A 43,748-nucleotide genomic window follows, 5' to 3' on the forward strand; every position below is an offset into this window, starting at 1 on the left:
GTTCAGAGTTGAATCACGCCAATTGCAAGCAAGGTATGCAAATCATTTATGCCCCAAAACTTGTTAACCCCAGAGTCATTAAAGATTTACAGCATTTAGATTCTCATAGAAAAACTTATGCTCGACATTATTGTTAGTCTAAAACTCATACTTCCTCCAAATGCTTTGCCTTAATTTAAAAAGCAGATTTTCTCCATGTGTAGTAAATGCTGGTTAGCTGTCATTTTATACAGTCGTATTGGTTATTCATCGAATTAGAGGAGAAAAATGCGTGAACTGTGCGCACTTACACTTGTTAGATATGGGATTAATGTGTAATGTCAGATACTTATGGTGTTGATAGTTTAGATGATAGGTTTGAAAACTGCACATACGCACTATATAAAGGGTATGAGTTTTAAATCAAATGGAAACTTGGATAAGTTACAGAAAAATTTGTCAGAGCTATCTGGTACAAATGAAGTCAACTTGGGTGACCTCATGAACCATGAGTTTATTCAAAATAATACGTCTCATGAGAGTTAGATAGAAATGCAAAGGCTGCCTATATTGGCTATACCAAAGCTAACTTACTCAAGGGTCTGAGTAGTAATGCATAACAAGGCCAATGAATCGAAAGGTAAGTAAAAAGGGAATTTATGAACGTATTAATACACTATACAACTCGTAGCTATGTATTTAAATTATTTTCTAAAGTAGGTACATACCCATTTACGATGGAAGACAGAGTTAAAAATGTATCTGATTTTTATAATAAATTTAGTCGTTCACAAGAACATTTATTTTTTGTTGTTAGCTACTATGAACAAGGGAATAATGCTCCTAATTATACCGTATGCCGCATTCTTTTTGATGAAGATTCAAATACCTTTCAGTACTCTTCTGTCCCATCGAATACTAAAAAATTAATATGTAAGGAGTTAGGGCTTAATACTTCAAATACATATGATAAGGAATCATACTATAGAACTTTTACAATAGAGGGGAATGAGAGGGAGTTCAGTAACAATAATAATAAAAATGATTTAAATAAAATTAAAATGAAGTTTTTCACATGGAGCGAATTACTGGATTCTAGTAGTATTCTTTTTAATGTAATTAATGATAAAATATTCAATAAAGAAAATGTTCTTAAAGTTGCAAGTACATATGCACCAAAGATTAAATATACTGATAAACAAAGAGAACTCAAGTATTTTGATGCATTGAAGAGTATTGGGTTTATTTCTAAAACGGGTATAAAAACTTCTAGTACTACTTTACATGGCGATATAGGGGAGTTTTTAATGCATATTATGCTTAGTCAGTTTTTGTCTGAGCAATCGAACGAAAAGTATATTTACCCTAAACTTGTTTTCAAAACCTCGCCAAACATGCCGGTATATGGTAATGATGGGACTATTTATTTGAAAGACAAAAAAGAAATCTACTACTTAGAAGCTAAATTCTATAGTGATTTAAATCGTGCGATTAATAAAGCTATAAAATCATTAACTGAGCATAACGAGGTTAGTCAAGAAGTCTTTAATCATAAAATTGAATTGTTTCGAAATATAAAAACTGATGAGCTTCATGAGGTAATTGAAATAGATGAGGAGGTAAAAGAAAACTTAGTTTTGTTCTTGATTTGTGACGACTTCACAGAATACGACGACATTCTTAATGTTGTTAAAAAAAATACCAAGTTAAATGATTTAAAAAATAATTTTAATATTGTCTTATTTGTTTTACCTATTATAAATAAAAAAGAATACCTTACTTTTTTTAGTGAAAAAAGTAAGGCTGTATGGGAAGAATTAAATGCCAAATAAGTTCGATCCAAATATGAATATTTTAAGAAATTACTTTCTTAAGGGGATATATAGTGGAGAAAATATATCTGAAGCTGAGTTGGATTTCACCAACTTATCAATTTACTCCCAAAGTAACACATTCTTTTCGAGATTTGGTAATGCGATTAAAAAATCCATTTTAGATGAAAGTATAACTCTAACAAATGAACAAATTGAATGCTTAAATATCTTAAATGATAATAATCTGTTCCTAAGTGCGCCTACAAGTTTTGGTAAGACATTTCTTGCATTAGAGTTTATAGCAAGAAATGTAAACTTATTAGAAAATATAATTTTTGTCGTTCCTACCATTTCTTTAATGAATGAGTTGCGTAAGAAATGTTTTAATTTTTTCAATGGGGAATATATATTAATCACCTCGGATGCTGAACTCGATCAATATTATGATGTATCAAAAAAAATTATGATCGTAGTCCCTGAAAGAATAAGCAGTAAGAAATTCAAGAATTATATCGATAGTACTAAGATTGATTTACTTGTATATGATGAAATTTACAAACTTAAATATGAAAAGGAACTAAAGGAAACAAATAGTAGAATTATTAAAATGAATCATATATACAAATACTTAATAAAAAAATCACACAAAATATTATTACTTGGCCCATTCATAAAAAGCGTAGATTTTGATAAAAGTGATATTAAAATTGTGAAATTCATTACAAACTTAAACCTCGTGTATAACAAAATTGAATTAGAACCTGATAAGTCAATAGTTAACTTTAAATTTTCTAATGATAAAAAATTTGTCTACTTTAACTCTCCTAGCAGCATAAGGTCATTTCTTAATAAAACAGATTTAAAAAATGATGAAGACAACTACCATTTGTTTGATAGTGATATAATTGATTGGATATCTGAGAACATTCATCCCCAATGGTATTATTCTATTTATTTAAAGAAAGGAATAGGAATCCATCATGGAAAAACCCCTTTATTTCTTAGAAAATATATTGAACACGAATATTCAAAGGCAGATGGTTGTATACATACAATACTTTGTACAAGTACATTAATGGAAGGTATAAACACTCCAACTAATAAGTTGATTATTTATGATCCACCGCGTGGAACATTTGAATTAAATAACCTTATTGGTAGGGTTGGTCGGTTAAATCCTAAAGACCCTCAAATGGGTGAAATTTATATCTATGATAAAAAAATACTTGAGCTATATAATCCTGATCAATGGATTGATTTAAAAATACTATATGAAATTGATGAGGTCATTACAAACAGCCCGGAAGATGAAATATTATATTTAGAAAAGTCTTCGCGCGATGGTGTGGCAGAAAAGAAAATTCAAGATTTAAAAGAAATATTAGTCGATAACTTTAGAATAGATATTTCTGAAGTTATCGATTCTGAAATTGAAATAAGCCTATTAATTAAATTTATAGAAATATATGACGTAATAACAAAGCATGAGAAAGAATGGAATGTCATCCATGATATTAAATTCAAACTGCTTAATAGTGAAAATTCATATTTAGGAGGGTTGCAGACTAAGAACTACTCCTTTGAGTTTGATAAGGAATATATTTTTGATGCTGTTTATCAATTAATGATTTGCGGAGGTATATTAAAACCTGTAATTGATAAATTTGTAAAAGAATATAGCCCTAATGTTGATGATATTAATAAATTCATTGATACACTTTTTCAGATTGACGAATTTATAAAATTCAAGATGATGAAAGTTGTCGGTATATATGAACTATTTAATAGTAAAAAATTATTTGACAAATCAATAAATAGAGCATTTATTCAAAGTATTCATATGATAGAAAATTACTTTGATTCAATAGATGGCTATGAGCGAATACTAAGTGATTTAGGAATACCACAAGAAGATATTGTCTTAATTGCTAATGAAATAAGTAAATTTCAAGAAGTGGTTGGAACTGAAAATAAATTAAAAAAAATAATAGGGAAAGACTTTTTTAATCGTTTATCACCTTTTAGTAAACGAATTATTGAATCCTTATAGTTTTAAATTTTATTTAAAATATATCATTGCATTACTCAATTAAAGCATGCAAACCTAGTGGTTATTGTTTTAAAAAGTGCAATTTTTGGTCACAACCACCGTTGCATATAACTTGGGAGCTTATCGAGACAGGCATGATAAAAAGAGAGGATTGCTTCAAATATTAGCTTTGGCTCGGCTCTCTTTTTTAGATTTAACTGTGTGATTTTTCGAAACTAAGATCATTGTTATTATGCTCTTAAATTGCGGACACCCATAGGTTTTGGCTTCAACTTATCGAGACTTAGACGTTTTAGTGGGGGAGTCATCTGAAACAAAATCTAGGCTGCTTATGACTTAATCTGTTACGCCCTCAAATAGCCCCATTCTCTTGGGGCTATTTATTACCAGTAGACTGGAAACTTGATCCGCGCCGCGAGCAGTGTTGAACTTCGGTGTGGGCAATATGGGTAAGCGATACTAACATAACAAGCCATACTTTCTCTAATTAAAGTCTCATAAATTAGAATTTAAGCCCTAACTTACTTTTGTCCATAAATGATTTAGATTCCTTGATTGAAAAAGCCTAAATTCAGCTTTGAACTTGAGGCCGTTGAAGAAAATAGCGTGAGCTGGCCATGGATGGCCCGCTAGCTTTCGCGGTACAGGATGTACCATCGGAAGCGTTAGCATTTTCGAATAAGGCCGAGGCAGTCTGCAAATGTAGGTCAAAGTTAAATCTGACCCCATGGCGACTTTTCGCAGCTGTTGTTTTGTAAAGAGCGAAAATGTTGCGGGGCGGCTGGGAGTTCCAAGAGGGAACAGCCGTTGGTTTCCTCTTGGTCTGGTGTGGGCGAAGCGCCACGACGTCAGTGGCCGCAGGCCATAGGTTATAAACCATAAGCTAAAATAGAGCCGCATTTAGTGAAATCAGGGTAAACTTTTATAAAAAGATAAGTTCTAATCCACTTTTTTCCAAAAATGAGTTAGATCGCTTAGTTACAAACAAGGTTGAATCGAAGATAACTAAACGACAGGTGTAATCGCGGCTGTGACCATCGAAAACATCGATATTTTCGCACAGCGCCCAGGGATGGGTTTACAGCGTGTCACGGAAGTGATTGCACTTGGGGAGCAAAACTGGGCAAACATGCGTTCGGGCATTGCTAAACAGTATACTTTTTGGAACAATAATAACCCGTTCAGATGTGGCGGCGGGACTTGAACCTGCGTCCATAAAAAAATCCCTGCTGGCATTACTGCCTGCAGGGATTTTTTGTTAATCAGCATCAAGCTGATTAATGGTCACATATAACGACTAGTTCAATCGTTATTAGCTTTGTTTTTTAACAAACTTCGATTTCAGCATCATTTGGCCATTGCCATCCACTTTACAATCGATGTCGTGGTCGCCGTCGACAAAATGGTTGATCACTGCTTTAGTGCCAACTTTAAGCACGAGTGATGAACCTTTTACTTTAAGGTCTTTGATTAAGGTGACTTTGTCGCCTTCTGCTAATAAGTTGCCGTTGGCATCTTTTAAAATGATAGCGTCTGGATCAACCACTTCTTCATTTGGGTTCCACTCATTGGCGCATTCTGGACAAATTAATAATGTGCCGTCTGAATAAGCGTACGGAGACTCACATTTTGGGCATGGCGGGATTACATCACTCATATCTTTACTCTCAGTGTTCTTGGCAGTTGTCGAACACGTTAACAGCGCTAATACGCAGTTCGACAGGCTTTATCGATTGGCGTGAGATAGAAAAGTATCTACCCTGCCGAATATTGTAATGACATTATAATGCTATTATCACAAATTGACTACCCTAGGATAATAAACCAGCTGATCCACTCACCTGCTAACGTAACGATTGGGATTACCACTAACGTCGCGAATAGCCTAACAATAGGCAAATTAAAGCTTAGCTTTTTACCTGTGGATTGGGGCGACTTTGATTGTCAGCAAAACTCACATCATGCTTTTCGAGGTATTCGCGTATAAGCTGACGGGTGACTTGTGATGGGGTGAGATCTTGCGCAGCACACAGTTGTTCAAATGCCTGCTTTTTTAGCGGGTCCATTAATACAGTAAAACGTGCAGTTTTATTTTCCACAGTGGGCTAGCCTTTCATTACGACATGATAATTTGATTATAATCCAGTGTGTGGCTAAAGACCATATTCTGGATTTTTTATTCGCCGTACGATTAGCTAGAGCCATTAACTTGGGGCATTCACCCGAGTTAAGAAACAACTAGGCAGGGTAAACCTAATGATGCCTTAGCCCGAGTGTGTTTATCTGTTACACAATGCTCGCTAAACGGGGTAACAGCGCTTTAAAACTCGGTCTTGTTGATGAGCTATGCTGCAAGCAATCTTGTACTAACTGGCGCAACATTGTCGCTTGTTGTGTGTTTGGGTTATCGATGAGGTTTAGCATGTCATCGACCAAATAACCAAATGCCTTAACCTCAATCGCTTGCATTAATTGCAAATGCTGTGGGGTAAACTGTTTTAAATTTGAGGCGGCGCCAAAGTCACCAAACAATACGTTATCTTGGGTATTTATCATGATGTTGTGGGCATAGATATCGCCATGGCTAATCCCATTTTGATGTAAATGAGCCAAAATATCAGCCATTTGGCTGGCAATATAAGTTATGCGAGCCCAAGTAAATACGGTTTGCGCTTCAAAGGTGTCGCGGCTACAGGTTTGCAACGACGGCGGTAAACCTAAATTGCCATAGCTTGGCGGGATAAGTTGCATCACTAAACCCAGTTGCTCTGGTTGATTAATTTGTGCCACGACATTGATTAAATTTGGGTGTTCGCCGGCGGTTAAGCAGCAATCAAGCTCATCTGCTGGGTAACCATCGCTGGTCACCATGCCTTTAAACAACTTAATCGCAACATCAGTCTGGCAGCTAAAGCTTGCCTCATCTGAGTGTTCAGCATGGTGAGTGGCTTGGTAAATCAGTCCAGATGCGCCCTGCCCGAGTAACTGACCTAAAGTAAACTGGGTTAATGGCACTACAGGTACGCGAGTATTATCGCAATGTTCAACATGACTGAACGCGTTACCTGCAAAGGCTAACCAGGCTAAGTTAGGTAACTCAAATAACCAATTTGGTAAAGCGGTAAGCTGGTTAGCCGATAATCGGATCAGGGCTAATTGATGGCAGTTTGCCATGCTATTAGGTAATGCTGTTAATCGGTTACCCGCAAGCGCAAGCTTTTCGAGCCGATGACATTGACCTAAACTGTCTGGCAATTGCTCAATTTGGTTATCGGTTAAAATTAACCAACGGGTTTGTTTTGGAATGGATGCTTCCGGTACGGTACGAATTTGATTGGCTTTAAAACCTATCATTTCGAGCTTTGGACACTGACCTAATACAGCTGGAAGATGTTCAAATAGGTTATTCGACACAAACAAGATTTTAAGTTGATGTAAATCGGCAAGGTTATCTGGCAACGACGACAACTGGTTATTGCTAAGATCGAGTACTTCTAGGGTATCGGCTAATTCAAACAGTTTTGTAGGAAATTGCGTAAGTTGTTCAGCGATACTGATCCGTTGATAACCCAGTAACAAACCATCATTTAATTGTTGCAGTGTCTGCATCATGTTTCTCTTTGCCGAAAATTGTCGCCATAGTAATAGACTGCGCCCACGGAGACAAATTTCTGCTAAATTTTTACCAAAAAAAACCACAGCAGTAGCTGTGGTCAAAACGGAGGCTAAAAAACACAAATTGGGGTTGATAATTTTAGCGCCATTTCTAGTACATCAAGTACGGCTTAGAAATGGATTCCTACACACTAGGTTACTAACCTCCATTGACGTTAGTAACCTAAAACAACAAATAACGTTAAATCAGTTCCGCTAACATGCTGTCGGCGTATGTCACTAATTCGCCGCCATCACGCACTTTTGCCACGTAATCTGGATTGGCAATAAATGGACGGCCAATTGCCAACAAATCAAATTTGTTGTCGGCTATGGCTGCACTGCCCGTTTCGGCGGTATAACTACCGACACCCACTAAGGTGCCAGTATAAACACTGCGCAAATAGGTCGATATATTGCCGCCTAAGTAATCAAACTGCATTGAGTCGTCAAAAATACCGCCATGTAAAAACGCTAAATTGCGTTTAGCCAACTCAGGTAATAAATAGTCAAACACATCACGGTCGCGTGGATCGGCGGCCATATTAAAATAGGCACCAGGAGAAACTCGAATAGCTGTGCGATCTGCGCCAATTGTGGCAACCACAGCATCAACAACTTCTAAAGCAAAGCGTGACATGTTTGCCGGAGTTTGGCCGTATTCGTCTTCACGGCGATTGTTGTCATGATGCAAAAATTGGTCAATTAAATAACCATTCGCGGCATGAATTTCAACGCCGTCAAAGCCAGCATCAATCGCATTTGCCGCGGCTTGAGCATAATCAACCACTAACTGCTTAATATCATCTAAGGTGGCCGCTTTTGGTGTTTGATAAACGAGTTCGCGCATTCTAGGCACTGTGCCTTCAACCGCTTGTGCAGAAGAAGAAAGAACATCACCACCATCGAAAAAATGTGGGTGTGCTACACGGCCAGTGTGCCAAAGTTGAGCAAAGATTTTACCGCCACTTTTATGCACGGCATCGGTCACTTTACGCCAACCGTCAATTTGAGCTGGAGTAAATAAGCCAGGGGTGTTTGGGTAGCCTTGGGCATCTGGGCGGATAATTGTCGCTTCACTGATAATTAAACCAGCTTCAGCTCGGCGAGCATAGTAATCAACCATCTTCAGTGTTGGCACAAGGTCATCATCCGCCATACAACGCGTTAATGGTGCCATTAAAATCTTGTTTGATAATGTTAAGGTGTCATTGAGTTTGTAAGGGGTAAATAAACTGGCCGTCATGTGGTTAACTCCATTCTTGAATATGCGTTCAAGATTAATCGTATTTGAATAGACATTCAAGTATTTTTTGAATAGTCGGTAAAATTTAGTTAGACTCAAGTGTGATGAGTTATCACGCTTTGTTGTTAACCAGAAGTGACCAGATATGAGACACGCTGAATTTAATAGAGAAACTGTTTTACGTGCTGCTATGAGCACCTTTTTAGTGAATGGATTCGCTAAAACCAGCATGCAAGATCTCACTAAAGCAACGGGACTACATCCGGGTTCAATTTACTGTGCCTTTGATAATAAAAAAGGCTTATTTATTGCTGCAATTGAGCAATATCAACAAGATCGCAGTAAGCAGTTTGAGCAACTATTTGCCAATGATGATTCAGCGGTAGACAACTTAGGTGCATATTTAGCCCTAATCGTACAAGAATGTTTAAGCTGCGATGCGACCCAGTCATGCTTACTGACCAAATCACTCAGTGAAATGGGCGAGCAAGATGAGCAAATTAGACTTATGGCCTGTGAATTTTTGCAGCTGTGGCAGCAGTCGTTAGCGCAAGTATTTGATACAGCAAAAAAACAGAAGTTAATCGCACAAGACAGTGACAGCCAATTTTTAGCGCAATATTTGGTGATGGGAATATACGGTTTAAGAACGGTGGCTCATACCGAACCTAATATGCAAGTATTACAGCCTTTGGCAGATAAGCTATTAAATGATTTATTACGCTGTGAATCAAATGATTAATCACCATATTGCTAAATAGCAAGTAGCATAGCAATAACCAAAAAAGACACATTGTGGTGTCTTTTTTAGTTTTAGAATCAATAAGTGCTTAGCTCAATACACGCTGTGAATAAACACGCTCACCTAACGAGTTAAGTATTTTGCACTCACCCTCTAACACCGCAATAATTGACTTACCTCGACGAAATGATTCTGGGATCATTACGCGTCCTGTGTTGCTGACATGTAAGTCGGTCATGACAGCATTATGCATTTCTAAACCAACAGGCGCTTCATAATACAAAATAGTCACAGTGGCAGTTGATGTTTGACCTTCAGCAGATTCAGATTTCATATTCGCATTCTCATTTACAGCATACTGGTTCAGGGTAGAAATGATATTGATAACCTAGCTCATCAACTCATCTATTTATCAAAAGGTAAACACTTAATCTATTGATTTTAGACAACAAAAACACCTTTCAACTTATTATTGTATTTTATCATTAAATGATAATTATGTTTAAATTGTATTATTGATTCAAAGTAATTGATACATAAAATTAACAGGCTTGAGATGTTAGTATAAAAATTATTCACTAATGAGACGAGGTGCGAATACTGAATTTAATAATATTTATCGTATTATCAAGCCTATTTACGTGAAATTTAGATCCTGCACCTAAACAGCACAACTAATTCCTGTTAGAATCGATGACAATTTTTAGCCTTAAACATTTAAAAAACGAGATTAAGATGGGCAGAGCATATCAAAATAAAAAAGAGTCCATGGCGAAAACCGCCGGCCAAAAGACACGAATTTACTCACGCTATGGTAAAGAGATTTACATTTGCGCTAAAGGCGGCGTTGACCCAGATGGTAACCTAGCTCTTCGTAGCTTGATTGCCCGCGCAAAGAAAGATCAAGTTCCGGCACACGTTATTGAACGTGCCATTGAAAAAGCTCGTGGCGGTGGTGGTGAAGATTATGATACCGCCCGCTATGAAGGTTTTGGACCTGGCGGTTGTATGGTGATTGTTGATTGCTTAACAGACAACGGTAACCGTACTTTTACTCAGGTTCGCCAAGCATTTGTTAAAAATGATGCCAAGTTAGGTAGCCCTGGTACTGTTGGCCATATGTTCGAACATCAAGCAGTATTTGTATTTGATGGTGATGACGATGAAGCTATTTTAGAACTGCTTATGATGGCTGACGTCGACGTTGCCGATGTAGAGCTTGAAGATGGCATCATCAGCGTATTTGCGCCAGTGTCAGAGTTTAACAATGCCCGCACAGTGTTAACTGAAGCCTTTCCAGAGATTGATTTTAAGGTAGAAAATTTAGCATTTGTGCCACAAACCATGACAGAACTTACTGGCGAAGACATTGAAAGTTTTGAAAAATTCTTAGCTGCTCTTGATGATTGTGACGACGTACAAAACGTTTATCACAACGCTGAGATTAACGAAGAATAAAACTCGCTGAAACGAGAAACGCTACAAGTCTAGGAACTAGATGACTTAGCCGCGAGCCAAACGTCATCTTCCCTAGCATTAGTGTTTTGAAGTATTAGTGTTTTGAGCAGACCAAACTAAAAAACGCAGCTTAGGCTGCGTTTTTTAATGTCGTTTAATCAACGAATGTACTTAACGTAAGTCCATTTCTTGAACTTTTTCGTAAGCAATTTCTGGTGCAGTTACATCTGGTTTTTCATGTAAATCTGCTTTCAATTGACCTTTACGATGCTTTAGTGCCGCATCGAGTTTTTTAGCAGCGCTTGTTATAGCGGGATACATGACTAAATCAGTACCTTTAGCAGCAATGCGAGTTCCTTCATAGTTAGTTCTAATTTCAACATCATATTCACCATGCTCTTTAGCAATGATGATATCTAGCGAGATAAGCGTGGGGAAATGGCTAGCTATTTTAGCGAATTTTTCATCTACGTGTTGTTTGACAGTGTCTGTAACATCAACATGGTGACCAGAAAGATTTATTTTCATAGATTGTCCTTAAAAGAATTTACTTGCCAAATTTATCGCGTGTCACAACTGCATGCTGACATAAATTATGGTGTTGCACAAATGCAGACTGACATATTTAGACATAGGGCATGTGCTTTGCGTCACAAGTACTCAAGTCTATAATGTGTTTTATATCTCCTTGCGTACTTTATCACTGTGCCATTAATAAACGTGCATGGGGTATATCAAATTGACCTAACCCCTACATTGATTAAACATCAGATTACTGATTAAGTATAGACACAATAATGTCACAAAGGTTGCAACTTTTGGCTTGTTCTCACAAGTGATTACAAACCAAACAAATAACCACTAAAAGCAGTTACTTTGTAAGCAACTATACATTTTTTATCTGTTTAGACTTTAGTAAATGAAGTCGAATTAATTTTTTATAAAGGATCCCTATGGCAACGAATCAACTGCAAATCGATATTATTTCTGACGTAATGTGCCCATGGTGCATTGTTGGTTATCGCCGACTTGAACAAGCATTGAGTCAATTTGACGATTTAGAGGTTAAATTGCAGTGGCATCCGTTTGAGCTAAACCCCGCAATGGGGCCTGAAGGGCAACACTTAGGTGAACATATTGCCGAGAAATACGGCTCAACACCGGAACAAAGTACACAAAATCGTCAACGATTAACCCAAATGGGTGCCGATTTAGACTTTGAGTTTAACTTTTCTGACGCATCGCGAATTTATAACACGCTACAGGCCCACCAGCTACTTTATTGGGCGGCGGAGTCTGGCAAGCAAACTGAATTGAAACTGGCGTTGTTCAGCAGCTACTTTACTGATCAGAAAAACCCAGATGACATTGAAGTTCTCATTGAAGCAGCCACAAAGGTAGGCTTAGATGCTGATGAGGCACGAGCAGTGCTCACAGACAAACGCTTTGAAACTGCGGTAAAAGAGGAAGAGCAACTGTGGATCAGCCGCGGGATCCAAGCCGTCCCCGCCATTGTGTTTAATCAACAATATTTAGTCTCTGGCGCACAAGATCCCGACACTATTGCTGAATTAATTAGTAAACTGACGACAGAAGACGCTTAAACCGTTTTAATTAAACAAATAAAACCCAGCTTGCGCTGGGTTTTGTGTTTACTGGATAATCACTAAACCTAGTTCAACTTTGTCACTAATAAAGTAGGTGACTCAGAGCTTGGACCTGTTACCGTAAAGCGATAGGTACCGGCGCTTGTGGCATTAAAGTGCATGTTTGCGCCTTTTTTCGCTAAGGTTTTCAACAAACCTTCACTCACAGCGTCATCGCCTGCTATGGCACCAAAATCAATTGTCGACCAATCTGCTGTCGCGATTTTAAATTCATTATCACCGGCGGCTAACACAATATCGACTTGGTAAATAGATGATCCCTGATAGGCCAATGCATCTACTTCGCCCCAGCCATTCATGCCACCTCGAATGTAAACGGTATTACCGACAAACATGTCTGTTTTGTCGATGGTCAAAATAGGGGCATTACGATTACTCATATCAAAGGTAAAACTGTACATCGCATCTGTTTCAATATTGATGCTTAAATTGCCACCTTTTACAGCCAGTGCTTTGCCAATACTCAGCTGCACTGTGCCATCTGCATCTAAGCTACCATAATCGACGCTATCCCAGTCGCTAGAGGCCATTTTAAAGCCTTTGGTTCCAGCGGTAACCATGACTTCAGCACGATATATACTGCCACCTAAATAGACCATTTCATTATCGGTAGACCAGCCATTCATGTCACCGCGTAAATATACTGGGGTGTCAGCAAAAGGCTCTTGGTTATATACCGATAACACAGGGTTCTGCTTGTCTGCCGCATTTAATGAGAACACGTAGGTTGCGTCACGTGATGCTGTAAAGGTCATGTTAGCTCCTTTGGCAGCAAGCAATTCAGCCACATTTTCATCAACAACGGCCACATCACTAGAAATTGCACCAAAATCAACTGTGTTCCAATCTGCTGATGCCAGTTTAAAATTATAACTATTTGCAGTTAAGGTAATCGCAATACGGTATTCGCCATTACCGACATAAGTGAGCTTATCAACCTCACCCCAGCCATTCATATCGCCACGCACAAATACATCTGTACTGCCAAAAGGGACAACATCTGGTGCGCCTGCTGTCGCATTGGCTGTTAAGCCCTCGCCTTGCATTTCGCCTTGTACTTTAACAAACACAGCAGTGGTGTAAGCGGGTACGGTAAATGTGCCTTCACCATCTCCTTGAGTAAAGCTAGCGTTTTGCACCTCGTTGTCTATCGACACTTGCTGCTTTGCATGCAAGCTAAAACCGCTAGCGGTGGCAATGGTCTGAGTTTGCTCTTGAGCACTACCATTAACCATCACCACAATGGCATCAACGCTTGGATCGATATCGGTTAAGCCTGCGCCGTCGTCAATGCTCATCACAATCACGCCCTGCTTTTGGTTTTTACCGATATTATGAAAGCCCACTCGGTCGATAATGTCTTGCGCTGTGGTTAAACGGAACAATTTACTTTGGTGACGGATGGCCAAGAACTCATTGAATACCGATGATGCAAAATCGATTTCAGACATAGATGCAGCAGCATTGGGGTTAGCCGAAATCCCACTAATCACACTCCACTTAGTCTCGTTATCTTGTGCTAACGGTAACCCAACATTCCAATTATTGCTGTTTTTGGTAAAGTCGACCCAGTTAAACCAATCGCCGGCATCATAGGTGTTACGATCCATCGATTTAGAGCGCAACATGTCGCCACCCATTTGTAAAAAGGGGATACCTTGGCTCATTAATGGAATGGTTGCGGCAATGTTTTGTACCCGAACGCGGTGTTCAAGTGATAAACCAACATCATGTTTGTATTGTAAAATATCCCATAATGTTTCGTTGTCGTGCTTGGACACATAGTTAATGCTGTCGGCAGGGTCTAACGCGTAAGCTGTTGGTTGGCTGTTCCAGCTAAAGCTACTGCCTTTAGCTGAATTACCGTTAAAGTCTTTTAACACGAAGTTTTGTAAGTTACCTGCCATGGATAAACGTAAGGTGTCTTGATCACGTAAGTAATCATCTTTTTTGTCTGTAGCAAATAATGCTCCACCGCGCACAGCTTCACGGATACGATCGTTAAACGTTCCTACTTCAGAACCCGCCATATTCGCTTGTACAGCTTGCTCAAATAAGCGATTGTCGGCAACCTCACCAAAGTTCCAACCTTCGCCATAGAAATAGTTGTCGGGATCAACCGCTTGCACAGCATCACGCGCGGCTAAAATACTGCTTTTGGGCATGTGACCCATCACATCAAAACGGAAGCCGTCGTAACCGTACTCTTTAGCTAAAATCACCAGAGAGTCGGTGACAAACTTATCCATCATACGGTGCTCGGTAGCAGTATTATCGCAACAGGTAGAGGTTTCTATTTTACCGCTGATCTCGTTATATCTGTGGTAGTAACCCGGTACAAGCTTATCAAATACTGAGTTATCCCATAGGCCCGATGCACTAGTATGGTTATAGACCACATCGAGTACCACACGTAAGCCAAGTTCATGCAGCGCTTGGTTCATGGCGCGCAGTTCTTTAACGCGTGCAATACCCTCTGGGCTTGAGGCATAACTGCCTTCTGGTGCAATAAAGTGATGCGGATCGTAACCCCAGTTAAAACCGTCATAACTGCGTAGCGCGCCGACTAAATCTTGTGCGTCTGCAGAACCAGGTAAGAAGTCAGCTAAAATAGATGCGATTGTCGCGGCTTTATCTTGAGTTTTACAGGCGTTAGCTGTATCGCTAATTTGGGTGCACAATTTGCCGAGTGTATCGGTGATTTCAATGCGTTTTGTGAGATCTTCATCGATAGTGGCAATATCCGTTGTTGGTAGCACATGAAAATGTGTTACCCCTGTTTCAGCCAATTTACGTAAATGCTCAACTGGCGCACTCCCCGTCTCGGTAAATGCTAGGTACTTACCACGGTTAGCTGCAGAAGTGCTTTCATCCCGAGCACTGAAGTCACGCACATGACCTTCGTATATCACGATATCTTCAGGATTTTCAACAGTCATTACCGTATGACCGTCCCACCCAGCGGGCTTGAGATCAGCATCGCTTAAATGAATAAACTGACTATAACGGCCATTAGTAGACACATTTAATGAGTAAGGATCGGTGCTTTCTAGGGTTTCTATTTTCTTCGAAATGGGGTGATATACCTTCAGCTCATAGCGATAGTATTGGCGGTCTAAGCTCATGTCACCGCTAAAGGACCAAATACCGCTTGCTGCATTTAAGGTCATTGCGTGGGTTTTAGTGAGCTTTTTAGCGCTGTCAAAAATCTTTACATTAACGGATATTGCCGTTGGTGCCCATACGTTGGCGCTAATGTTGCTGCCGTCATAAATCACACCTAAATTAGCCTCGTCGGCGTCATTATCACCTTTGGTATACAAGTCATCGAGCACTTTAGCGACCTGCACATTCGTTGCTGCTATGGGTTTATTATCACTATCGTAAGCCACCAGCACCAGCTGCTCTTTGGCCATGGCTTTCGCTTCATCGGCAGTAAAGCTAGCTTGGTAGGCTGGCCAACTTGCTAAATGTGGCACTAATACTTTTTGTGCATCACTGAGTTCAGTTTCGATTAACTCTAGCTGCGCCCCATTGATATTACCGTCGTTATCGACCTCAATACCCGCAGTGGCTGAGTGATGTAAGACAAACTTCGCCACGCCGTCGGCAGGCTCATTCCATACAAAAGTGTTTTGATCTAACCAATGCGCACTGGCACCATCAATAGAAAACCCAACGTCTAAAATAGGATAATCATACACATCTCCTTCACCATGAATAGTGAAGTTAGCCCGATTAAACTGTGCTTCTGGCGCACTATCATCTTCATAGGCTTTAAGGTTCATGGTTAAGTCAGTGTCACCCAGCGCTTTACCCGAACCTTCGGTCCCAACATGGATAATAAAGTTGCCGCAGTCGCTATAGCCGTCTTTTAAGTTAATTAGCCAATAAGCACCATAGTTGGGATCGATACCATCGAACGAGTGACCATTGGCCCAGTCGCTTGAGTCATATGGAGGCGCATAGGCATCGCAGGTGTCGTTGTTCCAAGTGTGGAGTTTATAACCGGGATAATTTGGATTACTGCTGCTGTTGTCTTTGTCTTTGATACGGTTGTAATACAACACAGCCTGATTTGGCCCAGCCAATACAACAGGCATAGGTAGTTCAGAATTGTAGCCAACGATACAACTTTCATTTTTAACATCTGGAAATTTAGGTGCTGGGCAGCTTAGTGGCGGCGGCGCCACACATTCAGTCCCCGCGGCATTAGGCACATTGGGTACATTACAAGTTAATAATACTTCCCCTGGTGCTGACGAATCACCACCACAACCCATCAGTGTGGCCATACTTAGCGCAAATACACTGATCGTCGACATTATTGATTTAATCATCATGACTGACTTCTCCCTATCGCATGTTGCCCATTGGCAATCGGATAATTTTTATTTGTTTTTATAAGTAACCTGAACTCGAGATAATAAACGCCTTTCAAACAACCCTTTGTCTTGCTAACTACGTTGAATTAATTTGCCATAGGCTCGCTATTGACGCGTTAATTCACCTTGTGAGTAAAACAAATGACAAGTTTGGCAGTGAAATCTAGTTAAGGTTTTGATTATTATCGTTATAAATACACACTTCATCCCGAGTTCAGATTAAGCAATAAACCCGCTTGTTGGTTACATGGCATAAGTGAACCCCAAATAAAATTCGCGGCCAAAGTACTGTAAAGTGCCGGTTTTATTTTGGTTACCGAAATAACTTTTAGTCGGTTCATCGGTGAGGTTATTGACTTGAAACAGCAGGCCTAAGCCGTCATTCACTTGGTAAGATGCTTGATAGTCGATCACGGTTTCTGCGTCAAAGTTCACCACTTGCTCATTAATGGCCACTTGCTCAGACACAAATTCGTCGCGAAAACGCGCACTGACACGAGTTTCAAACCCTTCATAGGAATAAAACAAGGTTGCACTGACCACGTTGTTAGACAAGCCCGGTAGGTCTTGAGTTGTGGTGTCGCCACCAAGACTAGTAATAGACTGCACTTCTGATTCGGTATACGAATAGCTGGCATTAAAGCCTAAGCCGGACCATGCATCAGGAAGTGAGGCAAACACTTGGGTATAAGCCAGTTCTAAGCCGCGAATATAACCGCCTTTGGCATTATTAACGGCGGTGGTATAGGTACCGTTAGTGGTGGCAATTTGTTCACCACTGATCTCATCGACAATGTAATCTGGCACGTTAAAACCATTTGCTTGAAAATCGAAGTTTTCAATGGCAATCGTGTCGATAAATGAGTCTATATTTTTGTAGAATACCGCCGCAACAAAGGCGCCTTCATCAAAATAGTACTCGTAAGACAGGTCATATTGATCGGCATAAAATGGCATTAAAAATGGGTTATTAGTGCTCGAACCATTAATCTTGCCATCGTCTGATACCGACGCACTGATATCGCCCGCTAAGCGGTTAATTGGCGGGCGTGACATGACTTTGGCAGCCGCGACGCGGATTTGAGAGTCATCGGTGATTTTAAAATTTAAGTTAATCGATGGTAGGTAATCGGTGTAGCTGATACCTTGAACCGTCGACACATAGTTTTGGTTGATAATGCCAATACTGTCAGTAATATTTTGCGCACCGAGGTTAATATCGCCATCAACGTTTTGTAGCATAGTGGCAGATTGATCGGTATCAACCATGCGCACACCAATATTACCGGTCACTGGCATGCCGCCAATTTCAGTATTGATATTGGCCATCACATAGGCAGATATCACTTTTTCATACACTTCACCACTTTGCAAAACAGTCCAAGAGTAGTTAGTGGTATAGCCTTGAGGATCTACAACCCCGTCAGCATTACCCCAAGTTTGTACCGGTTGTGGAATACCATCAGGGAACCAAGCATTTAATGCTGCGTCCAAATCAATCGCTAAGTAAGAAGGAAAGTAGCTAAAATCACCTTGCCAATCGACAACTGTGGTCATGTCTTCGGTCAGTTTAAGCGGTGGCTCAGACTTTGAAAAAGCACCGTCGTTACCGTATTCAAATACCGAACGATTATTAGAGTAAGTACGATCTGAATAACGGGCACCAAATTCTACACTGGATATAATGTCGGTTTCTAAATCGTATTTAAAATCGACTCGGTAGGCTTTCATTTCATCCTCATTCACAAAAGGATAAATACCGTATTTGCTGACCATCACTCGGTCTACATCAGAAAAAGCCTCCGCTTGATTAAAACCGATATCGGGTAAATCTAGACCATTGAGCAAGTAACTAATTGACACATTCTCATCGAATATCGGTGTGTCGGCATTGGCATCGACGGCCACATTTGACCACAATAAACCATTACGGAAGTCACTTTTGGCTGACGACAACGACACATCAAGATTGACATTGAGCTTATCGGTAACTTGCCAATCCGCATTGACACCAAAACTGTTTACTTCATCAAAATCTTGGTTGTCATCATTAACAATTTCAACTCGAGTGTAGCTTTTAGAGGTGCGATTAAACGTACCGCCAATCACGCTGTTGCCATCATATACAGGATTGGCGACACTGGCATTGCGACCACCCAATTTTGCTCGAAATCCTCGTGCAAATGATTCGCTGTCAAAACGAGACATAAATGCATCGGCTTTAACCACAAAGTTATCAACGGGTGCCCACTCAATTGCGCCCATGTAACCATTGCGAGTTTCAACGCCACCTAAATGCTGCATTTCAAACCCTTCGCTGATGTATTCAAAGTCTGGGTTATCAACCGGGCCGTTAGTGTCGTTTGCCAGACCATCTAGCTCTTTTGAGTCGTTGTACGCTAGGCCAATAAATTGGGTGGCAACACTGGGCTGTTCTAGGCGGGCATAACCGACTGCAATACCTAAGGTATCTTCTAAAAACTTACCTTGGTAAGAAAAGCTTAAACGGCTGCCATATTCTTCTGCGCCAAACACTTCACTGGCACGATCGTTATGCATACCCCGGGCATTAATAACAAAGCTATAATCTTTATCGATACTCAGTGGGCTGACGGTTTGTAACTCAACCGTACCTGCAACGCCGCCTTCTATAAGCGATGCTTTAGGCGATTTATAAACCGCTGCTGAGCTAATCAACTCAGAGGGATATTGATCAAACTCAATACTGCGCGAACCGCTGGTTGATACCTGCTCGCGGCCATTTAAGGTCGAAAATACAAACCCACCAGACATGCCGCGAATGTTAATTTCTGCCGCCTGCCCACCAGTACGTACTGCAGAAATCCCCGGTAAGCGTGTTAATGCATCTGCCATTGATACATCAGGCAATGCCCCCAAATCATCTGCCGACAACTGCTCTGACACTGTGTCACTAAACCGTTTTGAGTTAAGTGAATCAATGAGACTGCGGCTGTAACCTTTGACCGCAATACGTTCAATCGGCTCGTCACTTGCTGCAAGACTGACTACAGCACTGGTGGCGACAAGCTCACTTGCATTAGCGTCATCGGCCGTCGTCGCAGGCTTATTGACTTCAATACTTTGTTTAGCGGCACTTGGCTGTTCAAGCGGATTAACATCATCATTAGCCATTGCAATATGAGGCATGAACATCACGCTCACACCTGCTGCCACTAAGGCTAATGACAATAAACTGGGTTTGCTTTTGAGCATTGGTTTTTCCCTCACCATATCGACTTATTAGTGATCCAATACTCAGTTATCTCGCGCAGACAAATCTAAATATTGGACATTTATTATTCCGATATACTAGGCATTAGCTTGAATAACACACAACACAATGCATACGTATTCATTACAAATTGATAACATAACCTTGTTTTAAAACACATAACTAAATAGTCATGTTAACCATGTAAGCAACTGATTTTAAAGTTATCTGATTCACTTTGATGCATAGCGGTTTCGCAACATTGATTACCACGATTTAGTCACATTTGGTGGGTGTTTCAATTTGACTATTCAGATCAAATTAATGGACATTGGGGTACGCTTGGTGTTGAATCAATACAGATGTGTTACCGTTTGGTAAGTACCCGCTGTTCAGCGGTAATACACGCTATATTAAGTTGTTATAAATACCACTTTAATGGGGTTTGGGGAGTACAAAATGGGCTTTAAATTAACGGTAAATTGGCAGTCTTCACCTAGTGAAGAAGGTGAATTTAATCGCGATCATGAGGTTAAGTTTGGCACAGGGCAAAGCATTCAAGCGTCATCTGCGCCAGAATACAAAGGCAACGCGGATAAAGTGAATCCAGAAGAAAGTTTGCTCGCGGCTTTGTCTTCATGCCATATGTTGACCTTTTTAGCGATTGCCCATTTAAAGCGGCTGCCTGTGGCCAGTTATGTTGATAATGCCACTGCTGATTTAGGCAAAAATGAAGCGGGCAAAGTGGCCGTGGTTAAAATGACATTAGCGCCAAAAGTGACATTTGCACAAGGGGTTGACGTTGACGAAGAAACGTTAGCTAAAATACATGAAAAAGCCCATGCAAATTGCTTTATTGCTAACTCATTAGCATGCGAAGTTGAAATAAAACACTAAGTATTTGTTGTGATAAATCAATAATAATAACCCTCTCAGCATTATGCGTGAGAGGGTTATTTTTTACTGTTTTACTTAAACCAATGTGAGGTTACTTGGTTTTAATGTCTGCCGCAGAACCTGTTTTAGGTATAGGTAATCCGCTCAATGGCTTTATAGGTTGCTGTACTAGTTCATCTTTTAAATAACTGATCGCTGCTTCAAGTTGTGCATCTTTACCGCTAAAAGTGGCATAAGGTAAATTATCCACTTCAATGTCGGGTTCCACCCCATGACCTTCAACAATCCAACGACCATCGATGGCATATTGTGGGTATTCTGCTACCCGCGCCATGCCTTTGTCGGTCACCGAATTTCGACCCGATAACCACACTCCAGCGCCTGCAGTTTGTTTACCAATAATAGGCGCAATGTTTAGCGCTCTAATTCCCGCAGAAAAAGTCTCACCATCTGAATAGGTCATTTGATCAGCTAATACGACTAAGTGGCCTCTGAAAGTTTGCTGCATGTTTGCATTCGTGCTGCCATGGGTTGGCTGCCAAAATGCCCACGCACGACGTAACAGTTTTTCGATAATCCAGCTGTCGATATTACCACCACGATTGCGGCGAACATCAATGATTAACCCCTCTTTGTCGTAGTTGGTATAAAACTCGCGAGCAAAGCTTTCAACATCACCGCTGCCCATGGCATACAAGTGCAAATAACCAATGTTACCTTTAGAGGCTTTGGCTACTTTGTCACCGTTATGCTCAACCCAATCAAGGTAACGTAGCTTGGCATCGGTACCAATATCATGGGGCGTTACTATGGTATTGAGAGCTGTTTTCCCACGAACTAAACCCAGTAACACTTGCTTATTACCTTGATTACGCAGTAATTGCGTTACATCAGCAATATTAGTGACTTTCTTGCCATTGAGGCTAGCAATCACATCACCTTCTTGAGCGTCCACTTCAATTCGTGCTAGGGGTGATGCCGACAATGGCAACTCAGGGTCGGTTTGATAAATATGGCTTATCACGACACCTTTGTCGGTTTGTGTCAGCCTAGCCCCTAATGCAGCAGCTTTGGCGGCATCGGCCTCTTGAGCAATATCACCACCACGCACCTGTGAATGTAATGAGTTAAGTTCACCCATCATTTGCATGAAAATGTCATTCAGCTCATTACGATCGGTCAGCCTATCAACCAAAGGCTGATACTTGGCTTTGGCTGCTTGCCAATCCACACCACGCATTTTCGGGTCAAAAAACGAATCACGATGCATTAACCATGCATCTTCAAAAATTTGCTGCCATTCTTGTGGTGGCGAAATGCTTAACTGCCATTGGTCAGTACTGACTTTGGCGCGTGATACATCGCTGGGCAGTTTGTCTCCGGCATCAACAATCAAAAGGTTTTTAGGGTCAGACTGTTTGCGCAGCATAATTTTACTGCCATCTTTTGATAACGAATATTGGCCGACATCTTCGCTAAAGGTATCAACCTTAATATTGAGCGGATCAAACTTAATCAGTTTTAACTCACTTTTATCTTGGCTGCCATCCAATAAATACAGCTTATCTTTAGTTGCGATTAAACTATTGTAGTTACCAGCATCTACTGGCACTTGCCATAAGCGTTGGTTTAATCCGTCCCACTCTACTTTGACTTTTGCTGGGGTATCCTGGTCTTTACTGTCGGCTTTTTTAGCGTCTTTGATAACAGTAAGCTCGGTTGGTTTGGCAAACGGAAACGACGCTTTAGCATCTAATGCTAAGGCAAACACTTGCGTGCGTTTGTCAAATATCGGCCCCATGTTACGGTCACCCCAAGGCGAGTCTGGGGTGGCTTTAAATTCGCGATTAGACAAGAAATACAACCATTTACCGTCGTGACTAAAACTGGGTGAAAACGACTCGTATTTGTCTGAGGTCAAGGTTTGTGCTTTTGATTCGTTAATGGAATACAACACAATTTGCGGACGTTGTTTGCCAATTTCTGCCTTGGTTAGGGCAATAAACTGACTGTCGCCAGACCAGGTAATATCTTGATAAGGGCCTAACCCCTCGCCGTTTTGGATAATTTTTTGGTTATTGTTGCGACTTAAATCGTATAACCACACATTACCCATGTAATCATCATGCACTAAATAACGGCCATTTGGCGATAACGACAAGCTGGTGCGTAAGGTGCTGCCATCTTTGGTGAGCTGTTTCGCGCCAGCTGAACCGTCGGCTGGATATTGCCAAATTTCTTGCTCACCAGATGCATCGCTAATGCCATAAACCCATTTGCCATCATCACTTAATAGTGCATCGCGTACTCGGCTATCGGCAGGAGAGTCTATTTGCACTAAACGGCGACCATCGTTACTGGCAATTGCCACATGGCTGCGGGCGGTAATGACCACGTTATCGCCTTGATGCGAAAACACTGTCGAGGTGGCATAATCCATTGGGTCGTTAACCCACTGCTCGCGGCGATGAGTAAAGTCGCTGGTAAGCTCGATGTCTAATGTTGACTCAGTAAAATTCGCTAAGTTGAGTAACTTAATGTCGGCGCCCTGCTGAAATACAATACGACCATTATTAAGTTGGGCATCACGCACTTGCCAGTCGGTATATTTGGTGTGCTGTATAACGTCTTTGCCATCGACTGTCATTGACCAAATATTGTCATTACCGGACTGATCACTAACAAAATAAACTCGACCATTAGATAACATCGGCTGTTTAACTGAGCCGTCATGGGTTGCAGTTAACCGCTGGGCTTCTTGTTTACTGCCTAGCTTATAACGCCAAATCTCACCTTTAGCGCCGCCGCGATATACTTTGACATTATCGCCACTGACTTGCAGACCAAATTGGGTAAAGTACACATACTCGCCTTTATCATCTATGGTGCCTTCAACGGCGTCAGCTAACGGTAAATCAGTAATGGTTAAGGTTTGTGGGTCAACGGTTTTAAGCACCCAAAAGTTAGCTGGGCCAAAGGCGTTGTCGGTGGAATACAATACTTCGCCAGATGCGGTCCAGCCTTGTAATCGCACTCGGCTGTTTTCAAAACTGACGCGTTTAGCTACGCCGCCTTCAATAGGCATCACATACACTTCGGTTGCGCCTTCATAATTGGCCGTATACGCCACCCATTTACCATCTTTAGAAATTGTTGCGTCCAACTCTTCTGCCGCCAAACTGGTTAAGCGACTGGCTTTAGTTTGGTTCTGGTTTTGACTGAGTTCAGTAGTCCAAAGATCGCCTTCGGCAGTAAACACTAAGGTTTGATCGTGTAATGCAGGAGCGCGGTAATAACCTTGATTAGAGGCATTGGCGAATATCATTGATGAACACGCTAAAGTACCTAAAGCCAGCATACAATGCGCAACAGAGCGGCGAAGTTTCATGGTGAGGAGCTTCCTTTATTAAGTCTAATAGACTGTTTTTATTTATCGCTTCACGTTAGCAGAGTTATGGCTGTTTTTGCAGCACAAAAATGTAACCAAAAACGGCTAAGCAGTATTTGCTTAGCCGTTGGGTTATTGAGAGTATTTTCACGAGTGTTATGCGTGAATTATCGAGAGGTTAGCTGCAGTTTAATTTTATGGTATTGCTCATAAAGTGGATGCGACGGATCTGATAGCTCAGGGAAGCGTTGATCGATAGTGAGCATATAACGTTCCGCCTGAATCAGCTTATTGTCTGCCATTAATACGGTTAATCGGGCCAATGCGACATCAGGCGTATCTAAATGAATATCACCTTTTAGTGAACTTTCATCTTGCTGCTTCATTAATTGCACCTCGTTGTTATTAGCAAGCGATTGTAATCCATGCGCATTTTTTGGCGATTGGGCTTCATTGCCTTTGGGGACAACAGCTTGTTTTGTATCCGATTGTGCTGGCGCAGCACTGGCGGACTCGATATTGGCGGCGCCACGACTGAGAGGTTGATTTTCACCACGCTCGGCACTGCTCGATAAACCTTCTACCACTATCGACTTTTCGGTTGCAGCATCAGCTGAAAGCCTCTTAGTCTGTTGTAATAAAGCAGGCTGTACCGATGAACTCGGCTCAAGGTCGATACCCACTTGCTGTTGTATGCTTGGATTTAACATAAACAATCCAGCCACCAGCAACACTGATGCAGCACTTGAAAATGCCCAGGCATTACGTTGCCACAGTGACTTTGTCGACTTTTTGCTTTGAGCAGATACATGAGATCCCGCTCGCGCCTTGGCTAAAATAGCCTCATCCAGTTCAGCCGATGGCTGCTCTAAAGGTTGCTGATGGTAAGCATCTTTGATTTCTGTTTGTAATGCAGTGAACTCTGCATCATGATCTTGTTGCTGACTCATAATGATGTCTCCTGCCATTGGTTAGCGATACATTGCTTAATACTTTGATAAGCATATCGAATACGACTTTTTGTGGCTTCTAAAGTCACATTAGCAATATCGCTTATCGCGGCAGCGGTCATCCCCATTTCGATATTGAGTAAAAAAGCCTCTTTTTGTACAGGCGGCAGTTTTGCAATGCATTGCTTCATCATATCGACTTGTTGCTGTTGCTGTAATTGCGACTCTGGTGAGGCTTGGCTATCAGCTTCTAGGCTATCCATAGTCTCGTCTTCACCAAGTGGAGCCAACTTGTCCAATGGCTTAACCGCACGCACATGATCTATCAATAAGTTGTGGGCAATTTTATATAACCATGTGGTGAATTTAGCCGTTACCTGATATTGCGCTGCAGCACTAATCACTTTACCCCAAGTATCTTGATATAAATCTTCTGCTAACTGCTGCTGATGTAATTGGCGGACAAAATAACGATACAAAGGTCCTTTATGCTTACGGTACAAGGTTTCAAAGGCATTCATATCGCCGGCCTGATAATCTAACATCAGCTGCTCGTCACTGCCGGCTTGTATGGCAAAAGTCTGTTGCGTTGGCTGTTTCAATGTTGACACTATTTAATCCTTTTAATTATGCACTTATTGATTAAGCCGATTGACACCCGGCGCTAACGCTTGGGAAAGTACACTCGCGGTTTTAAGCATTTGCACAAATTCATGGCGATAACCAAAATGGTCTTGGCCCATAGCTGACTCTGCAAGGGTAATTAACTTAGTATAATCAGTATCGTGGACATAATCATTATGATTAAGTAATTGGCCAAATCCGGCGACGGCGGCAGCAAAGCGAAAATCATCACTGGCTTGGTGTAAATGTGTTAACTGCTGATCACGGCTGATCGAATAAGTTATTAATTGGCTAGCTTGTTCGCCAATAGCTTTATAGCGCAACTTTAAAAATGCCACTTCATTCACAGTACTTAACTGCCCGCTTCGACTTTCATTAGTGTTTTTAGCCCCACTAACCGACTCAGACTGGCTCTGAGCATAACGCAGTGGATCAACTAAGCGCTGATGGCTGTCGTTATAACGTAGTTCATATAAAGCAGTCACAGTATGCCCCGCGCCAATTTCGCCAGCATCGACGGCATCATTGTTAAAGTCGCTGCGATTTAACATACGATTCTCATAACCAATTAAGCGATATTCTGACACGACAGCAGGATTAAACTCGATTTGTATTTTGACATCATGAGCAATGGTTAGCAGGGTGGCATGAAGTTGGTCAACAAGGACTTTTCTGGCCTCATTGAGGGTGTCAATATAGGCATACTGACCATTGGCTTTATTTGATAATTGCTCTAATAAATGGTCGTTATAACTGGCAGTGCCGGAGCCTAGACCAAAACCTAGGGTTGATAAGCCAATCCCCTTTTTGCTTTGACTGGCAACGTAATCAACTAATTGTTGATGATCTGTCATACCGAGGTTGAAGTCACCATCTGTGGCCAAAATAACGCGGTTACTGCCGTTTTCGATAAAGTGCTTTTGTGCTATTTGATACGCCAGCTGAATCCCTTGGCTACCGTTAGTGCCGCCTTGCGCACTTAACTGACTGAGTGCGATGTTAATCGCGCTAAAGTCATTACCAGCGACACCGTCTAACACCACACCACTGGCTCCCGCATACACCACAATCGACACTTTATCTTGCGCCGATAACTGCTGACTGAGCATCAGCAGTGCTTGTTTCAATAAGGGCAATTTATCGTTAGATGACATTGAACCAGACACGTCCAGAAGTAACACTAAATTGCTGGCTCCGAGCTTGTCGGGCGCAATGTCATAACCTTTAATACCAATCCGCAGTAACTGAGTATCTTGATTATAAGGTGAAGGAGCAAGCTCTGTTGTCACACTAAATGGCGTATTCTCTCTTGTTGGTGCGGGATAATCATAACTAAAATAATTAACCAGCTCTTCTACTCTGACGCTATTTTTAAGCGGCAACTGACCTTGATTAATCAATTTTCTCGTGGTGCTGTAACTGCCTGTATCAACATCAATTGAAAAGGTTGATACAGGTGTTTCACCCGCAACCATATTGCCGTTTTGCACTACCGATGCAAACTTATCATTATTGCTTGGCGCCAATGTCATGCTACGACTCATGGCCTCCAAGGAAGTGACATTGCGATAACCAGCTGGATGATCAATGGCTTTTGTGCGTGTCAATTGCCGTTCTTCAGTGACAAGACTGGCTGCTTGTTGGTATGAAACTGGTGATGCATCATTCAAAGCCTGTATCTGCCCCTGTTTGCTTGACGCTTGCTGAAGTGATGATTCAACTTCAATCGTCGCATCTTGCGCCTTAGATTGAGAACCTTCTTTGGGTTCTGGTGCGCAGCCACTAACAATCATGGCACTTATCGTTATGGTTAACACACTGTGCTGTAACCGCTTGCAGTGATAACTTAGGTTTTGACTTATTTTAGTGTTCATGCTGTTTCCCTCATCATTTTGCTTTTATTAAGCGCTTTTCATCAACTCATTTGTGATCGCTCGATTGGCTATAAGCCGATTGGCGATAATCAAACAAGATGGCGTTTGCGACTAATAACGACGAGATAAGTAAAAAGGGTTATTTAAATGATCATTTCGTCGCGATTGAAACCAGCACCAATAAAAATCTGAGCGACTGATAACTTGGATGTTCCAGCTTAGTTTTCGTATTTAGAAACTGAGTGTTAGCCTCATAAAACACTGAATTGCAGCCAACAGAGCACGGCTTATGCTATTATCTAGCACCTTTTTTATCGCCTTAATATTGACGTTAATCGCCGCGGTATCCTGATGAGCGAATTAACTAAATATACTAATAGAATAAGTACGTTAAGGAGTTAACATGCAAGCCCTAGTTGCTGTTGTAATGGGTTCGAAAAGTGATTGGCCTACGATGGAAGCCGCCGCTGAAATTATGGATAAGTTACAAGTGCCTTACCATGTTGAAGTCGTTTCAGCTCACAGAACACCTGACAAGCTAATGGAATTTGCAAGTTCCGCTGCCGATAAAGGCTATAAAGTCATTATTGGTGGCGCAGGTGGCGCAGCCCATTTACCTGGCATGATCGCCTCTAAAACTCGTTTGCCTGTGCTGGGTGTCCCAGTACAAAGCAAAGCACTATCTGGCATGGACAGTCTATTGTCTATTGTACAGATGCCTAAAGGGATTGCCGTTGGCACCTTGGCTATCGGTACTGCTGGTGCATTTAACGCCGGTTTATTAGCCAGTCAAATTTTGGCGATTAGCGATGCCGCTTTAGCTGAACGTTTAGAAGCATTTCGTGATGAGCAAACCCGCTCGGTCCTTGATAATCCCGATCCGAGAGAAGACTAATGACTTTGCCAAAAAATCTTTGGGTATTGGGTGACGGTCAATTAGGCGCCATGCTCAGTCATGCTGGCCAGCCGTTAGGCATTAATGTGCGTCCGGTTGATATTATGACGCCATCAGATGCGCAATTACCGCTAGAAGCTGATGACATCATTACCGCTGAACGCGAGCAATGGCCAGAGTCACAGCTCAGTTTACAACTCAGCCAACACCCACATTTTATTAATGGTCCAGTATTTGGTCGTTTAGCGGATCGCTTTACTCAAAAAAGTCTGCTCGATGAATTAGCTGTCGCCACATCACCTTGGCAATTAGTCGATGACAATACCAGCACCGAAGCCCTGCATAAGGCTTATGGTGAGCGGGTATTATTAAAACGTCGCACCGGCGGTTATGACGGTAAAGGCCAACATTGGTTAAAACAGGCAGAATCGACAACCATCCCTGCCGATTGGCGCAACGAAGCAATTGCCGAACAAGCGATTAACTTCGATGAAGAAGTGTCGATAGTTGGTGTTCGCACTCAAGATGGCCGCTGTTTGTTCTACCCACTAACACTTAACTTGCACCAAGACGGTATTTTAATGGCCTCTATCGCGCCATTAAGCCGCTTAGCACCTTTGCAAGCTGAAGCGGAAGACATGCTAAGCAAGGTCATGCATGGTCTTGAATACGTCGGTGTAATGGCAATGGAATGTTTCCGTGTTGGTGAACACTTAATGGTGAATGAGTTAGCACCGCGAGTGCATAATTCTGGCCATTGGACCCAAGCGGGTTGTCATATCAATCAGTTTGAATTGCATTTACGGGCTTTATGTAACTTACCTTTGCATCAGCCACAAGTGAATTTTCAATGCGTGATGGTAAACCTTATCGGCGTTGATAAAGACGATCGCTGGTTAAGCCTGCCTAATGCGGAGCTGTTTTGGTATAACAAAGAAGTTCGCGTGGGGCGCAAAGTGGGTCATTTGAATCTGTCTGTGCATAATAACCCTATGCTGACTGACAGTATCAATCAGCTTAAAAGGTGGATGCCACAACAGTATCAAGCACCATTAGATTGGATTTTAGCTGAGTTTGCCAAGTAAATTTTGCCCGGTCAATTTGCCAAGCGCTTGGCAATAAACACGTTAATAAAAAAGGAGCCTAGGCTCCTTTTTATGTCAGTTTTTTAGCGGCAAACACAACTACACGCACACTCGGGTTAACTCTTGATCAAGCTTGTTAGCGGTGACTTTTTGCTGTTGCGCCCGCTCGGCAATCACAGTTAAATGGTCATGAACATCTTGGCTTAAACTCGACATTTTTGCCGCGCGTTGATTAATTGAATTAGTTGATGCTTGCTGGCCCAAAATACTATCAGCAATGTTGCTAGCGACACTATCAAGCTGGGTAAATACCACTTCAATATTATCAAATGCTTGAGTGACTCGCTGACATTGTTGCAGGCCGACTTGGCTTATCTGCTGGCTTTTACTGATGCCATTAACCGCATTATTAGCTTTAATTTGCAGTGCTTCCACTATGGTTTGTATCTCGACGGTGGACTCTTGGGTGCGCGAGGCTAATGCTCGCACTTCGTCAGCAACCACAGCAAAACCTCGGCCTTGCTCACCCGCACGAGCGGCTTCGATAGCGGCATTAAGTGCCAATAAGTTAGTTTGCTCTGCAATACTTTTAATCACCTCAAGTACGCTACCAATTTTCTGACTGTCTTTATTGAGTAGATCTAAGTCGTTCACCATAACATCAATGCCATTGGTGAAATCAGTCATACTTTGGTGATTGGCGATAGCGTCTTGATTACCAGACTGTAATAACTGGGTCAGGTTAACTGAGGTCGATTTAAGGTCATCAGCACTTAAGGATAAGTCATCTGCGGTTTGAGTAATGGCGTTTAAAGATAAGGTGATATGTTCGTTCTCACCATGACTATTGCTAATCGACTGCTCGGCTAAACTCATTCGCTCAGTGAGTACCTGTGAGCCATGGTGAAAAGTTTGTACATCTTGTCTAATCTCAGCTAAAACGACTTTTAAGCCTTCAATAAAGGCACTGAACTGGTTAGTAATGTGACCGAGTTGATCATCAATCGGATCGACTAGGCGCTTCTGTGGTGCGGTTTCAGTACTCACGACTAAGGCTAAATAATCTTGAAGTGCCGCTAAACGCTGGTTAATCGCTTGATTAAATAACAACCAGCCAAGCCATGACTGGATCACTAAAGTGCACCCTAGCAAGATTAACACCGTAGATTGATCAACTGGCGCTGACATAAAAAAAATCGCCAACATTGCTAGCATCAGGCATAACGCCGGAAGTAGCACCACTTTTAACTGCAATTTATTATTATTTTGGGTTTGCATATTGGGATCCGCAATATCGTTGACAACATTTTACACAATGCAGGATATTGACGATTTAACAAAATGTAAACACAACTATTACAATCGAGTGTATTTAAGGAGTAAGTGGATGTTTTACGCACAATAAATAGCCTCACAAGGAGGCTATATGGTTAATCAAAAAATAATCGCCACAACCATGACGAATCTAAATTCTCTTTGCATTGATGATATTGCGCAGCATAACGTTTTGAACGTTGATCGACTTTATTCGCTACCGGGACTAACCATTTTTTGGCTTTATAGCTGCCACGTTTATAACCGCCCCAGCCTTCATGGTAATTTAAGTATTGGTTTTTAGCATCCCACTTGGATACACCATTAATTTTATTTGTTTTGTAGATAAACCAACCCATAAAATCCATCGCATCGTCAAAGTCGCTGCGGCTAGACCAACTGTTACCTGTTTCACGAACATAATCGTTCCAAGTCATGGTTTTGGCTTGCGCATATCCATAAGCGTCACTGGCACGTCCTGTGGGGATAAAACCTAAAAAGTATTCCATTGGTGGTGCAGCATTATGCTTGAAGGAACTTTCTTGATACATCATCGCTAAAGGAACATGTACAGGCACGCCCCATTTTTCACGTGTATTAACCGCTGCGTCATACCACGAACGATGTTCTTTAAAAATAGAACATAAATTATCAGGCTCTTTTGGAGGCGAAGTGGCACAGCCCGCTAATGACAGAGATAAAACAACGCTAACGATACCTAAAAAACACTTCATAACACCTCTACCAGCACCTAAGATATTGATTCTGGATTTAGTTTTACATCAATTAAAAATCAATGCAATTATGCTTAGCGTTTCATTTCACATTGATGAAATTCGGTTTGCCAAACTATTGGCTGCCAATAGCCTTGATTTTGACCAATATAGATTTTATCGGTATTGAATTTAGCCGCTATATGGTATTGCTGCTCGGCAACGACATTAACCGAAAGCATTTTTACCTTACGAGCTGATAATGACACTTTCAAATCTGGTGAGTTAATCAGTTCTGCCACAGTAAATGTATGTTCGCCTGGCGATAATAGATAATTCGGTCTTGAAATAACTGGCACGCCGTCTAAATGAGTGACCACGACACGATATAAATTAGCACTGTTGTCGGGCTCTACATAGCTCGACACAGTACCACATTCAACCATATCATCTGGCGATGAGGCACAGCCCTGAATAGCCAATGCCGCGCCCGCAACCAGCAGTGCTCGCCAAGATGAATAAAATTGCATCGCTTATTTCGCCTCGAAAGTGCCAGCAGGAACAACATCATTAAAATAATTTTGTAAGAAAACCGCAAAATTATCTTGTGGTTGAGCCTCTAAACTTTGTAATTCAAGTAAAGATTTTTTCGCCTCATCCTCATAAGATTTTGTAATCTCATCACTTAATGGGTAATGGCTTAAAAACTCGTGGTAATCATTCGCCAATTGTTTAACCCACACGCCGTGATCGGTACCTTTAAGGACGACCTCATTCATCACTCGACCTGATAACGTTTTGTTTGGGTTATCAATGGCTTCTGACCAAGTATTCAATGCAGTTTTGTAGGCATAGCTATCATCGCCGTCGAGCAGCTTAGCGATAGTGTCTAATTGTGCAAAGAGTTCATGCATCCATTGCGTTAATCCAATATTTTTGCCATTACGCTGTAGTTCAAGTCCTGGCTTACGGCCTTCTAATACGACGGCTTTTAAGTTAGCGGCAATTTCAGCCTCACCGACCTCATCAGTATTTTCAGAAGGAGATAATAGGCAATACAACAGGAACAGATCAAGAAAACGCACTTGAGTGGCGTCAATACCAACAGGGCTAAATGGATTCACATCCAAAGCGCGCACTTCAATATACTCAACCCCTGCACGCGATAAAGCTTGTGAAGGTTTTTCACCTTTTTTGGTCACACGCTTAGCGCGTATGGGGGCGTAAAACTCATTTTCAATTTGTAATATATTGCTGTTGAGTTGGCGATACTCTCCATCGACATTAATGCCGATTTTAGCAAAACTTTTCGAGGGCATCTTAATCGCAGCGCCCACACCCTCAAGGTATTCAGGCAATGAGTTGTAACTAATATTCAGCGTGTCTTGTTCTTTATTGGTATAACCTAAATCACTCATGCGCAGTGACGTTGCATAAGGCAGATACAAGGTGCCTTTACCGGTTTTTTGAAACTCAAAATCGACATCTTGATCTTTAATAAACGAACTGCATAATGCCGGCGTCGAGCCAAACAAATACGGTAATACCCACACTAAACGACGATAATTTCGAATAAGGCCAAAGTAGGATTCTGAGATAAAATCTTCAAGGCTAATATTTTTACTGCAACAAGCGCTGCCATTGCCATTAGCAATTTTGTCGTCATACAGGCGTTGCCATAAATCTTGCGACACAGAAAAATTAAAATGCACCCCGGAAATAATTTGCATTAACGCACCATAGCGATGGGTTAATCCTTTGCGGTATAGCGTTTTCATTTTACCGTTATTGGAACTACCATAACGTGCAACCGGAATATCACTGACGTCACCGACGTAACATGGCATACTGACAGGCCACAATTTTTGACCGTTTAAATTGCGCACACTATATGCATGGGTTTGGGTTAACCCATCTAATAACTCATCAACACTGTGGCTTACCGGCGTAATAAATTCTAATAAAGCTTCACTATAATCGGTAGTGATACGCGAATGAGTAAGAGCAGAACCAAGCGCTTTTGGGTGTTCGTCTTGTGCTAGATGGCCATTTTCATCAATACGCAATGCTTCACGTTCAATACCACGTGACATGCCCAATAAAGCCTCACGGCCTTGAGTGTCGCTTAAGTGTTCGACTTTTTCATTGAAAGACTTCAATTTACTACTCTCTTTTATGGATTCGCATTGCGAGTAAACAGCTGGACCTGATAATAAACGAGATTATTACTGAAAACGCGAAAAAAGTGTAACTCAGTATAATTAGCGTGTTTATGAGGGTGAAATTAAAAACGGCAACACTCTATGTCACCGTTAATGGATCCTTAAACATTCTCTGCTATTCACTCATTAACCGACACAGAATGATATTACGATTAAAGCATACGATATAGCCCAACCTATTTTAAAATAGCTTGGGCTATATCTATATAGGGTTAACATTAACTTATTTCAAGGCGACTGTTAACCCTATTAGGAACAAGTGTTCAACTAGTCAGCAAGCGTGACCATTTCAACCTGATATCCTAGCGCTTTTAGTTGCGGTTCAACTGTGGTTTTATCTCCCACCACCAACATAACCATATCGTTGATATTAAGTAACTTACTGGCCAATTTATTTAGTTCATCCGTCGAAATACTGTTGACTATTTGGTCTTGCTCAGCGGTAAAATCTTGAGCTAACTGATAGCGTTGGATCATTCTTAAAAAGCCCGCTTTTTGATACGGTGTTTCGTATTCTAATGCTTGGCTTTGGGCAATTGAACTGCGCATAAAGGCACTTTCTTCGTCTGTCATACCTGAAGCTTGGTAAGCGTTAATTTCTTTGACAAACTCAGCCAAAGATAAGCCTGTGACATCACTTCTCACACTGGCATAAGCCATAAATTTACCGGTATCTTCACCACCACTAAATTGAGTGCGAGCACCATAGGTGTAACCTTTATCTTCACGTAAATTTAGATTAACTCGACTATTAAACGCATCACCTAATGGATAGTTCATCAAATAGGCTTTAAAGAAATCACCGGTAGCATCATAGGGTAACGACACCTGACCAATATTAATAACCGATTGAGCCGCACCCGGTTTATCAATCAGATAAACGATATTTTTAGGGTGGGCTGGCAATGCAGGTAATGCAGCAAAGTGCGTTGCCTCACCTTGCCACTGAGCAAACATCGACAACTTCGGCATGATCTGCTGCTGGCTTAAGTCTGATACCACCACCATCTGAGCATTACCGGCACGGTACTGCTGATGATAAAACTGCTTCACATCATCAAGAGTTAACGCTGATATGGTGTTAATCGTACCATCACTGCTTATGCCCAACGGACTATTTTCACCATACAACAAAGCAGAAAAACCAGTGCTAGCGAGATAGTTAGCATCGGACAGCTGATGTTGTAAGCCTTGCAATTGTTGTTGCTTAACCCGTTCAAAATCAGCGGCAACAAAACCTGGACTAAACAAACGCTCTTTAACCAGTGCCAGCGTAGCATCAAGATTTTCGGTCAAACTCGATACCTTGATATAACTTTGTGAATCACTGGAACCAAAGCTAATGGATGACCCAAGCATATCAAGCGCGCCAGCTAAATCTTCACTGCTTCGCAGCTCGCTTGACTCATTAAGCATAGATGCAGTTAATTCTGCTAAACCGGCTTTGTTAGCTGGGTCTAATCGATGACCACCATCAAGATAAATAAGCAGTTCAACGGTTGGGGTTTCATCACTTTCAGTGCCCATCACTTCGATGCCATTGGCAAGCTTGCTGTCCCACAATTGCGGAACGGTTAACAAAGGTGCTGCAGCAGATGAAGGCATTTTATTGCGATTAAATGAAGACTTTGCAAAAGTGATGTCGGTTAATCCTGTGACCGCTTCTTGTGCAATAGGCATAGTGGTTGGTATAAAATTGTCTGCATGAGCAATCAATTGCGTTTGCCCTTCAGGGACAATACTCATCACCACCATGGGTTTGTTTTTAATGTAAGTATTGAAAACGCGCATCACATCGGCTTTGGTGACTTTAGCATAACGAGCTAAATCAGATGCCACCATGTCAGGCTGACCAAAGAAGGTTTGGTTCGCAGCAAGGGTGGACACTTTACCGGCCACACTCTGCATACCAAAAATAGTATTTGCTTCGAACTGCACTTTCACTTTTTGTAAGTCATCGTCGGTTACGCCACGTTGTTCAAACTCATTGATAGTCTGATTAATTCGAGTTTTAAGATCGGCAAGACTGCCACCTTTAGCGGGATTGGCCACTGCATAAAGTGATAACTGACAGGCCAGCTCTTGGCATGGATGACTGACCGCAGCTTGCACTGCATAGCCATCTTTAACTAAATTCTTATAAATCAGTGATGTTTTACCGCCGCCAAGAATATTAGCCAGTAAATCGAGGGCTGCCTCGTCTTTGTGCTGCGCATAAACGGTTGGAAACCCGACGTAAATAAGCGGTAGGTGTACTTTATCTTCCATCGAGATATAGCGAGTTTTATCCAATGTGACCATGGTTTTCGCTTCAGGCTTGACGACTGGTCCCGCTGGAATTTCCCCAAAATATTTATTCACCCACGCCAATGTTTGCATTTCATCAATGTCACCACCAATGGTTAAGGTGGCATTGTTAGGTCCATACCAACGTTGGAAAAAATGTTTAACGTCATCTACTGTGGCGCGATCTAAGTCGTCTGGCCAACCAATAACAGGCCATGAATAAGGATGGCTAGCGGGATAGAATGCTTGGTTAAAACGTTCATTCAAACGACCATAAGGGCGGTTATCGATGCGCTGTGCGCGCTCATTTTTAACGGTTTCACGTTGCACCTCAAATTTTTCGCTGGTGAGCGCTGGCAGTAAAAAACCCATACGATCCGACTCTAACCACAGCATTTTTTCTAACTGGTTACTCGGAACCGTTTCAAAGTAATTGGTTCTATCAGTATTAGTACTGCCGTTTAATGTTCCGCCCGCTTCGGTCACCACTTTAAAATGTTGTTCATCCTCAACGTGCTGTGAACCTTGAAACATCATGTGCTCAAATAAATGGGCAAAACCACTGCGCCCTGCTAGTTCTCGCGCCGATCCCACATGATAAGTCACATCGACATGAGCCAAAGGATCTGACTTATCTTGATGTAAAATAACCGTTAAACCATTGGCTAACTGATATTTTTTATAAGGAATACTCACTTGGTTTTCTTGCGGGGTCGCGATTTCGATTAAGGTGACACCTTGGGGTAAACTCGATGCTTGCTGAGCGTTGTATGCACAACCACTCAACGCTGCGCTGATGGCAGCAGCCAGTATCCATTTATTTACATTTAGTTTCAAAACTGATTCCTTCCTTTTATAACAAATATAACCATGACGGTTACACAGATAATGGCTATCAAAAATCGACCGAATACATCACCAGTAACACTATGAGGCTATAACGGATAAGCTTACCGACAAACATAAAAAATGATGCCGGCACAATAGGAATTTTAAGCCATCCAGCCAGTAAACATAATAAATCACCAATTATTGGTAACCAAGATAACAGTAACGCCCACGTACCATATTTTTCTATCCACGCAAGCGCATAACGATATTGTCGGCTTTGAATATCTTGAGGATTTTTGGCTAATCGCCCTGCTCGACCAAGACCATAACTGGTTATCGCCCCGAGTGTATTTCCGACACTAGCCAGTATCAATAATTCAAGCCATGAAGAGGGGGTTTGATTAAGTAACGCTACCAGTAAGACTTCAGAGCCACCAGGCAGTAAGGTGGCGGCTAAAAACGCGCCGCTGAACATTAACCATAAATTTGTCATCAATAGACCTTAATACGCATTAATAGTTTCATTATGTTCACTATTCAATTTATTTTTATTGGACCTTTAATATGTATATAAGCCCAACATATCTCGCTCAAGATCCAGTGTATCAATATTAAAGTGATGTATCTTAGGCCAAGATATTGGCCTGAACACCCTAGTGGTAAAACGATGAATTACGCAAAAAACGCAAGCTTTTCTGACTAAATTGACAAAATTAAAGTCGGTATCATGCAAATACGTTAATAGGGAGTGAAATACTTAAAGTTATAATAACAAATTTATTTATTCTTATAAGTTATAATAAAATAACGTTGTTTGTCATTCGATCACTTCATACAATACGATTAATATTTATTAACCTTAACGAATTTAATTGATCGTTATTAAGCGTTAACACCGGCTATTTTTTTAAAGACTAGCCAGTAATATCGCACGATGTCGTCAATAGAGAGGTTAACTTTTTAGTAATTCATAACTCATTAATAAACATAATGAGTCTCGCACAACGACCTTGTCTACTCAAATTGAGTAGCGCCATAATGACATAATTTGGAACTTTCATGATATTGCAAACCCTCAAACGCATCCCTTTTTGGCAGAAAGTCATTGCTGGCTTTGTTTTAGGCACACTCACAGGTGTCGGATTAGGCGAATCGGCGATAATGTTAAAACCGCTGGGTGATTTGTTTATTAGTGCCATTAAAATGCTGGTCGCGCCTTTAGTATTTTGTGCCATTGTGGTCAGCATTACCTCTCTAGGCTCGCAGGGTAATTTAAAGCGTTTAAGCTTTAAAACGTTAGCCATGTTTATGTTTACCGGCACAATTGCTTCATTTATTGGCTTAACGGTCGGCAGTCTGATCGATATGGGTGGTAATCTTGCTTTAGCCACAACAGAGGTGCGCGAGCGTGATATTCCAGGCTTCGCCCAAGTGTTGCTCAACATGATCCCAGTCAATCCGTTTGCATCATTAGCTGATGGCAATGTGTTGCAAATCATCGTATTTGCCGCGCTAGTTGGTATTGCCATTAATGCAGTCGGCGAAAAAGCCGCACCGTTAAAGAACGTTATTGAAGCTGGTGCTGAAGTGATGTTTCAATTAACCCGTATGGTGCTAAAACTGACACCAATTGGCGTATTTGGCCTAATGGCGTGGGTTGTAGGTGAGTATGGTTTGAGCACATTATTACCATTAGGTAAGTTTATTATGGCGATTTATATTGCCGCACTCATCCATATCATTTTTGTTTACGGCGGGTTAGTAAAGTTTGCTGCAGGGTTAAGTCCTGTGCAGTTTTTCCGTAAAGCCATGCCAGCGCAAATCGTAGCCTTCAGTACTGCATCAAGTTTCGGAACCTTACCTGCCAGTACCCGTTGTTCAGAGGCGATGGGCGTATCAAAACGATACAGTGCGTTTGTATTACCCTTGGGCGCAACAATGAACATGGACGGTTGTGGTGGTATTTACCCTGCGATTGCCGCCATTTTTATTGCACAAATTTACGGTATCCCGCTCGACATGACTGACTATATGTTAATTGCAGTCACGGCAACGGTTGCTTCTGTCGGTACCGCAGGTGTGCCAGGTAGCGCGATGGTGATGTTAACTGTGACATTAGGCGTAATAGGCTTACCACTTGAAGGTATCGCCTTTATTGCGGCTATTGACCGTATTATTGACATGATCCGCACGGCAACGAATGTCACTGGCGACATGATGACCGCGGTTGTTATTGGTAAGAGCGAAGGTCAGCTTGATGTTGAACAGTTTTACTCGGATGACAAGCCAATTGAGCAAACAGCTTAATAACACCGAAAACAATATTGTATAAATGAATAAGCCAGCACTTTATCGTGCTGGCTTATTGCTATTAATTGCAAAGACAAATCTCTCTTCGTACGACTAAATACCACAGTAACCGCTTTAAAGATTAAAACAGCTAAGCAAAATTAGACCATTAAAATCCCACCATCCCCATAATAATCAACAGTAAACAGACGAATCAAATCAACTTAGTAGACTCACTAAACAGCCTAAAGCCATTAAGATTTAGGCTGCATTTCGATGAGTCTGCTTAAGCAGAAAATAGACGCTTTAGCCCAAAACAGCCAATAACACACCAGCAGCGACAGCACTGCCCAAAACACCGGCAACGTTAGGTCCCATCGCGTGCATCAGCAAGAAGTTTTGGTTGTTAGCCTCTAAACCAACTTTATTAACCACACGGGCAGCCATTGGCACAGCAGAAACCCCAGCGGCACCAATAAGTGGATTAATTTTTCCACCAGAAAGCTTACTCATTAATTTAGCCATCAATACACCAGAAGCGGTACCAATGCTGAACGCAACCGCCCCCAGGATTAAAATACCTAACGTTTCGATACGTAGAAATTGATCCGCAGATAACTTAGATCCAACGGCTAGACCTAAAAAGATCGTTACGATATTGATTAACTCGTTCTGAGCTGTTTTTGATAAACGATCAACCACGCCAGATTCGCGCATTAAATTACCCAAGCAGAACATGCCAATTAAGGGCGTTGCCGCGGGTAAAAACAAAATGGTTAAACCAAGCACCATCAGTGGGAAAATAATTTTCTCTTTCTTACTGACCTCACGCAATTGCTCCATTTTGATTTCACGCTCGGCTTTGGTCGTGAGCAGTTTCATAATTGGCGGCTGAATAAGCGGCACGAGTGCCATATATGAATATGCAGCAACAGCAATTGCCCCTAACAATTCTGGCGCGAGTTTAGAGGCTAAGAAAATCGCCGTTGGACCGTCTGCACCACCAATAATCGCAATGGCTGCAGCATCTTGCATACTAAACTCAAACCCAGGCACCCAATTTAAGGCAATAGCACCGAGCAAGGTGGCAAAAATACCAAATTGTGCAGCCGCACCCAGTAGTAGCGTTTTAGGGTTAGCAATTAGTGCGCCGAAATCAGTTAATGCACCGACACCCATGAAGATGAGTAACGGGAACACCCCAGTCTCGATCCCAACATGATAAGCGTAAAATAATAAACCACCTTCATCAGTAAAGCCGGCATTAGGAATGTTGGCTAATATTGCCCCAAATCCAATGGGTAATAATAATAACGGTTCAAAACCTTTCATTATTGCTAAAAATAATAACAAACAACCAACAGCCATCATTAGCAGCTGGCCACCAGTAAAGTTAGCGATACCCGTTTCTGCCCAAAAGGCCAATAATCCTTCCATCTCGACCTCTTATGCTAATGATAACAATGCTGAACCTACGGTTACACTGTCACCTTGTTTAACTACTAACTGAGTGACAACACCATCTTGTTGAGCGCGAATTTCAGTTTCCATTTTCATTGCTTCAAGGATGATGATCACTTCACCGCTTGTTACCGCTTGACCATTGCTCACTAGCACTTTAAAAATATTACCCGATAATGGCGCAGCCATAGTGCACTTAACCTCGCCTGCAGGCGGTGAGGCAATTTGAGTTGGCGTTGCAACTGCTGGCGCGGCTGAAGCGGAAGCTGGCGCAATGTGACTTATTTCCCCTCCTTCGCTGACTTCGACGACAAAATGCTGACCTTCTACATTGACGCGATACGTTGCAGGGCCGCTATCGACTTTAACGTTAAGATCGTCGGCGCTTGGTATAGGTTCAAATGCATCCGGATTACCGCGATTTTTAAGAAATTGCAGACCAATTTGATTGAACAAGGCGTAAGTCATTACATCATCGTCAACGTCTGCAGCTAACGAGATACCTTGATCTGCAGATATTTCAGCTAATTCAGTACGTAGTTTGTCGAGTTCGGGTGCAATCAAATCTGCCGGCCGACAAGTAATAGGCTGCTCGCCTTTTAACACTCTTGCCTGAAGCTCAGCATTAACCGGCGCTGGCGTCGCACCGTATTCGCCTTTGAGCACGCCTTCGGTTTCTTTGGTCATGGACTTATAACGCTCGCCCATTAATACGTTAATCACCGATTGCGAACCAACAATTTGTGATGTTGGGGTGACTAATGGAAGAAATCCTAAGTCTTCACGCACCCGCGGGATCTCCTCAAGCACGGCATCCATTTTATCAGCAGCGCCCTGCTCTTTTAATTGATTTTCCATGTTGGTTAACATGCCACCAGGCACTTGAGCGCGTAAAATACGTGAGTCGATACCTTTTAATGCACCTTCGAAACGCACATACTTTTTACGCACCTCACGAAAGTAAGCGGCAATCTCTTCTAGCAACACCATATCGTAACCGGTTGCTCTGTCAGTATCTTCAACCATAGCCACTAAGGTTTCTGTGGCGCTGTGGCCGTAAGTTTGGCTCATTGAAGAGATAGCGGTATCGAGCACATCAACACCCGCTTCAATGGCTTTTTGATATGTAGCCGTGCTCAGGCCCGTTGTTGCATGACAATGCATCGACACCATTAGGTCGGTTTGCGATTTTAAACGGCTGATCAGATCGTAAGCTTGCATCGGTTTAAGTAAACCAGCCATGTCTTTAATGCATAATGAATCAGCGCCCATATCTTCTAAACGCTTTGCCATATCGACCCAAGTATCAACAGAATGAACTGGGCTAGTAGTGAAAGAAATTGTTCCTTGAGCATGACCGCCAACATTTTTAACCGCTTTAACCGCGGTTTCAAGATTACGCACGTCGTTCATCGCATCAAAAATACGAAATACATCGACACCATTGGCATGCGCTCGTTCGACAAAACGCGTAACAACATCATCGGCATAATGACGATAACCTAATAAATTTTGGCCTCGAAGCAACATTTGCTGCGGGGTATTAGGCATAGCTTTTTTGAGTTCACGAATGCGATCCCAAGGGTCTTCACCTAAATAGCGAATACAAGCGTCAAATGTGGCCCCTCCCCATGACTCAAGAGACCAAAAGCCTATTTTGTCTAACAGTGGTGCAATAGGTAACATATCGTCAATACGTAAACGTGTTGCGAGTATTGATTGGTGTGCGTCACGCAGGACAACATCGGTTAATGCTAACGGCTTGATCATAATGACTCCAAAATTATTTTGCGCGGTATTGATGTATCGCAGAAGTGATAGCGGCAACCAACTTAGGATCTATCCCAACGGTTTTTGCACAACCTGTCGTTGCTGGCCCAGTGACAGGCTCCTCGATAGGTGCAGGAAAAAGCTTGGCAACAATGCCAATACCAATAATTAAAATACTCAAAAAAATAAATACTAAGCCCATGCCCATTACCATAATGCCAAGTGCATCAGATAACTGCTCTGATATCGATGTCATGTGTCCTCACTTTTTCTATTAAACATCAAACTATCGCGCTGGCTATTATGTATCGTGCGCTAATGCGCGATCGCGGTGCAATATCACAAACCTGCACCAAGACAGGAACACCGTTAACGATTACATAAAGCGCATCAACTATTCAATAAAGCATAAATATTCATATTGAACGCGTATTCAATGAAGTTGTATTTTCATGGTAAAACAGCAAACTGAGATTAAAACCCAAAAAACCGTCACAAAATATAAACAAATTAGCGCCACAATGCTATCTTTTTGTAAATTGGTCTTACCAAATTAGTGATATTAGATGAGGTTGGATCAATAAATCTCAATAAATACAGGCATAATTTATTAAATCATCAATGAATTTCGCTTAATAAGCTTTAAATTAGTAAAACCATGATAAGAACAACGATATGAGTCATATTTTATTGATTTAACAGCTTGATAAAATGAATAACAAATCACGACTTGGGAGATAAGTGAATAAAGATGTAAATATCAGCTTTTGTTGATAAAGGGCTTAGGCGTGGATAAGAAAATAGTCTAAAAATGAACCATAAAAAAAGCCCTGCAATAATGCAGGGCTTTTTTATTATGGTGCGCGTGGGAGGAGTCGAACCTCCGACCGCCTGGTTCGTAGCCAGGTACTCTATCCAGCTG

30 protein-coding genes are annotated in these 43,748 nt (G+C 41.5%); 9 read left to right on the forward strand and 21 right to left on the reverse strand.

Going from position 1 to position 43,748, the window contains the following annotated elements; all coding sequences use genetic code 11:
• Positions 1–638 precede the first annotated feature (638 nt).
• Positions 639–1,811, forward strand: a complete 1,173-nt coding sequence (locus ACED29_RS01395; RefSeq protein WP_371696801.1) for a DUF1837 domain-containing protein — start codon at positions 639–641, stop codon at positions 1,809–1,811.
• On the forward strand, positions 1,801–3,843 hold the full coding sequence (locus tag ACED29_RS01400; protein WP_371696803.1) for a DEAD/DEAH box helicase: 2,043 nt from the start codon (positions 1,801–1,803) through the stop codon (positions 3,841–3,843). Before ACED29_RS01395 ends, ACED29_RS01400 begins: the two co-directional genes overlap by 11 nt.
• A 1,312-nt stretch (positions 3,844–5,155) precedes the next feature.
• Here ACED29_RS01400 and ACED29_RS01405 read toward each other — a convergent pair.
• From ACED29_RS01405 to ACED29_RS01420, 4 genes are all read right to left on the reverse strand, one after another.
• Positions 5,156–5,500 (reverse strand): zinc ribbon domain-containing protein YjdM, encoded by a 345-nt coding sequence (locus ACED29_RS01405; RefSeq protein ID WP_011636566.1) that lies wholly within the window; start codon positions 5,498–5,500, stop codon positions 5,156–5,158.
• A 250-nt stretch (positions 5,501–5,750) separates the two neighbouring features.
• Entirely contained in the window at positions 5,751–5,942 is a 192-nt protein-coding gene (locus ACED29_RS01410) for a CopG family transcriptional regulator (protein WP_101085561.1), read from the reverse strand.
• A gap of 187 nt (positions 5,943–6,129) precedes the next feature.
• The gene (locus ACED29_RS01415) at positions 6,130–7,452 is read right to left on the reverse strand and encodes a leucine-rich repeat-containing protein kinase family protein (RefSeq protein WP_371696912.1); all 1,323 of its coding nucleotides are present in this window, start codon (positions 7,450–7,452) and stop codon (positions 6,130–6,132) included.
• A 247-nt stretch (positions 7,453–7,699) separates the two neighbouring features.
• A complete protein-coding gene (locus ACED29_RS01420) occupies positions 7,700–8,743 on the reverse strand; it encodes an alkene reductase (protein WP_182754833.1) in 1,044 nt (347 codons plus the stop codon).
• A gap of 145 nt (positions 8,744–8,888) precedes the next feature.
• Here ACED29_RS01420 and ACED29_RS01425 point away from each other — a divergent pair, with 145 nt between their 5' ends.
• Positions 8,889–9,485, forward strand: a complete 597-nt coding sequence (locus ACED29_RS01425) for a TetR/AcrR family transcriptional regulator (protein WP_124017552.1) — start codon at positions 8,889–8,891, stop codon at positions 9,483–9,485.
• Between the two features lie 88 nt (positions 9,486–9,573).
• On the opposite strand, the gene ACED29_RS01430 is transcribed toward ACED29_RS01425, so the two are convergent.
• Positions 9,574–9,819: a TIGR02922 family protein gene (locus ACED29_RS01430; RefSeq protein ID WP_182697920.1), complete on the reverse strand. Its 246-nt coding sequence runs from the start codon at positions 9,817–9,819 to the stop codon at positions 9,574–9,576.
• Positions 9,820–10,220: 401 nt separating this feature from the next.
• Here ACED29_RS01430 and ACED29_RS01435 point away from each other — a divergent pair, with 401 nt between their 5' ends.
• The gene (locus ACED29_RS01435) at positions 10,221–10,943 is read left to right on the forward strand and encodes a YebC/PmpR family DNA-binding transcriptional regulator (RefSeq protein ID WP_124017554.1); all 723 of its coding nucleotides are present in this window, start codon (positions 10,221–10,223) and stop codon (positions 10,941–10,943) included.
• 171 nt (positions 10,944–11,114) lie between these two features.
• Here the strand turns inward: ACED29_RS01435 and hpf are convergent, their stop codons facing one another.
• A complete protein-coding gene (gene hpf / locus ACED29_RS01440) occupies positions 11,115–11,471 on the reverse strand; it encodes a ribosome hibernation-promoting factor, HPF/YfiA family (protein ID WP_011636558.1) in 357 nt (118 codons plus the stop codon).
• Between the two features lie 425 nt (positions 11,472–11,896).
• Between hpf and ACED29_RS01445 the strand changes: the two genes are divergently transcribed.
• Entirely contained in the window at positions 11,897–12,547 is a 651-nt protein-coding gene (locus tag ACED29_RS01445; RefSeq protein WP_371696805.1) for a DsbA family oxidoreductase, read from the forward strand.
• 68 nt (positions 12,548–12,615) lie between these two features.
• On the opposite strand, the gene pulA is transcribed toward ACED29_RS01445, so the two are convergent.
• A complete protein-coding gene (pulA, locus tag ACED29_RS01450; RefSeq protein WP_371696806.1) occupies positions 12,616–16,953 on the reverse strand; it encodes a pullulanase-type alpha-1,6-glucosidase in 4,338 nt (1,445 codons plus the stop codon).
• 285 nt (positions 16,954–17,238) lie between these two features.
• On the reverse strand, positions 17,239–20,229 hold the full coding sequence (locus ACED29_RS01455; protein ID WP_124017557.1) for a TonB-dependent receptor: 2,991 nt from the start codon (positions 20,227–20,229) through the stop codon (positions 17,239–17,241).
• A 457-nt stretch (positions 20,230–20,686) separates the two neighbouring features.
• On the opposite strand from ACED29_RS01455, the gene ACED29_RS01460 reads away from it, so the two are divergent.
• Positions 20,687–21,124, forward strand: a complete 438-nt coding sequence (locus ACED29_RS01460) for an OsmC family protein (protein WP_124017558.1) — start codon at positions 20,687–20,689, stop codon at positions 21,122–21,124.
• Positions 21,125–21,215: 91 nt separating this feature from the next.
• On the opposite strand, the gene ACED29_RS01465 is transcribed toward ACED29_RS01460, so the two are convergent.
• From ACED29_RS01465 to ACED29_RS01480, 4 genes are all read right to left on the reverse strand, one after another.
• A complete protein-coding gene (locus ACED29_RS01465) occupies positions 21,216–24,512 on the reverse strand; it encodes a S41 family peptidase (protein ID WP_371696809.1) in 3,297 nt (1,098 codons plus the stop codon).
• A gap of 167 nt (positions 24,513–24,679) precedes the next feature.
• On the reverse strand, positions 24,680–25,462 hold the full coding sequence (locus tag ACED29_RS01470; protein ID WP_371696810.1) for a hypothetical protein: 783 nt from the start codon (positions 25,460–25,462) through the stop codon (positions 24,680–24,682).
• A complete protein-coding gene (locus ACED29_RS01475; protein WP_371696914.1) occupies positions 25,459–26,007 on the reverse strand; it encodes a sigma-70 family RNA polymerase sigma factor in 549 nt (182 codons plus the stop codon). Before ACED29_RS01475 ends, ACED29_RS01470 begins: the two co-directional genes overlap by 4 nt.
• Positions 26,008–26,097: 90 nt before the next feature.
• Complete coding sequence (locus ACED29_RS01480; RefSeq protein WP_371696916.1) at positions 26,098–27,879, reverse strand: von Willebrand factor type A domain-containing protein; 1,782 nt, start codon at positions 27,877–27,879, stop codon at positions 26,098–26,100.
• A gap of 484 nt (positions 27,880–28,363) precedes the next feature.
• Between ACED29_RS01480 and purE the strand changes: the two genes are divergently transcribed.
• Positions 28,364–28,855 carry a 5-(carboxyamino)imidazole ribonucleotide mutase gene (gene purE, locus ACED29_RS01485; RefSeq protein WP_182697914.1) on the forward strand — a complete coding sequence of 164 codons (492 nt, stop codon included), beginning with the start codon at positions 28,364–28,366 and terminating at the stop codon, positions 28,853–28,855.
• Positions 28,855–29,940: a 5-(carboxyamino)imidazole ribonucleotide synthase gene (gene purK / locus ACED29_RS01490; protein ID WP_371696812.1), complete on the forward strand. Its 1,086-nt coding sequence runs from the start codon at positions 28,855–28,857 to the stop codon at positions 29,938–29,940. Before purE ends, purK begins: the two co-directional genes overlap by 1 nt.
• Before the next feature lie 99 nt (positions 29,941–30,039).
• On the opposite strand, the gene ACED29_RS01495 is transcribed toward purK, so the two are convergent.
• The 6 genes from ACED29_RS01495 to ACED29_RS01520 all read right to left on the reverse strand — a co-directional run bounded on the left by ACED29_RS01495 (position 30,040) and on the right by ACED29_RS01520 (position 37,799).
• Entirely contained in the window at positions 30,040–31,218 is a 1,179-nt protein-coding gene (locus tag ACED29_RS01495) for a methyl-accepting chemotaxis protein (protein WP_371696813.1), read from the reverse strand.
• A gap of 152 nt (positions 31,219–31,370) precedes the next feature.
• Positions 31,371–31,988 carry a hypothetical protein gene (locus tag ACED29_RS01500; RefSeq protein WP_124017565.1) on the reverse strand — a complete coding sequence of 206 codons (618 nt, stop codon included), beginning with the start codon at positions 31,986–31,988 and terminating at the stop codon, positions 31,371–31,373.
• 74 nt (positions 31,989–32,062) lie between these two features.
• The gene (locus ACED29_RS01505) at positions 32,063–32,497 is read right to left on the reverse strand and encodes a hypothetical protein (RefSeq protein ID WP_182697911.1); all 435 of its coding nucleotides are present in this window, start codon (positions 32,495–32,497) and stop codon (positions 32,063–32,065) included.
• Positions 32,498–32,500: 3 nt separating this feature from the next.
• Positions 32,501–34,144 (reverse strand): glutamate--cysteine ligase, encoded by a 1,644-nt coding sequence (gene gshA, locus ACED29_RS01510; protein WP_371696918.1) that lies wholly within the window; start codon positions 34,142–34,144, stop codon positions 32,501–32,503.
• A 312-nt stretch (positions 34,145–34,456) separates the two neighbouring features.
• Positions 34,457–37,312 carry a M16 family metallopeptidase gene (locus ACED29_RS01515; protein WP_371696815.1) on the reverse strand — a complete coding sequence of 952 codons (2,856 nt, stop codon included), beginning with the start codon at positions 37,310–37,312 and terminating at the stop codon, positions 34,457–34,459.
• 58 nt (positions 37,313–37,370) lie between these two features.
• Positions 37,371–37,799: a YqaA family protein gene (locus tag ACED29_RS01520; protein WP_371696817.1), complete on the reverse strand. Its 429-nt coding sequence runs from the start codon at positions 37,797–37,799 to the stop codon at positions 37,371–37,373.
• A gap of 566 nt (positions 37,800–38,365) precedes the next feature.
• Here ACED29_RS01520 and ACED29_RS01525 point away from each other — a divergent pair.
• Positions 38,366–39,613 carry a dicarboxylate/amino acid:cation symporter gene (locus ACED29_RS01525; protein ID WP_182697907.1) on the forward strand — a complete coding sequence of 416 codons (1,248 nt, stop codon included), beginning with the start codon at positions 38,366–38,368 and terminating at the stop codon, positions 39,611–39,613.
• Positions 39,614–39,901: 288 nt separating this feature from the next.
• Here ACED29_RS01525 and ACED29_RS01530 read toward each other — a convergent pair whose 3' ends face one another.
• The 3 genes from ACED29_RS01530 to ACED29_RS01540 are packed head-to-tail and all read right to left on the reverse strand — an operon-like array spanning position 39,902 to position 43,082.
• Positions 39,902–41,032, reverse strand: coding sequence for a sodium ion-translocating decarboxylase subunit beta (locus tag ACED29_RS01530; RefSeq protein ID WP_124017570.1), 1,131 nt, complete (start codon positions 41,030–41,032; stop codon positions 39,902–39,904).
• Between the two features lie 9 nt (positions 41,033–41,041).
• Positions 41,042–42,826 carry a sodium-extruding oxaloacetate decarboxylase subunit alpha gene (gene oadA, locus ACED29_RS01535; RefSeq protein WP_371696819.1) on the reverse strand — a complete coding sequence of 595 codons (1,785 nt, stop codon included), beginning with the start codon at positions 42,824–42,826 and terminating at the stop codon, positions 41,042–41,044.
• A gap of 13 nt (positions 42,827–42,839) precedes the next feature.
• Positions 42,840–43,082 (reverse strand): OadG family transporter subunit, encoded by a 243-nt coding sequence (locus ACED29_RS01540; protein WP_124017572.1) that lies wholly within the window; start codon positions 43,080–43,082, stop codon positions 42,840–42,842.
• Between the last annotated feature and the right edge of the window lie 666 nt (positions 43,083–43,748).

The organism is Shewanella sp. 5S214 (assembly GCF_041439795.1).
GTDB classification, from domain to species: Bacteria; Pseudomonadota; Gammaproteobacteria; order Enterobacterales; family Shewanellaceae; genus Shewanella; species Shewanella vesiculosa.

Excerpts from the sequence above, each read along its gene's own strand:
- ACED29_RS01395 (WP_371696801.1), top strand. The coding sequence starts at position 639 with ATGAACGTATTAATACACTATACAACTCGTAGCTATGTATTTAAATTA.
- ACED29_RS01400 (WP_371696803.1), top strand. The coding sequence starts at position 1,801 with ATGCCAAATAAGTTCGATCCAAATATGAATATTTTAAGAAATTACTTT.
- ACED29_RS01405 (WP_011636566.1), bottom strand. The coding sequence starts at position 5,500 with ATGAGTGATGTAATCCCGCCATGCCCAAAATGTGAGTCTCCGTACGCT.
- ACED29_RS01415 (WP_371696912.1), bottom strand. The coding sequence starts at position 7,452 with ATGCAGACACTGCAACAATTAAATGATGGTTTGTTACTGGGTTATCAA.
- ACED29_RS01420 (WP_182754833.1), bottom strand. The coding sequence starts at position 8,743 with ATGACGGCCAGTTTATTTACCCCTTACAAACTCAATGACACCTTAACA.
- ACED29_RS01425 (WP_124017552.1), top strand. The coding sequence starts at position 8,889 with ATGAGACACGCTGAATTTAATAGAGAAACTGTTTTACGTGCTGCTATG.
- ACED29_RS01430 (WP_182697920.1), bottom strand. The coding sequence starts at position 9,819 with ATGAAATCTGAATCTGCTGAAGGTCAAACATCAACTGCCACTGTGACT.
- ACED29_RS01435 (WP_124017554.1), top strand. The coding sequence starts at position 10,221 with ATGGGCAGAGCATATCAAAATAAAAAAGAGTCCATGGCGAAAACCGCC.
- hpf (WP_011636558.1), bottom strand. The coding sequence starts at position 11,471 with ATGAAAATAAATCTTTCTGGTCACCATGTTGATGTTACAGACACTGTC.
- ACED29_RS01445 (WP_371696805.1), top strand. The coding sequence starts at position 11,897 with ATGGCAACGAATCAACTGCAAATCGATATTATTTCTGACGTAATGTGC.
- pulA (WP_371696806.1), bottom strand. The coding sequence starts at position 16,953 with ATGATGATTAAATCAATAATGTCGACGATCAGTGTATTTGCGCTAAGT.
- ACED29_RS01455 (WP_124017557.1), bottom strand. The coding sequence starts at position 20,229 with ATGCTCAAAAGCAAACCCAGTTTATTGTCATTAGCCTTAGTGGCAGCA.
- ACED29_RS01460 (WP_124017558.1), top strand. The coding sequence starts at position 20,687 with ATGGGCTTTAAATTAACGGTAAATTGGCAGTCTTCACCTAGTGAAGAA.
- ACED29_RS01465 (WP_371696809.1), bottom strand. The coding sequence starts at position 24,512 with ATGAAACTTCGCCGCTCTGTTGCGCATTGTATGCTGGCTTTAGGTACT.
- ACED29_RS01470 (WP_371696810.1), bottom strand. The coding sequence starts at position 25,462 with ATGAGTCAGCAACAAGATCATGATGCAGAGTTCACTGCATTACAAACA.
- ACED29_RS01475 (WP_371696914.1), bottom strand. The coding sequence starts at position 26,007 with ATGTTAGATTATCAGGCCGGCGATATGAATGCCTTTGAAACCTTGTAC.
- ACED29_RS01480 (WP_371696916.1), bottom strand. The coding sequence starts at position 27,879 with ATGATTGTTAGTGGCTGCGCACCAGAACCCAAAGAAGGTTCTCAATCT.
- purE (WP_182697914.1), top strand. The coding sequence starts at position 28,364 with ATGCAAGCCCTAGTTGCTGTTGTAATGGGTTCGAAAAGTGATTGGCCT.
- purK (WP_371696812.1), top strand. The coding sequence starts at position 28,855 with ATGACTTTGCCAAAAAATCTTTGGGTATTGGGTGACGGTCAATTAGGC.
- ACED29_RS01495 (WP_371696813.1), bottom strand. The coding sequence starts at position 31,218 with ATGCAAACCCAAAATAATAATAAATTGCAGTTAAAAGTGGTGCTACTT.
- ACED29_RS01500 (WP_124017565.1), bottom strand. The coding sequence starts at position 31,988 with ATGAAGTGTTTTTTAGGTATCGTTAGCGTTGTTTTATCTCTGTCATTA.
- ACED29_RS01505 (WP_182697911.1), bottom strand. The coding sequence starts at position 32,497 with ATGCAATTTTATTCATCTTGGCGAGCACTGCTGGTTGCGGGCGCGGCA.
- ACED29_RS01520 (WP_371696817.1), bottom strand. The coding sequence starts at position 37,799 with ATGACAAATTTATGGTTAATGTTCAGCGGCGCGTTTTTAGCCGCCACC.
- ACED29_RS01525 (WP_182697907.1), top strand. The coding sequence starts at position 38,366 with ATGATATTGCAAACCCTCAAACGCATCCCTTTTTGGCAGAAAGTCATT.
- ACED29_RS01530 (WP_124017570.1), bottom strand. The coding sequence starts at position 41,032 with ATGGAAGGATTATTGGCCTTTTGGGCAGAAACGGGTATCGCTAACTTT.
- oadA (WP_371696819.1), bottom strand. The coding sequence starts at position 42,826 with ATGATCAAGCCGTTAGCATTAACCGATGTTGTCCTGCGTGACGCACAC.
- ACED29_RS01540 (WP_124017572.1), bottom strand. The coding sequence starts at position 43,082 with ATGACATCGATATCAGAGCAGTTATCTGATGCACTTGGCATTATGGTA.